Source organism: Aquimarina sp. MMG015 (assembly GCF_018100855.1).
Classification (GTDB): Bacteria; Bacteroidota; Bacteroidia; order Flavobacteriales; family Flavobacteriaceae; genus Aquimarina; species Aquimarina latercula.
Map to the genome: position 1 here is coordinate 230687 of NZ_JAGJEB010000007.1, position 57671 is coordinate 288357.

Sequence of the window (57671 nt, forward strand, 5' to 3'; positions counted from 1 at the left end):
GAAACCTTATCAGGAAGCTATAGAAAAATTAGAGACTTCTCCGTTTAAGGAGATAAAAACTTTCACAATCAAATAAAAATTCTTAATCATGAAAAAACTCATTATTATAGGAATTGGAGTACTACTACTCCATTCCTGCAAAGAAGAAAAAAAAGAAGAAGTTGTTGCTCCTCCTATTGCAATTGAAGAATATTCAATTGAACAATTTATGGACAATGAAAATGCATTTTCCAACGGTTTTTCTAACGATAAATCCAAAGTTCTTATGACCAGTAACCGCTCTGGTATTTATAATATGTATACCACATCGGTTAAAGGTGGAGAATTAATTCCGGTTACAAAATCTGATAGCTCTTCTGTTTTTGGTATTTCTTATTTCCCAGAAGATGATAGAATACTATTTAGAATGGATGGTAATGGAGATGAAATATATAAAATTTTTCTTAAAGACAGTTCTGGTATTACACGACTGACTCCCGAAAAAAATGTGAGAGCTCTATTTAGAGGTTGGTCAAAGGATGGAAAAAGTTTCTTTTATGGAAGTAATGAAAGAGATCCTAAATACATGGATCATTATGAAATGAATATTGCCGATTTCACTTCTAAAATGATCTATCAGAATAACGATGGAATGGATTTTGGCGGTATGTCTGAAGATAGAAAGTACATTGCACTTACTAAGGCAGTAACCACAAACGATGTTGATTTGTATTTAATGAATACAGAAACCAAAGAAAAAACTAAAGTCAATGAGAATATTAGCGGTAATCAACCTCAAGATTTTTCTCCAGACAACACTTCATTCTATTATACCACCGATGATAATGCAGAATTTAGTTATTTAATGAAATATAATCTTGCAGATGGTACAAAAGAAAAAGTAGCAGAAAAAAATTGGGATATTAATTCATTTTATTTCACTAGAAATGGAAAATATCAAGTAATGTTTACTAATGAGGATGCTAAAACTGTAATGGATGTAAAAGAAGTCGCTACTGGTACAGATGTGGCATTTCCTTCATTTGAAAATAAAGAAATTTCAAGTGCAAGTTTTTCTAGAGATGAGTCCATGGCATTTTTAAATGTTTCAGGTTCAAGTACTCCTAGAAACGTGTACTCTTACGATATGGCATCTAAAGAATACTATCAATTAACAGATGTATTAAACAAAGATATTAACGAAGACCATTTAGTAGCATCAGAAGTTGTTCGTTTTAAATCTTTTGATGGTTTAGAAATTCCAGCGATATATTATAAGCCAAAACAAGCTACTGCGGACAATAAAGTTCCAGCATTGGTATGGGTACATGGTGGTCCTGGAGGGCAATCTAGACAAGGTTTTAGTTCACAAATCCAATATTATGTAAATCACGGGTATGCAATTCTTGCCGTAAATAATAGAGGAAGTAGTGGTTATGGTAAAACGTTCTATAAAATGGATGATCAAAATCACGGAGATAAAGATCTAAAAGATTGTGTAGCCGGAAAAGATTGGTTGGCACAACAAGATATTATTGATGCCAATAAAATAGGAATTATTGGAGGTTCTTATGGAGGTTATATGACTATGGCGGCTCTTACCTATACTCCTGAAGATTTTAAAGTAGGAGTTAATATATTCGGAGTTACCAACTGGCTAAGAACATTAAAAAGTATTCCGCCATGGTGGGAATCTTTTAAAGATGCTTTATATACTGAGATGGGAGATCCGAATACAGCTGATTCTGTAAGGTTACGACAAATCTCACCATTATTTCACACAGAAAAAGTGACTAAACCTTTAATTGTGTTACAAGGAGCTAAGGACCCTAGAGTTCTAAAAGTAGAATCGGATGAAATAGTCGCTGGAGTTAAGAAAAATGGTGTTCCTGTAGAATATGTATTGTTTGAAGATGAAGGACATGGTTTTGTGAAAAAAGAGAATCAGATCGAAGCATACGGAAGAATCCTAAAATTCTTAGATAAATATCTAAAAGAACCAGGATCAGAAATCATTAATGACGGAAAATCTGAAACTAAAACTGTAGAATCAGAATCCTAGTATTATATCATTACTAAATATATTTATGAGAAAAACAATTGTATTCCTTACTATACTAATGAGTATTACCTATACTAGCGCTCAAGAAACTGGAGAAGATGACTTAGGCGCTTGGTATATGTATTTTGGAACGAATCGAATAACAGATAAACTAAGCATTCACTCTGAAGCTCAATTTCGTTTCTACGAATTAGCTAATACTTTTAATCAATTATTACTTCGAACTGGTTTAAATTATCATCTTACGGAAAATGCAATCGCAACTATTGGATATGGTTATATCAATACAGATGGTACTTTTGCAGATATTCCTGGTGAAGAAAATAGTAATGAACATCGAATTTTTGAGCAATTTATTCTTAAAAATGAAGTCGGAAAAGTAAAGTTCGAACATCGATATCGATTAGAACAAAGGTTTATTAGTACACAAGCTGATGATTTTACTGAACATCGAGCTAGGTATAGATTACAACTAACCTATCCTTTTAACGAGAAATGGTTCATAAATGTTTATGATGAAGTTTTCATTAATTTACAAGAGCCTATTTTTGGACAAAATCGTTTATATGGTGCAATTGGTTATAATGTAAAATCAAACTTTAGTATTCAGTTTGGGTACTTAAAAAATCATTTTACTGGTATCAACTTTGATCGATTGCAGTTAGGTATCATCTATAATACCGACTTCAGAAAGAAAGAATAAAAGATACAGTTAAAAAGTATTGATATCTAATTGGGCCTCTGATCACTTTTATCTTGTTAAAAGATTAAAATTTCCAAAGGCTCAATTAGAAAATCAAAAGCTTCATTTTTTTTAAGCTCTTAAAAAAGAAAACTATGGCACTTACAAAAAAAGATAATCCAGCATTACTACTTATTGATGTACAAAAAGGAATCAACAATCCAGGATATTATGGCACGGAACGTAATAACCCTAACGCTGAAAAAAACATAGAGGCTTTATTAAAAAAATGGAGATTAGAAAGTTTACCAATCTATCACGTAAAACATTGTTCTTCTAACCCAGATTCTCCATTGGCCAAAGGGAAAATTGGTAATGAATTTCAAGATTTTATAGTACCACAACAAAACGAACCGGTTATTGAAAAGGATGTAAACAGTGCATTTATAGGTACAGATCTCAGAACACAATTAGAAGATGCAAATATTAAAAACGTAGTTATTGTAGGATTAACCACAGAACATTGCGTATCTACCAGTACCCGAATGGCCTCTAACTATGGGTTTAATACTTTTCTAATTGAAGACGCTGTAGCGGCTTTTGATAAAATTAGCTTTAGTGGTAAAAGATATAGTGCTCAAATGGTACACGATATTGAAATTGCTAATCTCAAAGATGAATTTGCTACGGTTGTGCTAACTGAAGAAATAGTTAAACTTTCTTAGTTTAATTAATCCAACATAAAAACCTCTCCTATTTCTTTAGTAAGTTAATCTTCTATTACTAAAACACTAACGGAGGCCGTTTACAATATAAGTTATCTAAAATTGGGCACTAAAAACTAGAGACATATTTTAATCTTTTAAGAAATACTATAATTTGCTAAAAAAAATGTTTATAAGTTGTTTTATCGACATTATTTGCTTTTTATCGATGAAAATATTATATTTACGGTAAAACCACAATTAACAATTGTACGTAATTTTCCCCATTTTTATTAAAAAAATAGTTCTAACGGTATAGCCATAATATGAAAAAGACATATTTATTACTAGCAATAATAACATTATCAAGTTTTATATCTAGTATACACGCACAAAAAAAACATATAGATCATATGGTATGGGATCAACTTCTACTATTAAATGTATCTAATGATGGTAAAGTAGATTATAAAGGGTTTATTAGGGATAAATTTTTATTTGACAAATACTTTACATCTTTATCCACTAACTATCCTTCAGAAAATTCAGAAAACTCTGAGAAATTAGCGTATTGGGTAAATCTATATAATGCTATTGTAATGAAAATGATAATAGATCACTATCCCATTAAATCAATAAATGATCTTAAAAATCCCTGGAAGAAAAAATCAATTGAAATAAATAATATAAAATATAGTCTCGATGATATTGAGCACACAATTTTAAGAAAAATGGATGAACCTAGAATTCACTTCTTACTTAATTGTGCTGCAACTTCTTCTCCAAAACTATGGAATAGAGCTTATACAAATAGAAACATTACTAAAGCCTTAGAAGAAAGGACTATTGAATATATTAATGATCCTTCTAAAAATATCATCACCAATAATGAAGTGAACATTTCAAAAGTATTTGATTGGTACGCTAAAGATTTTGATAATGGAGATATTAAAAGTTATATCAATAGATATTCAAAAGTAAAAATCGATAAGTCATCAAAAATAAATTACTTGGAATATGACTGGAGTTTAAATGAGAGAGAATAACTTTTCTTAACTATAAATAAAAAAAGCCCTTTATTAAAAACAAAGGGCTTTTCTAATTTCTATCTAAAATATTTTAAAACTAAGGAGTACCTACAAAATCAGTAACGACCCAATTAGATCCATTATATATAAGACTTATACTTTCGTTTTGATTCAAGACAGGATTACCCAAAGAAGCGGGTAAAAGAACCTGACTTGGAAATATCGTTATGGTAGTAGTAGGATGAATATTAATCAAATGTACCTTTTGCCCAGTTACTCCTCCAATAAATCCAAAAACAGTAACACTAGAACCATTATTTATAAGTACAATAGATTTATTTGTTAAATCATACCCCGTAAAATTACCAACACTTGTTTCTGTAAATACAGGAGTTTGTACAGCTCCCCCTACAGAGAGAGTTTGCGCAGTCAAATCGGTAAAATTAGCATCTCCATTAATACTCAAAAGATTTGAAGGATCTACGATTCCATTATTTACCGATCCATCACTTTCAATTCTCATTCTGATATTTTGCTCTGTTTCGAAAATAATACTACCATTCGTATCTGCATCATTATCTGCTCCAATAGTAGTACTTCCTATATTAGATGTAGTTGCTGTACCTGTTCCAGTAAGATTAGTAAGGTTTGCTCCACTACCAACAAAAGAAGTAGCTGCAACACTACCGTCTACTTCGATTTTTTCAGTAGGAATCAGATTCCCTACATTAATGTTTCCATTTGCATTTATTTCCAAAGATTTATCTGGTGCTCCCGCCATAACCCTAAAAGGGATTCTATTAGCAGTCGTATCTAAAACAGCGAAATAATTCTCTCCATTATCAGATATATCATTGATTTTTATCACCCAATCATTAGTTGGAAAACTTGCACTAACACTCGTATCTCTAAACCAAATACCAATAGTATCATCTGATAAAATCATATCATTTTCTCCAAAATCCATTCCGGTCATTACATCATCGCCTATGGCTACTCGGTTTTTAACAATAGATTCTTCAATAAAAACATTATTTCTCGTATTAAAAGTAATGTCACCAGTTCCTAAAGATTTTAATGTTCCAGTATTATCATAATAAAACATAAATCCTTTAGCACTTCCTTCATAAAAAAGAGAACCAGGAGTTGCTTGTGCTACTTCATCATTCATATTACTTAAGGTAATCCCATCGTTAACTCCCAAAACAGCATTACCAAAAGCAGTAGCATCGGTAAAACCAATACCAACTTTTGCAGTATCATAATACACATGATCTCCTATTTTTGACCATATAATATCAAATGCTGTTCCCGTAGTAGTTCCAAATCCTGGAAAAGAAGTTTTAGCCGTATTAACAGATACTGTTGTTAAAATCTGATTTAAATCTACAGCGGATGTAATACTTAAAAAATTTACCTTATCGCTTTGTTCTGTGGTTATTGTCGTAGGTGTATTAGTTAAATTATTGTAATCTATACTCAAGGCTCTATCTGTATTCTTACTGGTAAGTCCAAAAGATGTACTTAATAATTGAGACGTACCTACTATGTTATAATTAGTTCCTCCAGCAGGGTCGGTTTCCGTTCTAATAAAGTAAGAGTCACTTCCCCAATCGATTCCATTTAATGATCCGGAAACAACTGTTCCATCCCCTATTAACAAACTCACAACTCCTGTAAAATTAGTCATAGGATTATGAACTTCACTATATACTGTAGTTCCAGTTGCACTGCCTTGCACTATACTAATTTGTACAGATATGCTAGCATTAATAACCAATGCGTCGGAGGCATCTCGTATAATAGCTTGATAACTTAACTTTTCTGGTGCCTGTGCATATATACTTGTCGTAATTATTAGCAAACATAGGCTTATAAATAACTTTTTCATCTTCTTATTAGTTGTTAAGTCCTACACAATACCAATTAGTTCCATCATAGATAAATGTGGCACTACTATTAGCCGTCAATAAAATATTCGCATTTCCTGCCAACTGAAAATTCTGTGAGATAGTTCCTGCATTATGTTCGAATGTTACATCAGAAGTCAAAACGGCAACTATTACAGATTGCCCTGTGATACCGCCCGAAAATGCCTGAATTGAAGAAGCTGCTTGACCATCAAACGTAACAAAACTCTTATCTGTTACATCATAAGTTGTAGGAAAAGTTGTAGCTGATATTTCTGCATTAGGTGTAATCGCAATCCCTTGAACCGAAACATTACCATTAAGTGTCATATTATCTACTTTGGCATCCCCAACTACTTCTAAAGCTACCGAGGGAGTTGTTGTTCCAATACCAATAAATCCAGTATTACTAATTGTCATTCTGGTTGTATTTTGGGTTTGAAAAGCAATTTCTCCAACAGTATCTGCATCATTATCTGCCGCAATAGTAGTATCTCCTGCATTAGTAATACCACCAGTACCTGAAGCTATTCCGGTTATTCCAGAGCCATCTCCTACAAAAGAATCTGCTTTAATTGCTCCTACAATTTCTAATTTATTGGTTGGTAAATTTGTTCCTATTCCAACATTACCATTAGCTGCGACAAACAAAGAATGTTCAGCCGCTCCAGCCATAATTTTAAAAGGCGTTGTTGCTCCTGTAACATCTACAATCGCAAAATGATTCGTACCTCCATTCGAAGATTCATTGATTTCTATTTGCCAATCATTAGCTGGTAATGTCCCAGAGATATCATCACTATCATCAAATAATATTCTTAGATTATTTTCTGTAAGAAGAAGTGTATTAAATCCAAAGTCAACACCAGATGTTGCATCTACACCCACTCCTAAACTATTCTGAATAATTACATCAGTACTAATAGTAGCATCTCCATTCTCAATACTCCATAATCCACCAGTATATGTAACAGCTCCTGTATTGATAGTTACATCTGTATTGGTATTGTCTATATAATGAAAGCTTCCATTACCTGTATTGTCATAATATAAACTTCCAGGAACAGTTCCCGCCGGAGTGCCATCAAACAAAATTGGGCCTCCTACATGTAATTTTGAACCACTAAAACTGCTCGATTCATCCACACCGACACCAACATTCCCTGCATTATAAAAGATATCGTCAGTTACAGATTTTGTCCATATCACATTATCTCCTTCTAAAGCGGTACCAGGAACAGTTCCAAATCCAGGAAATGTAACTTTGGCATTGTTAGCTGTTACGTCTGTTTGTAATTGATCTAAATTTACAGCCGATGTAACAGTGATAAAATCGACCTTTGCAGCTTGCTCTGAAGTTATTATTGTCGGTAGATTTGTTAATGAATTATAATCTGCAGTTGCTGCAACATCTGCACTAGCTGAATGCAAAGCATAGGGAACACTTAACAATTGATTAACTGTCGACAATGTATAACTCGTTCCTCCTGTTGGGTCTATTTCTACGTTTATGAAATAGGGTCCAGCAGACCAATCAATAGAATCAAAACCAGCAGCATTTCCAATCACTAAATTGGCCAGTCCATTAATATTGGTCGTAACATTCTGATTCTCCGAATAAACAGAAGTACCAGAAGCAGATGTCTGCAGAATATTAATTTGTACTCCTACATTTGTATTCCCTACAACAATATTATCTGCATCTCTAATGACAGTTTGATAGTTAATTCTATATGAATTTTGTGCCGTAATACTTATTGTACACGCAAAAATTAAAAAAGTAATTATTTTATTCATCGGTTTATTTTTTTATGATTTTGAAAGTCTTTAAAGAGGAGTTTAGCTTCTTCACTTTTAAAATATACGCTCCAGAAGCATAGGAACTCATTTCTATTACATTAGTATTACTATCAATAGCTTTACTAATAATTAATCGCCCATGAATATCATGGATTTCGAAACTTGTATTTTCTAAATCAATCTCATCGATGGAAAGAAATAATCTGTCCGTGGTAGGATTCGGATATGTACTAACATTAAGTTGTACTGATTCGAACTCTGGATTGCTCAACGTTTCGATTTCAAAAGCCTGTTGAACTCCTTCGGATAACGATCCACTTGCATTCTGGATGGTTGTATAAAAGGTTTGTCCAACAGAAAAACTTGATGTTCCACTTGTTCCTGAAGCATTTCCGCTACCAGAAACAGTATTCTCTTGTGCGATCATCGAGGTGATCCCAAAAGAAAAAAACATCAAAACCATAAGGGGTATGTAATTATGTTTCATATATAAATGTTTTAATATCTTAAAACTACGTAAATTAAATCCCAATTAGACCAAAAAGAATCATTAGTTACCTAGGTATTTATACCTGTTTTTTTATTTAGTCATCTTAAAAAAAGTATTTTTCCCCGATATTATTACCAAAAAAATCTGTTCTTAACTTTATATAATGGCTGCTTCTTTTTATTATATTAGACCCCTATGAATACTATTGATATTAGGACAGTAGATGTGGTACAATATATACAACCACTACGCGAAGGTGGTTCTCTGCCTGCAATCGTAAAAGCAGATGATGAGTTTCTGTATGTATTAAAGTTTAGAGGAGCTGGTCAAGGTAAAAAGGTTTTAATTTCTGAACTCATCGGTGGCGAACTAGCAAGATCTATCGGGTTAAAAGTTCCGGAATTAGTGTTCATGAATCTAGATGATTCCTTCAGTAAAACTGAACCAGATGAAGAAATTCAGGATTTACTTAAGTTTAGTATTGGACTTAATCTAGGTTTGCATTTCTTATCAGAAGCTATCATGTACGATCCATTAGTCTCTATTGCAGATGGAATGACTGCATCAAAAGTAGTATTATTAGATAGCATCATTAGTAATATTGATAGAACTGCAAAAAACACAAATTTACTTAATTGGAAAAAAGAATTATGGCTTATCGATCACGGTGCTAGTTTTTATTTTCATCACAATTGGAAACAGTGGCGAAATCATCTAGAGAGAACGTTTCCTATTATAAAAGATCACGTATTGCTGGAACGTGCTGATAAACTACCACAAGCAGCCAAAGAGATTACATTACATATGACTCACGAAAAGATCGATGAAATTATTACCAAAATACCGGAAGATTGGTTAATCGATGAGTCTGAGGACTTAAGTCCAAATGATATGAGGGCTGCATATATAGAATTTATTCATAGTAGACTTTCTAAAATTGATGAATTGGTAAAAGAAGCTGAAGATGCAAGATAGATGTACATTTGAATACGCAATTATACGATTCGTTCCCAAAGTGGAACGTGAAGAATTCTTTAATGTAGGGGTCATTCTATTCTCTAAAAGAAAAAAATTTCTTAAAGTCAAATATCATATTGACCCAAATAAATTAAAAGCTTTTTCAAGTGAAGTAACCTTGGAACATTTAGAGGAATATCTTAAATCCTGGGAATTAATTAGTATTGGGGCTCCTTCTGGTGGAGCAATCGGAAAATTAGAACTATCAGATAGATTCCGCTGGTTAACCGCTTGTAGAAGTACAATTATACAAAGTTCTAAAACCCATCCGGGAATATGTCACGATCCTCAAAAAGAACTAGATCTTCTTTTCGATAATTATATTCTATAACTTCTATCCTCTACTAACTATCTCTTTTTAGAAATATTAATGATGAAAATACGGTAACAAAACGGTCTTTTTTAATACTTATACACTATAAAGATCATAATCGTATATGAAAAAAGTAATACTATATATTATTCTAATAGGTATTGTAGCCGTAATTGGTTTTTTTGTTTGGTTCTTTGTCTTTTATCTACAAGTTCCTGCATTAAAAATTCCTAAAGATGCTAGTCAAACAGAAAGAGTTACGCAAATAGATAAATGGTTAGAACAACTTCATACCGACAGAAAATTTAATGGAGGTGTTTTAATTACAAAAGAAGGAATTCCGCTATTAGCAAAAACTTATGGATTCACAAATGTGTCGAGAAACATCAAACTAACCAATAAATCTTCATTTAGATTAGCATCAGTATCTAAACAATTTACTGCTAGCGGTATTATGCTACTAAAAGAGAGAAAACAATTAGATTATGATGATCTTGTAAGTACCTATATCCCAGAATTTCCTTATAAAAGAGTAACTATTCGACACCTATTAAATCAAACTTCAGGAGTTCCAGATGCATATATGAGTCTTGCAGAAAAGAATAAAGATAGTATTGATATTCTCACAAATCAAATAGCTATAAATCTGTTAGTTCAAAATCATCCAAAAGTTAATTTCGAACCTAATGAGAAGTACCAATACTCTAATACAAATTATATTTTACTAGCCAGAATTATAGAAATTATTTCTAATCAATCTTTTGAAGATTTTATGAGTGAACGAATTTTTACTCCATTAGGAATGAAAAACACCAGAGTTTGGAATTTACTATCCAAGGATACAACATTTAAACATAAAACTGATGGTTTTGAAGATATGGCAGGAGAGGTTAGAGAGATTAAACCCACATTTATTGATGGCGTTGCAGGAGATGGTGCTGTTTTTAGTAGTATAGAAGATTTTGTTATTTGGGATCAATTCTGGTATCAAAATGATCTTATCAGTGAAGAAAACTTGAAAGAAGCTTTTAAAAAGCCCACTTTAAATAATGGTAAAAAATCGAACTATGGATTTGGTTGGGTGATTCTAAGCGAAGATACTGTAATGCACAATGGAGTTTGGTTAGCGGCTAATTCTTATTTTGTAAGAAACACTAAAAAGAAAACAAGTTTTGTTCTTCTAGATAATTCTTCAAATTTATTTTTTAATAAAATCATTAAGAATTTAAAATAAAGAACCTCCACTAAAAAATAGCTAAATCAAAAACGTTAACACATTTTTAACCCCTATAGAAAGTTAGAAAAGCTCAAAAAAAACGACATTTAATAAAAACAACAATCACATGAGCCTTTCTAAAATTTCTTTTACTAATGCAGAAGGTCAGACACTTTCTGGTCGTTTAGAATTACCTGCAGATCAACATCCTCATAACTTTGCTTTATTTGCGCATTGTTTTACATGTAATAAAAACTTAGGAGCGGTAAGAAATATTAGCAGAGCTCTTACCTCACAAGGATTTGGCGTATTACGTTTTGATTTCACAGGTTTAGGAGAAAGTGAAGGAGATTTTGCAGATACTAATTTCTCTGGCAATGTAGAAGATTTAATAGCTGCAGCGGATTTTTTAGCAAAAGAATACCAAGCGCCTTCCCTATTAATCGGACATTCTCTTGGTGGTGCTGCCGCAATTTTTGCTGCTGCAAAAATTGATTCTATAAAAGCTGTGGCTACAATAGGTGCTCCTTCTGACCCTACTCACGTACAACATCTATTAAGAAGTGGTCTTGAAGAAATTGAAACAAATGGTAAGGCAATCGTAAACCTAAGTGGAAGAGATTTTACCATTAAAAAGCAATTCCTTGATGATCTTGAAACAAAATCATTACCAGCAGTAGCTAAAAACCTGGATAAAGCTCTGTTAGTAATGCATTCTCCACAAGATACTACCGTAGGAATTAGAAATGCTGAAGAAATATATCATGCTGCCAAACATCCAAAAAGTTTTGTAACCTTAGATGGGGCTGATCATTTATTAATGAGAAAAGAAGATTCTTTATATGCTGGAAAAGTAATAGCAGGTTGGTCTACTAGATATGTTGATATCCCTGAAGAACCTAGACTAAAAAGTCAACACCATGTAGTAGCTAGTCTTGGAAACGACGAGGGATACACTACCCAAATGAAAGTAGGAAATCATTATATGGTTGCCGATGAACCCGAAAGTGTTGGTGGTCATGATTTTGGCCCGTCTCCTTACGAGCTAGTTTCCGCTGGACTATCTGCTTGTACGGCTATGACTATAAAAATGTATGTTGCCAGAAAAGGTTGGGACCTCCAAAATGTAGAAGTACATACAAGTTATGATAAAAAACATATAGAAGATTGTGAAAACTGTGAAGATTCTACTGCCAAGATAGACACTTTTAATAGAGAGATTAAACTAGAAGGAGATTTAGATGAAAAACAAATTGCAAGAATATTACAAATTGCTGATAAATGCCCCGTTCACAAAACATTGCATTCTGAAACGCAGGTGATTACTAAGTTGATTTAATAATCGTAATTAAATTTAAAACAAATAAAAAAGGGAAACTATACAGGACTCGCGTTTCCCTTTTTTCCATTATGAAAGTATAAAATTTTTTGACCTTTTTTTTATTCTGACCAATATCTTAATGTTACTTCAATCCATCCTTCTGGAGTTTCATTTTCTGAACTCACCTCAACAATTGCAGAGGATGCTCCATCAAAATAACCATCACGAGCATCAAACCTATATGTTCCAATTGGAAGACTTTCGAAAAGCCCTACTTCATATCTTGAATCAAAATAAATGACTCCTGTTTCTAAATTAGTAGCTCCATATCCAGGTAAAGTTCCTGCGGGAATTTCCTGACCAGACCATTCATCTACTAACTTGATAATTACATCAAATCTTACTTCACTTTTTTCTTCAGTTATTGATGTGATTTCTTCCATATTATTTGTTTCCATTTCACAAGAAGAAAAGAAACATAATACGACTAGAAATGGCATCACCTTGATCAATTTCATAATAATATTGGTTTAAGAGTTAAAGTTTAAATTTCTAAATAAAAATCAAATATTGGTTTACCTAATGATTATCAAAATGTTATCTAACACTTTCTTAAATTCATATTATTCATTACTTCAAAAAAAACACTAATCCATAATTGGATTAGTGTTTTTTGATCAATTTTATTTTTTTATCAATCGTTTTGTTTTGATAGTCTTACCGTTACCATCTTCTATGGACAATAAATATATTCCTGATTTCTGGGTTCCAGATAATGAAATAGTAGTTTTATCAGCACTAGGCTCTACTATTTTATTATACACAACCTTACCTTGCAAACTGTAAATCAAAACTTTATAATTTTCTTTTAACTTTCTAGAAATAGTAACATTCAATTGATCAGTAAAAGGATTGGGATATATATCAAAAGTCAAATCATTCTCTAATTCTTCTAGTGGTGGAGATAGTATTTTAGCAACATCAGTATTAACTCTTACTATTCCGCAAGCCCCCAAGTTAGTCCAATTGGAGGATGTTCTTTCATACAAATAACCTTGATATGTTACTTTATCTCCAACAGCATAGCTAATGCCACTTTGCCAAGGAGAAATACCTAAGCAAATATCTACAGGATCTGTATCCGAATCTGTAGTATAAACAACAACTAAACGCGCTGCTTTATCAGAACCTCCTTCATACGAGTCTGCTACTCTCTTTGCAGAAGTGCTAGTTAAACTTACACCTTTTCCTCTTATAATAAAAGAAGCATTATTACCAGAAACCCAGTTACTTTTATTTACCAGAAGTTGAACCATATTCTTAAGCTCAGGAGTTCGTTGTCCCGAACCGTTCTGACCACTTGACCAAGAATTAGGGCTCCAAATTACTTTATTAGAAAACACCGATTTATTAGAAACACTATAGTTACTTGTGCTAAATGCAGAAGAATTACTACTATCATGTAAAGCTATTTCTAATTCTGCATTGGCACTATTACTTTCATCAGCCGTAAACTGAATATATGCGTTAGTGATTGTTGCATTTTTAGGTAACGCTAGCGACTGAAATCTAAGTCCTATTATTTGATTTCCTGCATTACTATAACTATCATAAACTAATTCTAAATCACTACTATTTGTATACACATCTCCATTTTCTCTTTCTTCTACATCATCATTACCATTGCTAATAGCCACTTCTATTGTGCCACTATCTGGATTAGGATCTACTGTCCCCTTATTAATAGTAACTACACTTCCGTTAGAAGGATTCCATATATCTAAATTCGAAGGAACCTGAAATACATTGCTATTAGATACAGAACCCACTTGCGAAGCATTATCTACTCTTATAGTTCTAGTTTCAATCTTATTTTCATCAATAAAAATCCACTTAAACTGATTAAATCTTGCAGAATTTCTTGTCCAATTTTTATTATCATCATTAGAACGTAGAGGAGCTCCCCAACATCCTTCTCCAGCATATACTGTTCCGTTCTGATCATCTCTTATAAAACCCTCATCACTTCCTGATCCTGTAGATGGTCTCACAGGCCAAGTAGTTTTTACGGTATGCGCATCACACTCTATTACTAGTTTCACTCCTTTATCGTAGAACAATTGGGACCAATTGCTATATTGACTGTTTCCTTCTGATTTATAAGATACGTGTGGACGCATTGGTTTATGATATTGCGCCATTTTCCAAATAACATTGGTATTTGAATTCAAATCATTACGTAACCAAGTCGTTTGATTACCTGAAATAGAAATTTCTGTATTTAACGTATATGTTCTAACAAGATTATCACCAAAAGTTAATGCATAATATACACTTGATGATGGCGTATCAAATAAGTTATAAACGCTGTTATTACTATCTTCATGATTCCCTCTTGTTGCTACAATTGGAAACATTCTGCCATCGGATGCAGTTGTTAATTGCCAATCATTAAACCAAGTTTGCCATTGACTATTAGTATCATCATCTGTCATATCGCCTCCAAACAATACTGCATGAGGCTTTAACTTAGCAACCAAACGATTTGCATTTTGTCTCGGAGTTCTGTTATTTCTAGAATCACCACCCGCAATAAAGGATAACCTACTTTTATCAGCTGGAGCTGTTTTAAACCAAAAACGCTCACTTGTACCTTGACTATCTCTAATCACAAAATAGTAGGCTGTATTAGGCTGTAAGCCTGTAAGTCTAGCGAAATTATTATTCATTCCTTTGTATGAAACTGTTCTATCTGGTGACTTAGAGTTTGGATAATTATTATAATTAGTGCCATAATCTGTAGTCCCAAAATAAACAGTAGGATTGCTACCAGATGATTGATTCCATCCTACAACTATCGAAGTGGAAGGGTTACCTCTTAGGGTCAGTCGATATTTATCATTAGATGCTTGCAATTGAAGCCCTAATAGTATTAAAGTTAGTGTAATGAATTGTTTCATTTAATATGAAGATTAAGTTAGTTTTCTCAAATTTAGGATATCATGTAATTAAAAAAATCTAATTCTAGATTCTTAATTAATCCTTAATTTTAATAGTTTAAGATTACAAAAAGTATAACCTTGAATTTACAATCTATTAACATCTTACTATGTTACTTTGTGCAATGAAAAGCAATCGAATAGAATTACTTCTTAAAATTAGTGTCTTCTTAATTTTCTTAGGTAGATCATTACAACATTTGTTTTGGGATGCTCCCTATCGTACCTTTTTCTGGGATGAATCGATATTACAACCCATAGTCGAAGGTTTTTTTAATACTCCTTGGCAAGACTATGCCACTAGTCACAAAACAGATAGCGCTATACAAAATGGTATAAAAATCAATGGCCTCATATATCTTATCGCTGCAATCTCCGCTCTTGTAATAAAAAAAACGAATCTAAAATGGTTTCGAATTCCCATCATATTTGGTGGAATTAGTTTGCTATTACTAACACTATTAATGACCAAAGAAAAATTTTATCATTTCGCTCAATTTTTTGAGCACAGTATTCAGTTTGGTTTACCATTTGCTTTATTATATAATTATTCTAAAAAACTGAATCCTCTAAGATTAGTTGTTATACTTAAAATTTTGGTAGCTTTTACCTTTTTCTCCCACGGATTATATGCTTTTGGGTTTTATCCCGTTCCTGGAAAATTTGTAGATATGGTTATACAAATATTTGGATTTTCAGAAGGAACGTCTATTACCTTTTTATATATCGCAGGCATTCTTGATTTTATAATTGCAATTTTAATTTTCATACCTATACCTCGACTTCAATTATATACTTTATGGTATGCAGTACTTTGGGGATTACTTACAGCTTTTGCCAGAATAGTTGCTAATTTTTATTGGGATTTTCCAATTCAATCGATTCATCAAAATTTACATCAAGTATTGTATAGAATTCCACATGGACTAACTCCGCTTTTAGTAATCTTAATAATTAAAAAGTATTATTATGAAATAAAGAAGACCGCCTTTTCGGACGGCCTTCTTAAAAAACTTAAGATTTAAATTAAATCTATTTTATTATAAATCGTTTAGTTTCTCCTTGAACTTTTAATAAGTACATACCAGTTTCAAGATTACCAACACTTATAGTTTTACTATTACTTAAAGTACCTTGTCCAACAACTTGTCCAACCATATTCATAATAGAATATGTATTATTAGTACTCTTAGTATCCTTCATTGCAATCTGTAATACTCCACCTCTTTGTAGTGGGTTTGGTGAAATTGTGAAAATAGAAATTCCTTCTTCATCTTCGGTTCCTATAATAGGAGTTGTTGGTCCGAAATCTGCTACTAAAGCAGCCGATCCATCACAAGATCCTTCATAGATCTTAACATTAGAGAAGATTGAATTATTTCCTGATCCTGCGTCATTATCATTAATGAATACCAATCTATCCATACTTCCTGTATAGAAATTACCTACTGGAATTACGTATGTTGTTGTACCACTAGAATAATTATCAAAATTAGTTACCCCATAATTCTGAGTACCGTGAACTTTAAAGTATCTAGTAGAAGTTAATGTATTATCATCTTCAAAACCAACACCATGAATCTCTCCTTGAGAAGTACTGCTAAAATCAAACTCTATAACCGTATTAGCAGTTACCGTATAACTTAGAGGAATATACTTCCAAGTATTATTAGACATTGATAGTCCTGCTCCGCCATTTACAATAGAGAAATTACCTGCAGAATCTTGATTAGAGAAAGGAGTAATAGAGAAATCATTGAAATTAATTGACTCACAAGTTGGTCCTGGATCAACAGTACCATTAGTAATACTTAAATCATCTATGGTAACATCACCTTGCCAGCTAGATCCTGTAACCGTATTAAGACGTAATTGTACACTAGCATTTCCTGCATATGCAGAAAGATCAACACTTGCAGTGTTCCAATCTGTTCCTTGAGCACCAGATCTACTAAATACACTTGTCCAATCTCCTGTATTATCTGTTCTTGCTTCAACGTCAAAAGTTCCTATTGCACTACCAACCATATGGTACTGGAAACTTAATGTTGGAGAAGTCAATCCACTAAAGTCTAAACAAGGTGAATTTAAAATTGCTCTCTTATTTGGATATCCTGTTCCATTTCCTGAAGCTTCTACATAAATATAAGAAGTACCATCAACCGCACCACTAGGTCCTGTTCCATTAGACGGAGTTCCATTAGAATCAACAGTCCAATCTAAATCATCTCCAGTAACTTGTGACCAATCTCCAATATTTCCTTCGAAACTTTCGTTATATGGGAATGATGCTATATCACCAGTACACTCATCACCTCCAGGTCCAGGTCCACCGCCATCACAAGGATTAACAAAAGATACTATCTGATCAGAATTTGTATTAGTACCTCCATTACTATTTTCATTTGCATCCTGACCAACTCCTCGATCAGCAAATGCTTTCCAGATAATACATTCGTATTGCCCTCCATATAAATCTTGATCTGCTTGAAGAATACCATCTCTACCAGAAACGAATCCTGGGTTATTAGCTGTATTTTTTAATCCTTCAGTTACTAATGCCAAAGCGATATTATTACCTCCTGTTCCATTGTAAAAATCTGGATCAAATCCTTCTGCGTCGATAAGTCCCCAAGTCATATCCCATAATACAGTTGCAAAAGCGTATCCTACTCCATGAGGAACTGCCAATCCATTTATATCTGCATAATCCGTATTGTTTACAGATCTATCTATAGAATATGGAGTTGGACGAATACCATCTCCTGTAGTTGGTTGATTTAAAGCATATGTCCCTATTCCTCGAGCATCTGTACCAGAATCACCAGCTTTCATAGTAAGCATTAACCCAAACCAATCAGACCATCCTTCACCCATTTGTTCAGAACCACCTAGACCATTAGAAGCTGGTCCACCTACTAATCTTATAGAAATACCATGACCATATTCGTGGGCAATGATTCCATTATCTAAATCTCCATCTCTATCAGGATTTGGACTTGTCCAAAGGAACATTTGCATTCTAGGATTACCTCCATCTCCTGGAGTAGAAAAATTCGCATTATTACTTCCACTTCCATCTTGTGCATCAGCATTTACAGAATCGCTTCCAGCACCACCATTTCCATAATTATTTTCTTGGAAGTTTCCACTAGCTTCATCAAAACCATACTGATAAAACACATCGTGCATAATATTATTCCAGTAGAAAAGATTTGTTATTGCTGCATCATCATATGCTGTAGGTGCTTGGTTAAGATCGATAGGAAAGTTAAAATCTAAACTAGCTCCTCCATCAGGAGAAAAACCTGTACCATTGTTCCCATTTCTATCTTCCTGAGCCCATACATTATTACCTCTAGTAATTGTAAATTCGGCCCCAGCACTACCATTCGTATCATGCCATCCAAATGGAGAAGCATTAAGATCAGCTGGATCGGTTACTATAGAACGATTACCATGACTAGGACTTTCTACAGGCATTGCATATACATTATAAGAGTCAGGAGCAAACGCTGCTGACGCTTCTGACTTAGTTTTAGCTGTAGGAGCAGGAACAATTGGCGTTTCTTTTTCAAATAAAACAGACGCTCCGTGATTGTGATTTTCATGATCAGGAGTACCAAAATTACAAGTTATTACCCAATCCTCCGTATATAAAATTTCACCAGTAGTAGCATCTACATTAGCATTCCACCAATGTTGACCGTCTTTTTGATATAAACTAACACGCCAAGTTAATATCAATTGATCATCTTGCTTGATATAAACTTGTTTTGCCTCTATAGGTTCTAAAGTAATTCCAGAATTTTCATAAACTAATGATCCATCAGATTTACTTTTTGATCTCACCAACTGAGGAGATTGTAAATTGTGAGCTCTAGCAACATTCATAATTGCCGTCTCTGCTGGAAGAGAGGCTTTTGCAGAAGTAACTTTGGACTTAAGATCCGATATAAATTGATTTATCTTCCAAGTTACTTCATTATTCTTTACAGTAAGTTTATATGTAGCATACTGTATTGGAATTCCCTGATAACGCTGTTGTACATATACGTGCTGTATATCGGGATTTAAAGAAGGAACCACATCGGTTACTTCCCACTCTGACACATCGTCTGATGTTAGTGCTGATTTAGCTGTTGTGCTGTTCAGATGGTTTTTAACTATACCATCCATGATGTTTTGTGCAAACATTGCCTGGCCTATCAACATAGTTAATAGGACAAACGAGTACATTTTTCTCATATGTATAAAATTTGAATTTGTGTTAACTAAAATTAACAAAATCAAAAACATCTTAGACACAAATCTAATATCACTGAATAAAGTTTAACAATTTCACATTTTCACTGAATTTTCCCTAAAACAAAAATTCAGGTAGTTATTTAAACTACCAATTGTTAGTTAACCTACATAAATACTAGACTTTTTATTTTTTTTTAACATATCGCTACACATATACTGATAATCAGAATAATAACTATACCTTTTTTTAATTACGGGATACCTGTAGATTTTTTTTTTACTTTTTTTATTAAAACAGCACTTTATAAGTTATTTTAGATCGATTTGATTAACGAAACAAAAAAAACATTAAACAACTTATTCTAATACATAAATATTTTGACTTAAAACATTTATATGTTTTTGGTTAAAACAAAAACATATTACTATAACTTTTCAGATAAAAAAAACTATTTGGATAACTGTATTATAGAAGAAAACATAAATATATAAATGAAAAGCCCAGTTTTTATTACCTCCTTACAATCATCACATAGCGTACTAATTCCTTTGGAAATTGCCAAATCATTTATTACTAACAATCAGAAAAGAGTAATTGTCGAAATAAGTTTTAAGGATACCCATATTAAATTTCACGCAGCTTTATTAAAAAGAAAGGAACAATTTTATGTTATGTTTAGTCAAAGAAAACAGAAACAACTTGGTGTTCTACCTAATGATTATTTTAATATACAATTACTAGAAGATACTTCTAAATACGGTGTAGAAATGTCCGAAGAACTAGAAGCCGTATTACAAAGTGATCCTGAGGCATCTGACATATTCGAATCACTTACCGCTGGTATGAAAAGAAGTTTAATTTATTATGTACTACAGTTTAAAAACTCTCAGACCAAAATAGACAAGGCTTTGATCATTACTGAGAACCTAAAACTTGGTATAAGAGACAAAAAACAACTTATTAAAAAGCTATAACAGAAAATAATTAGATTAGAAAAAAGGAAACTAAGTTCTTTTAATCGACGCAACCTTTATAAATTCTTTTCATCTTTTAATCAAACAATCAAAAGATGAAAAAAACAAAATTAATTATTTTTGGCTTACTACTCATAAGCCTACAAAGTTGCTGTCCTTTTCTGGTAGATTGCGACAACAACGATGATGATTTTCCAATAGACCCAGCATTTTCGCAATATGAACCTATATTATTAGATAGAAATGATTTCGAAAATTCAGTTTCTTTGAAAGATCCTATTTCAATTAATACTTCGGGTAAAATTTACAGTAAGGATAATTTACTTTTTATCAATGAAGTTCATAGAGGTTTTCATGTCTATGATAACACAGATCCTACATCCCCTACTCCGTTAAAATTTCTTGAAGCTCCAGGATCAACTGATTTAGCGATTCGTGATAATATGATATACATTAATCAAGCTACTGATTTAATTGCAATAGAATATAATAACACTGACGGTATTACACTTACTAAAAGAGTAATCAATGTATTTCCGGAAATGCGGTCCCCAGATGGTTTTTTGCCTTTCGATATACCTGAAAACAATGTTGTAATAGGATGGATATTAATCAACTAACGCCAAATATTATGAAAAAATGTATACTTATGATACTCACTTCCTTTATTATTTTTAGTTGCGATTCCGATTCTTCTAACGACTCTTTATCTCCAATAAATAATGATGGAATTGGTGGATCTTTAGCAACCTTTACGTTAAAAGGAGATTATCTATACACTGTAGATAATACGGATCTTACCGTATTTAATATTACTGATATCAAAGATCCCGTACAAGTTAACACCATACCGATTGGTTTTAATATCGAAACACTTTTTAGTTATAAAGACTATTTATATATAGGATCAAGAAACGGAATGTTTATATATGGATTAACAAATCCAGAATTTCCCGAAAAACTTTCTCAAGTAGAACATTTTACCGCTTGTGACCCTGTTATTGCAAATGATACACATGCATTCGTTACTTTACACTCCGATACATTTTGTGGTAATAATCTTAATGTCTTACAAATCTATGATGTTACCACTATTACGGAACCCATTCTGATCAATTCCAGAAACCTTACTTTCCCAAGAGGATTAGGGCTTTATAACAATTTCTTAATTGTTTGTGATGACGAAATTAAAATCTTCGATGTTTCTGATCCATCAGAATCAAATCTGGTTACTTCGATTAACAACAATGCATTTGATGTCATTATATCTGGGAATTTATTAATCGCAATTGGTGAGACAGGGTTATATCAATATAGACTTACTCCGGATGTAAATTTAGGTATAAGTATTACTGAATTAAGCACAATTAATATTTAACGAAATCTAAAAACCTCTTAAATCCTTTGCTATAAGCTAAAACAGTCCTATATTAGTTTACTCTAAACGTAACAAATCATTAAATTATGAAAACTCTAAATCTAGTGGTAATTGCTTTTCTTACTATTGTTGTTCTTGGCTGCAAAGGAGATAAGAAGGAAGGAAAGGAATATGATAAAAAAGTAAACGAAGAAATCACAGAAGAAACTACTGAGGAAAAAGAAGATAAGAGCGAGATAAAAACATTAGCGATCTCTTTAACACCAAAAAGTGATAGCAATGTATCTGGTAATATTACTTTTACAGAAGAAAGCGGTATGGTTACTATGGTTGCTTATTTAAATGGATTATCAGAAGGAGAACATGCGATTCATATTCACGAAAAAGCAGACTGTTCTTCTGTAGATGGTAAATCTACCGGAGGCCATTGGAATCCAACTATGGAACCTCATGGAAAATGGGGAGCTTCAAAAGGTTACCACAAAGGAGATATTGGTAACTTTAATGCTGCTACAGATGGTAAAGGATCTATCACCTTCGCTACAAATGAATGGTGTATTGGTTGCGAGGACAAGAAAAAAGATATTGTAGGTAAAGCTATAATAGTACATCAAGGAACTGATGATTACACTTCTCAACCTTCAGGTGCTGCCGGAAGTAGAGTTAGTTGTGGTGGAATTATAGAATAAGAAATAAAACTTTATAAAGTAATTAAATATAAGAAGAGTATATCTATAAGATGTGCTCTTTTTCTTTTTTTAAAGAAAAGCAGTACTTTAGTAATATACGAACGGACTTTGCATGCAGCCTAGAGAATTAATAATTCAGTTACAACAAAAAAACGAAAAGGCGTTTCAACGTATTTATGAAATGTATTCCGAAAATGTACTAGGTATTATTTATAGCATTCTAAAAGATGAGACTTTATCTGAAGAAGTATTACAGGATGTTTTTATAAAAGTTTGGGATAAAGCGGATACATATTCCGAAAAAAAAGGACGTTTTTTTACTTGGATACTTAATATTGCTCGAAATGCTGCTATTGATAAAACAAGATCTTTAGGGTTTAAAAATTCTCAACAAAACCAAACTGCTGATTCTTTCGTAGATATATTAGAAGATAAAAATAGTTTCTCAAGTAAAGTTGACGCTATAGGTATAAAAAAGTATATAGAAATACTTGAACCTATTTGTAAAAAAGTTATTGATTTATTGTTTTTTAAAGGGTTCACACAAAAAGAGGCTTCAGAAGAATTAAACATTCCAATTGGAACGATTAAAACTCGGAACAGAATTTGTATTAATAAATTAAGAGAAGTCTTGGCTGAATAATTATGGATATAGAACAATACATATCATCTGGAATATTAGAGCTTTATGTATACGGCGCATTATCCGAAAAAGAGAATGCCGAAGTATACAAAGCTTTAAAAGAACATCCAGAAATTGAACAAGAAGTAAGAGAGATTGAAAAATCTCTTATGCAACTTTCTGTATCAGCAGCTCCTTATAACCCAGAATCTGTTTTTAATCGTATTAAGGAAAAACTAAATCTTACGGATAAAGAAACAGATGTGATCCCTATTACTCCTAAACGAACAAATTGGACTACGTATATTGGTTGGGCTGCTTCTATCGCTTTGTTAATTGGATTATTTATTCAGTTTAACAAAAACAAAACACTACGTCAACAAGTTGTTCAATCACAAATAGAGCAACAGCTACTCGAAGGAAAAATTAATATCGCAGAAGAAGACCTATCTAAAGTCAAATCACTTTTAAGTGTATTACGTGATAAAGATGTATTACAGATTCCTTTACAAGCTCAACAAGTGGATCCTACAGCATACGCAGCTGTCTATTGGGATAAGGAAAAACAAACTACTTACATAGATGTTGCTGGATTACCTACTCCACCACCAGGTAAAGTATATCAAGTGTGGTCTCTAAAATTGGATCCACTTACTCCAACTAGTTTAGGTATTTTAGACAAGTTCGCAGAAGATGGAATCAAAATATTCTCTCTTACAAACACTAATGATTCAGAAGCTTTTGGTATCACTCTAGAACCAGAAGGAGGAAGTGAATCTCCTACTATGGAACAACTATACACTCTGGGTACCGTAGAATCATAACATTTATCATTTTCTCAATTACGGGAAACTTATAATTAGCTACTAAAGGTGCTTTTAGCTTTTTCTTATTGCTTTTTTTTGAAGTATTTTTTACTAAAAAACACGTATAAATACGCTGTTACAGTTATTTTTTTTGGGGTAATTTTAGTCTATTCGATTATAATATTTTGCCTAAGCAAATACTAACTAAATAACTAACAAATGAAAAAATCATCTTTTAGCAATGTAGTACTACTACTTATAATGGTAGCTATAATTATTTCTTGTAATAAAAAAGAAAAAAAAGAATATACTACAGACTCACCAAATGAAAATACCGAGACATTGATCGCAGCAGTAACTCCAGTAAACTCTAAACTTCCCTCTGATGTTTTACAATCTTGTGTAGTAGATGCTTCTAGTTTTGAATCTTGGTTTAAAACTAATAGTGTTTCCAAAAACGGTATTGTAACGCCTGCCAATAGTGTAACCTTTAAACACCTAAACAATTGCGATTTTTATAAATGGTCTGAACGAATGTTTCTTTGGATGACATCTCCAGTAAAACAAGGTGATTATAGCAATGGTACTGTAATAGAAACACCTGCTTTTTATACAGTTTCTCCAGTTGTAGATAAAGAAAGAACATTAATTCCTCATGTACCAGGACAATTGATTAGTGCAGTTGCAAACACTCAAAAAAATGATCCTTTAATTGATACTGAAGAAGGTCAAGCGACTGATGATGTGTTATTAGCACAAAATGGATCTCTTTTATATTATATTACTATGGTTAATGATGTATATGCTCAATTTTTGACAGGTGCCAAAACAGGAAAGCTTTATGACAATGAGTTTCCCACAACCCAAACTACCTTAGATAGTATTACAGCATTTGCTAAAAGTCAAGGAGTAACATTAAAAGATCCTGAAACCCTGGCCATCGAAATCAAAACATCTTGGGTAGAGGCTGATAGTATTTCTAAATCAGATATTGGTACGTATATCACTATGGATGCTATCATCCCAACATATACTAAAACAGATACAAAATGGACACCAAATGGAACTAAAACAGCAAAACTTGCTCTTGTAGGAATACATATTGTAGGTAGTACCTCAGGGCACCCAGAAATGGTTTGGGCAACTTTCGAGCATGTTAGTAATGCTCCAAATTTAACCTATGAATACGTAAACAATGCTACTCCACCAGCCACTATTTCTGTTGCAGCTGATACTGGAAATGATTGGTTACTAAATAGTAATAGTGCGAGTGGCACCTACAATAAATCTCATATGACTTATGATAAAGGAGATATCATTGCAAACACAAAAACAAGTCCAACACAAACCATTACTCCTAGTAATACTAAGATGACAAAACCTTGGGGAGTTGCAAATACTGGCGTTCCAAATCCTGAAAATAAATCAGTCGCAGCCTCTAATAGTCAAATCATATCTACCAATAATAGCGTTCTAGGACAATTAACGAGTGGAGATATGCGTAAAAATTATATCTTTATTGGCGCTACTTGGACAAATGATGGTGCAGCACCAACCGGAAAAAGTTATTCCGAAACCTTAACAACTAATGGAGTTGCTATTGGAACAAGTCAATTAGCTAATAGTACAATGGAAACCTATGCCCAAAACGGAGCTGCATACAGTGAATATGGTAGTTGTTTTTCCTGTCATTCTAATTCTAAAACACCTGGATTAAAACCAACAGACCTGAGTCACGTATATCAAGCTATACAGGCCTTAAATGAAACTAAAACAGTGAATACACCATAAAAATTCAATAACATACTATATCCTATCATTCTCAGTATGAATCATAGGATATAGTATATATTCTATGACTTTATCTCCTATAAGTTAAGTTTTAATCATCAAAATCTCCACCTCCACCCGTAGGAAGCGTGTTTAGAAACTCATCAAAATCTGAAATTTCATCAAAATCTCCAGATGGTATAGAAATATCTATTTTTGATAATGCTCTAATAGAAAACTCTGAAACATCTGTAGTTATATGAATGTTCAGATCTACTCCTTTTTTAAGAATTTGTAGTCCCATATTGAGCCATTTATTTTTAGATAATTTTTCTAAATCTGTTTCTTTTTTAATCGTAGAATCTTTTTTACGTAATATCTTTCTTGCTAACTGATCAATAGCCTTCGTTTGTTTTCCTTTTATTATCGAATCATTACTAATTTCAGAAAAGGTGGTTTTTACATCTGATTTTAAAGGGAAATTAATCTCATCAGGAAGATTTAAAAAAACCATATCTAATAATTCCCGTTTTACCTTTATTTCTTTAGAATCGAATATATCTTGTTTTAGAAAATCCGTATCATCATGATATCGTGTAAAATCACAACTAAACTCCTTAATTATCGTAGAATCTTTTATTTGCTCAATCAATCTGTAAGCCGGTAATAGTTTAAAAGTATGATCCACAGGAGATGGTATACCACTTGGCATCACTTTATTTTCTAGCTGCGATTTATAATCTTTAATACTAAGTGTATGTTTATTTCTTTTGTCACTGAATTTATCAGCATAATACATTACTACACTGTCTTTTTTTAAATCAATAATGATGCCTGCATAATTATCCAATACACTATAAACACCTCCCCATCTTTGCTCTCTTTTTATCTTATACTCTGATATAAAATAAGTAGTATGCACTTTTGTTAAATCGCCGTAAAGTCCTCTAGATTCTGATAGTTTAATTTCACCTTCAAAATAAGGTCTATTATCTTCTTCCGTATTATCTATGTTCTCAGAATTACCTTCCTTATTACTACTTATAAAATTACACGAATTAAGTGCCAAGGATAAAAAGATAAAACTATAGATGATTATTGTAGGTCTCTTCATTAGATAGTTTTGATTGTCTGATTTATGGAGATATTACAACCAAAGATATGCTTAATTGTAAACCCAATTTTCATTTTCAGTTAATTAATTAGATAAGATCTAAACATGATATTCTTATTATCATCTCTTTATTTATTCTTTATCCATTCTGTCTTTTTAATTTTATACCAATTATGAGATACTCCTTCATAATCAAATCTGTCGACAAATGTTAAACCGATTTTCTTTAATATATTATTTGATGCTAGATGATTTATATCTGCAGCAGCACCAATCTCTTTTAAGTCAAGTCTTTCGAATCCATATTTGAGCGATTCTATTGCTGTTTCCGTTGCAATTCCAATTCCCCAGTATTTTTTTCTAAGTCTATAACCTAAATCATAATAATTAAATTCTTTTCGTAAATCTTGTTCATATTTTAATCCAGTCCAACCAATAAAATCTTCAGTTTCCTTATCAATAATTGCCCAACGTCCAATTCCATTTTCTTTATATTGAGTTCTTATAAATTTTATTACTTGTCTTGCTTCTTCAATTGTTTTTATAGGTTTTTTTCCTAAAAACTCATGAACTTCAGGGTCCGAATCAAGTTCAAAAATTCCTTGTACATCATATTCCTCTAGATCTCTTATAATTAATCGTTCTGTTTCTATATGTACTTTCATTATTATATCAATTTTTTAAATAATTCGTAACCATTTTTATATAAGTAATATTAAGAATATTTCACCAATATATCCATACTAAGAAGAAAGAGCCTGTTCCCCCTATAAACAAGCTCTTACTAACAACATCAAAAAACAAAACCAATTAACTCAATTATCTTTTCGATACTTTATTCTATTCATCATTATATTCTAAAACCTATATGTTATTCCTGCTTTTGCAAAAAATGGTGTGCCAGGTGTAAAGTGAATTTCTTCTTCTGATTGAGTTTCGTTTGCTAACCTAGATTCTGTAGCAAATTGTGTTTCGTTCCATTCTGTATCAAATAAATTCTCAACACTTAATGAAAAATCAAATTGCTTCCATCTGTAATTCAATGACATATCAATCACCATATATCCTTTTGCTTGGATATTATTATCTTCTGTTGCCGGGCGATCTCCTAAATACCTGAAACGTATCCCGCCAGAGAAATTATGTAAACTCTCTATTCTTATTCCTCCTGCAGCAGTAAATTTTGGAGCTAAAGGAATATAATCATTACCATTTTGCTCTTCTATACTTCTGGCATATGTGTAGGTCGCATCCGAGTCTAAAAACAACCAATCATTTACTTGATATCTTCCACTAATATCAATTCCGGTTCTTCTAGTTTTCCCACTAGGTTCAACTACTCCTTCATCTCCCACATATACAAACTCTTGTTGCAATCCTAAATACCAAAGTGTCGTATTCAAAAATATTTTTGAGAAAGGTTTCCAATTCATTCCAAAATCTATACCATATGAATTAGGTAAAATTTCTTCTCCATTTCGGGCAGTTACTACTCTAGTGTCATTACCGTGAAATCCAATTCCTGATTTTGCAAAAAAATGTAAGTTATCACTTGGATCGTAAGAAATTCTCAATTTAGGTGATATAATAGATTTTGTCTCAGATAGAACAGTAAAAGGAGCCAATAATGCATCCTCGTAGACATATTTAAAATAATCCAAACGAACAGCAGGTGTTATTTTTAGCTTCCCGAAATCAAAAGTTACATCTGCAAAAGCATATGCATTTGTTTCATTTACATCTCCTAAACTTACACGTTCGAGGGTTTCATTCCTATTAGCTGTTCTGGATAATTCATTATCATCAATCGCATCATTCCGCAATCCGATTCCACCATTTAATTCTAACTCTACCTGATCCCAATATTTTCTAGAACTAAAAACACTATTAAAACCAAACAATTTTCTGCTTTCTTTTTGTCTAATTTGATCTCCATTTACAGGGTCATTAAGAAAAAAAGTGAAATTAGAATATAATTCGAAGTCATACATTGTATAAAACACATTGGTTCTAAACGTCGAGTTTTCTGCAATAAAAGTATCGTATGCCAGATTAAAGTTCGTTCTAGATGTGATTCCACCTTCTGTATCATCAATAGCTCCAAATCTCGAGATAACACCTTGCGCTACTGCCCTATTTGGTATTTGTCCAGAAGCATCCCAACGACTTGTAAAATGTGAAGCTGTGGCTGATATTTTTTTATTATCTGATAACTCCTTAGTATATTTCCCAACTACATTAATTCTATTAAAATTCTGAGGCGAATCAAAAGGACCATCACTCTCTAGATATTCTAATGCTAATGTGGCATTTTCTTTAGGAGAAGTACCTAAAAGATTAAATAAGCCAACTGTACGTATAGTATTGAAATCTCCTGCTTCTACTTTAATTTTATTATTAGTAAAACTTTCTTTTGTTTTAAATGCTACATATCCAGCTGTATTAAAGTTTCCCTGATCAGCCGTGTAAGATCCTTTTCCAAAACGTATTTTATCAATAGTTTCAGGAATAATAAAATGTAAATCTGCATATCCTTGTCCATGTGCATGAGATACCATATTTACTGGCATACCATCTACAGAAATTGAAATATCTGTCCCATGATCAACGTCAAACCCTCTTAAGAAAATCTGTTCTGCCTTACCACCACCTGCATGTTGACCTATAAATAGGCCTGGGACTTTTTGTAACAATTCTTGAGAAGAGCTTTCCGGATTTACTTTCATATCTATTTTATTAATCAGCTGTAATGGATTAATCTCCTGTTTTAAGATCAACTCATCCAACTGAAAAATTTTACTTTCTAACATTATTTCAATTCCGTTATCAAAATCGACTTGTTTAATAATTAAGTTTTTCGTTTCAAAACCTAATAAGCGTATGGTTAATGTATCATCAATTGCTACTTTAGAAAGTAAAAAAGTTCCATTTTCTAAAGTGTGGGTATGGCTCTCAGCTTGATTATTATATACATACGCTTCGGAGAGAGCCGTATCAAATGCATCAACAACTTTTCCTTTTAAAGTTTGATTTTGAGCGTAAGTGTGTAAGCCGAATATCAGCGAGAATATCACAAGTATATTTTTCATGGTATTTTTTAATAATTTAAAAGAAAGTAATTTTTACAGATTCATTAATTCCTTAGAAATAACAGGTCCTAACTCATAACTACTTTCCATCAATTCTTCAATTATTGGACTTACTTTTTCTGATAAATTATTTGCTTTATAAATCTGAGCAATATGAAGATTCGCTACAGGTTCAAATGTCTTATTAACTATATAATTCTCAGCAATCGACAATGCTTCTTTATGATCTCCTTTTAAATTTAATATATATGCCTTTAAATCATAAGATTGTGGTGTTGGACGGTTCTGTATTTCTTCTTCAGCTATAGCTAATGCTTTATCATACTCACCATATTCTTCTGCAAGGAACAATGCCGTATGCGTATTATACATAGCACCGTATCTATTATCTTTAACTGAATTATAATATTTTATTAGGTTAATTTTTTTGACAGTATCATTTTTTTGAAACTCCCCTATCTCAGCTTTTAATAAAAAATAGTCCGGGCTTTGATAATCAGACATAACCGCATCAAGAATTTTTAATGCTTCTTCTGGTTTATGCTCATAAGAATATATAATCCACGCAATACCTTTTTTTGCATATGCATTGGAAGAATCAATTGCTAAAGCTTTTAAATAATGATCATAAGACTCTTCTATTCTACCAGCATGACCATAGTAATCCGCTAAATTGGTATAGGACCATAATTGCAACCCTTTGTTTTTACTACTCTCTGCAATTTTCAATGCCTTTTCCATATTCCTAATAGTAGCATCCAAATTACCTTTATAATCATTCCATTTAGCTAAACGAATTAGAAAATTATAATCACTCTGATTTGTTATTTTTTGTAAATACTTATCCGCATTTTCATATTCTCCTAACTCCATAGATATATCAAACAGGACCATTTCTGTCGCCTTACTATTTGTTTTTAAAAGATAAGCACCTTGTGCTGCTTCTTTTGCTTCAATAAATCTATGTTGGGATATATAATTATGCGCTAATGCTAAAAGATACCCTGATTTTCCAATTGCTGCTACATCTACAGATTTTGTTAATGCTTTCTCAGCTAATTTAAGATAAGCTATATCTCCAGTAGAATGAAATAGTTCTGTATATGCAGCTGCAGCTGGTGCTAAAGCTGTAATCTGAAGACTGTCTACTTTTATTCTAGAATTCCAAAATTGAAGCTCTTCTTTAGCTTCTTTTCTTGTTTGATTGTTATGCTTAGTAAGATATACGGCATAATCTTCTGGATTCGTAATGGTTGTTTCTTCTTTATTACAGGAAACAACAAACATTCCTATTAAGAGAACTATGATACTATTTGATATTTTCATTTGTTTTGTTTTTTGAGTTTACACCATCATTCTGAGCCTACCATATCGACCTTTATTAAGGCATACCAAATCATTCGAGGGCTGATTTAACCGATGATAGACTCAGCTTGACAGTAAAGAATATGGTCTTACTTACGAACCGTGTGGAGACTCTAAGTATGGGAATGTATCTGAAGGTGTCTCCCCAGAATTACTAACTCCATCTGTAACAAGTATTGGTAAATCTGGAGTTCCATCATTATCTAAATCTTGTCCATTAAATCGATCTCCTGTTTGTCCACCAAATAATAAAATTAACGATACATCGATTACATCATCGGTTAATGTTCTTCCTGTTAGCACATTGGTGCCATCAAAATAAGTTGTTGGTACTCCTGGCGCTACTTGTAATACATCTGATGCTAAAACTGTAGTTAAGGTTGTAATATCTAATCCTAAGATATTATTCTCATAAGTTGCTCCAAATGCATTATGCAGCCCGGCTAATTGAGTTTCGAATAATGATTGAAAATTTGCTCCTTGTTCGGAAGGAATCGTTACATTAAAACTATTCTCTATATCAGGTGTCGCACTAAAAACAGTATTAATACCAGGACGTCCCATTTGATCTTCTTGCGCAAAGGTTCCAGAGAAATCTAAAACTATAGGCGGATTAACTACAATTACATCATCATCATTACTACAGCTTGCTAATCCAACTAGTATGATTAAAGCAACCGATATATTTTTTAATTTATTTAGTTTCATAATATCTATTATTTAAAAATTCTTGATTATTGTTTTCTTTTTGCTTCTGCCCAAGTATTAAATACCTCAACACCCGTTCCTGCCGGGTGGCTAAATGTTCCTCCTAAAAGTGAGTTAGGCACTTCTACGACTATCGATAATACATTAGTTCCATCAAAATCATCATTACCAGGGTTATTAAATCCTCCAGAAGCCATTCCGCCAATAATGGCATTGAACTGATTGGAGTCAAAAAAGAAAGGATCTTCTCTTAAACCTGCGAAATAAGAAATTCCATTTGCTTCTGATGTAGTGGCATTAGACCCTGTACTTATTGCAACTTGACCTAAGTATTGTGTATCATCATCAATAGTACTATTCAAACCAGTCTGTGAAGGTTGATAAGGGCCAAAAAAATACATCACACCATCTCTAGGTATAGCTTGTATCACTAGATCTTCTAACAGATCGCCATCATTGTCGATGTTAATTTCTACTAGAACGTTTTCATCAAAAGTTGCCGAGCTTCCTGGAGCTAACAACCCTTGAACATTTGCTACAAACACCGTATTATCTGGATTTGCTCCTTCAAAAGCATACAGATCCGTAATGTCAGCGGTACTTCCTACAACTGCTGGAGCATCTATATGATCTGCTGCCATAAAAACTGCTCCTAGGCTAAAGAGACCTCCTAGAATAAATAAATTTGTTTTTCTAATCTTGTTCATTTTATTTAATTTTAAATGTTTACGCTATTACATACGAGGATAAAAAGAACACGGTTTTCTCAAGTGTGTTAAAAATTTGTTAACTATTAATTTATAGATCTAGATTATCGTTGAATGCCGTTAGATGAAAAATAAATTTACCTTTGTGCTAAACCTACAAACCTATGAACCCATCAACAGCTGGTTGGATAGATAAATTTCTTAGAGATTTTGATATAGATTCTCTTTCTTTATCATCACTAGATGAATTATATCCAGAACTAAGGAAGGTAGGTTTTATATATGGTACTTCTGTAGAAATAGCTTTGTCATATGATTCGGAAATCACATACTCAGAGGAAGAGAAAACTAAGATAAATCTTTTTACTGCTTTGGTAGTTACGTATTATGATACTATTGATAATGGAGATTCTAAAGACTGTATTAAAGCTTTAATAGAGTTTTATGAATACTTAGATACCAAAAAATCTTTTTTTTCCTTTGTCAATGCATTGACAACTAGTAAAAGTGAGAAACTAGAAAAAATAATTAATACGAGGATTCAGACGAATGAATCTATTTTCAAAAAGAATTTTAGTCATTTACTAACAAATGCCTTATTGTTTATTGATGTTCTAGCTTTTGAGCATTTTTTGATTCATGATATAAACCCCATTGAGTACGCTGCTTCTCTAGAAGAAACATTAACAAATATTGTTTTTCTTGCTCTAAATTCGAAAATAGAAAAAGATGATTACTATGAGTTACTAGTTAAGCTTTTTGCTTCTTCTGTACGATATACCAAGGTAAATACTGATGAAGATGCTAGTTTTGATCAAATAGATTTAGATACGTACACTGATGAATTAGAGAAAAGATATATTCTGGATCTAACAAGTTTAGCCGTTTGGAATGATAAAGAAATTGATTTAGGAGAACAAGATTTTATGCGTGCATTAGGAGCAGAACTTATATTACCAAATCAATGGGTTAGAGAATCCCTACATTCTGTGCAATCATTTGTAAAAGAGCATAAAGAAGAAATATCTTTTTTTAATTATTCTAATCCGGCACACCACTTTTATAAGCAAACCTCGAGGACTGTAAGTATCTTAATCCTTAGAAATAAGAAAAGATTAATTAAGGAAATTTCTGAAAGTAAGGATTTAATGATTTTATTAGGTCAATCTGCGGTTAGAGATTTATCTAAAGAGGAAAAACAACAAATGAAGCAGCAATTACTAGATGTATGCAAAACGATTCCTTCTCTTGCAATTTTTATTCTTCCTGGCGGTAGTTTATTATTACCACTATTAATAAAATTTATTCCTCAGTTATTACCTTCTGCATTTAACGAAAACAAATAAAAAATCCTGATTAAATCAGGATTTTTTATTTGTTGTTTATACTTCTAATTTCTGAAGTTCTTTATAATTCTTTTTTAACCTTCTAGTCAGTATACCATAAATCAATCGATATAACAGTGCTAAGAGTCCTATAAAAATAGCCAATACTATCACAGAAGTCACTATAACCAGATAAATTGGAACTTCTTGATCTGCTGACTTGCTAGTATAAGCATCTGTATAAAATGCCATATATGTGATTACAACCAATGTCGTTATCGCAAGAAAGCTTATATTAATCCATACATACTGTTTTACTGTCTTTCTTGTATTTAGAATATTTTTCATCAAAACAGCTGCTGAATCCGTTGTCTGGATATTTTTATAATTTAGATAAAACCTGATCATAAAGTATAGTAATATCCCATATGACAATATCGTTGTAAACATTGAAAAGCCTTCTAAACCAAGAACCTCTAATTCTTCGTATTGACCAGTTAATCTAACTATAATATCTATTGATGACCATACAATAAATTCTAAAACACTTATGATAAAAATCCATTTTACCATCGAAGATGATTTTTTCAATATCATCTTGTAGATTTCATTATATGATAACTTCGGAAGCGCTTCGTCTTGATTCTTCCAGTCTTTTTTTAATAATTCTAATTCATCCATGCTTATGGGTTTAATATTTTTTTCAACTTCGTTTTCACCCTATTCATTTTCACTCTTGCATTTACTTCAGAGATTCCCATAGTCTCTGCAATTTCTTTATATGATTTGTCTTCCAGATATAGAAAAACTAACGCTTTTTCAATATCATTTAATTGTTTTACTGCTGCATACATTAACTTAAGCTGTTGTTCTATTTCATCATCATACTCTTCTGCCTTAATTTTGAAATCCATAGTATCAAAATCAGAAGTCTTAATACTTCTTTTTGATTTACGATATAACGTAATAGCCGTATTCAAAGAAACTCTATACATCCAAGTACTGAATTTCGAATCTCCTCTAAATTTTGGATACGCCTTCCATAACTGGATAGTAATCTCCTGAAACAAATCATTATGTGATTCTGCATCATTCGTATATATCCTACAAACCTTGTGCACAATATTTTGATTTTGCTCAAGATTAGTTACAAAACTATGTTCTAATTCTTTATTCACTTCAGTTAGTTACACCTAATAAGTAGGTAATAAAACAAATACGTTACACATTAAAAACTAAAATTTACACATATTATAAATATCCTTTAATAAAAACAAACAATAAAAAACTAATAATCAGGTAGTTTATCACATAAAAACAACAAAAATAAATATTCTGTAGGGTATATGATATTATCATTTTATCTTTGTAGAACAACACTTTATTTATGAACATTCCTTATACTAATTTACCAAGATTAGTGATTATCGGAGGTGGTTTTGCAGGAGTTGCATTGGCCAGAAAAATGGTCAAAGAAGATGTACAACTCGTACTATTAGATAGACACAATTATCACACATTTCAGCCTTTATTATATCAAGTTTCTACCTCATCTTTAGAACCTGATTCTATTGCGTATCCTTTAAGAAAAATTGTAAAACGTGGAAAAAATACGTTTTTTAGAATGACTGAGGTAAGCTCTATAGATCCTAACGAGAAAAAAGTACATACAAACATAGGTAGTATTACTTATGATTATTTAGTTATTGCAACTGGAGCGCGAACTAATTTCTTTGGCAATGAAACTATCGAAAAAAATGCGATGCGAATGAAAAATCTTCCACAAGCGTTAAATTTACGAAGCTTATTGTTAGAAAATCTAGAACAGGCAGTTATTACTACAGATCCAGAAAAGAGAAAAGAATTATTACGTTTTGTATTAGCCGGTGCAGGACCCACTGGTGTAGAATTAGCAGGAGGAATTGCAGAATTACAGCTCAATGTACTTCCGCGTGATTACCCTGATATGGATTTTAGTGAAATGGAAATTCATTTAATAGAAGGAGCGGATCGCGTTTTGCCTCCTATGAGTACAAACGCATCGGAAAAAGCCTCTAAATTTCTTACAAAAATGGGGGTTCGTATTCATACCAATACACAAGTAACTAATTATGAATCAAACTTGGTATCTACCAATACTGATCTTTCTTTAAAAACTGCAACTTTTATATGGTCAGCTGGAGTTACTGGTGCTCCGGTAGAAGGATTACAAGCAGATACTCTTATACCAAGAGCTAATAGATATAAGGTAAATGAATATAATCAAATCGAAGGTTATAATGATGTATATGCTATTGGGGATATTGCTTTAATGCAAACGGATGAATATCCAAAAGGACATCCTATGGTAGCCCAACCAGCAATACAACAAGGAAATCATCTCGTAAAGAACCTTAAAAGGCAATTAAAAGGAATGCCAATGATTCCTTTTAAGTATTTTGATAAGGGATCTATGGCTACTATTGGTCGTAATAAAGCTGTTGTAGATTTAGGCAAATTCCGTTTTGGAGGATTTTTCGCTTGGTTTGTTTGGATGTTTATACACTTATGGTTTTTAGTAGGTTTTAGAAATCGTTTTGTTACGTTTTTTAATTGGACGTATAACTATATTAATTATGATAAAGCTGCAAGACTTATAGTAAGACCTTTTAAGAATAAAAAAGAAAATGAAGTAGAACGAGTGTAATTCTATTTAAGATCATATTCTAATATTGATTAAACAACTTAGAAGGTAAATCTTTAAGTTCTTCTCTAGTAATTTTTTCTCCTTCGGTTGGTGGTTTAATATCCATAGTATCCGAAGAAAGTAAATGAATTTTGTGAAAACGGACTGTTTTCTTTCCTTCTTTTAATTCTAGAATAAGTCCAGGTAATCCATAATATCCTTTTGGACCGTGATTAGCTATAATCTCTTTGGTATACCAAGCTTCTACCCTTTTATCAGAGTTGTTTAGTACAGCTTTATAACATACATATTGATCAATTTTTTTGGTCTCTTTTGTTAGTGTCCACTGTAAATCCATTAACTTTTCCTCTATCAAAAACTGTCTATTTCTTTGATCAAATTCATAAATCTTTAGCGAACTGATTTTTTGATCTTTCTTATGATTTATATAAATAATTTCTGAATTATTATAATTGACCCGTTCATCCACAAATTCGCGGCCTGTTTTATTTGTTCTGGTATAGGATACAGTATCATTACTAACTTTATCTTGTGGATAGTACAATGAATTTTCATTCTTAACCTTTAGAACAGTAACAAAGTCATATGCTGGAATATCCAAAGATTTCTTCTTAGTTTCTTTAAAAATTTTCATAGAATGAGCAGACATTTTATTCGCTTGCTCCTGTATCATTTGGCGAAATATATCAGTAGAATCTTTATCCTTATCAGCTATACTAGCCGCTTTGATTCTCTTTATTTCATCCATATAAATCTTAAAGTGTTCTGTATCCATCGGTGCATGACGTCTCGAAACCTGAGCGGGTTTTCTTTTCTCTTTATAAAACACAGTAATTTCCTGACTTTTTCCTAAAAAAGAAAAAAATAAAATGATTAAGAGTAGTTTAATTTTCATCCGTTTCTAATTTCTATTATAACTATAGTATATATCTAAGTGTTATATTCATTAAAAATGTTACCCTTTAATTCTTATAAATTCCCTGTAACATCTATTTTATATTTTAACAATTCATCAATGTTCATTAAAAAGTAACATTGGAATATCTTCTAATTCTTCTCTAGTAATTTTTTCTCCTGTATTCGGTGGTTTTACTTTAAAGCCATCTAGTGTATAAAGTATTCTATCTATAACGATAACTGCATCGTCCTCCACCACTTTTACTATTAATCCCGGTAAGCCCCAATATCCAGCTGGACCAAATGAACTATCTATATCTTCTGTATACCATACTTCTACAGGTTTTTGGTTTTTAGTAGTATATACCCCGTAAGAACCGGTAAATTCTTTTTTTAACGATTTAAACAACAATGCTTTTTTACAAGTGTATCCAAACATTTTTTTGGTTTCATTCGTTTTTTTCCAATTTAATTTAGATAACTTTTCTTCAATTAAATATTCCTTCCCGTAAGCATATTCAACACTTGATTTTTTCTTCTTACGCTTGTTGATATACACAACCTTATACTCTTTTTCTGATGTTTCTCTACTTATAAAAACTCGCTTACCTCCTTTTCCGTAAGTAACTGAATTATTTATTGTGTCATTATATTGTCGTTCTATAGGATAATAGATTGACTTACTACCATCTATTCTTAGTACGCTGTTGTATTCATAACGCTTCAATTCGTTACTATGGTCTTTGGCTTTATCTCTTATCAATGACATATCATCCTCTGTCCTTGGAATAATATCTAACATAGAAGATCTTAACTGCCGATAATTCGCTTTTCTGACTTCGTTATAGAAAACGGTAAATTCTTGCGCATAATTCCTTACACACATAAATAGAAAAATTGATAATAGAAGTGTAATTTTCATAAAGATATTTGTGTACAAAAAGCAAAACTAAGAAATTAGTTGAATGATTCAACTAATTTCTTAGTTTATTTTATTATTATCATTTTTCCCGCAAACAACATTCCATCCTATTATTTCGACAGTTGGGTTATATTCAATTTTATCATCTGATTTTTTGATTCAATTTTGGTGTATCAATTAAAAACAACAAAAGAACAGATGAAATCATTACTAACCATAATTTTATTACTCACCATATCATTTTTACATGCGCAAACTACCATTTCGGGAACCGTTACAGAACCATCTGGCGCTCCTATTCCTGGGGCTAATATTTATTTAGAAGGCACCTACGACGGGGCATCAACAACAGATGATGGCACATTCACTTTTACAACCTCCGAAACGGGAGAACAAATGTTGATTGTATCTTTTCTTTCTTTCGAAACATATGTGTTCAATGCCTCTGTAAACAAAATGAAAGATCTAAAAATAGTACTAAAAGAAGATGTAAATTCTTTAGGAAGCGTTATTCTTAACGCAGGTACTTTTTCTGCAGGAGACAATAGTAAAGCATCAGTATTGACTCCCTTGGATATTGTTACTACCGCAGGAGCAGCCGGAGATTATATTGGTGCCTTCCAAACCTTACCAGGAACATCTACTGTGGCAGAAGATGGTCGACTATTTGTAAGAGGTGGTGATGCTAATGAAGCTAATGTTTACATTGATGGTTTAAGAGTCTTTCAACCTTTTTCAGCAACAGCTAATAACATTCCTACTCGTGGTCGTTTCTCTCCTTTTCTATTTAAAGGCACCAACTTTTCTACAGGCGGGTATTCTGCAGAATATGGAGATGCTTTATCTAGTGTATTACTTTTAAATACCATTAATGAACCAGAACAAGAAAAAACAGATTTATCTTTTATAACTGTAGGTCTTGGTGTAGGAAACACACAAAAATGGGAGAAAAATTCCTTAAGTATCAACGCATTTTACCTTAATCTAAAACCATATCAGGAAATCATTTCTCAACGTGTAGATTGGATTAAACCTTTCGAGTCACTGTCCGGTGAAGCTGTTTATAGACATCAATTTAATAATGGTTTATTCAAATTATATGGAGGCTTAAATTATGCTGATTTCCAATTAATTCAGGAAGATATTAACAGACCTGCAGGAATAAACTTTGGACTTACTAATAGAAATCTATATCTAAATGCCTCTTATAAAGGTGATCTAAGAAATGATTGGACATTAGCTACTGGAGCAAGTTTTGCCAATGATCACAATGACATAAAAATTGAAGAAACTAATGTTGATAATGATGATAATAGCGCACATCTAAAAATAAAACTAAGAAAAAGATTTAGTAATCGATTTAAACTAAGTTTTGGAGCAGAACAATTCTTAGGTAATTTTAAAGAAGAAGCAAATGCTCAATCCTTTGGAAATTTTCAGAGTAGTTTTAAAAATAACAGTACTGCTGCTTTTTCTGAAGCTAATGTGTTTTTCAACAAAAAATTAGCAATGCAGGTTGGATTACGGGCTACTCACAATGCTTTACTTGATGTTACGAAGATATCTCCTAGGGCTTCTTTAGCGTATAAAATTGCAGATAAATCTCAAATTTCTTTAGCATATGGAGATTTTTACCAAACACCTCAGCAAGATGTCCTTAAATATAATAGTTCATTAGACCCAGAAAAGTCATCACATTATATTCTTAACTACTTGTACCAAAATGATGGAAGAACCTTACGAGCAGAAGGGTATTATAAAAGCTATAACAGTTTAGTCAAATTCGATACTGACTTACCAGAATTTGACAGTTTTTACAACAACAATGGAGATGGATATGCAGCTGGATTAGACCTTTATTGGAGAGACAATAAATCTATTAAGAATTTCGAATATTGGGCGAGTTACTCCTATTTGGATACAAAGAGAAATTATAGAAATTACCCAGAACGTGCTACTCCAAATTTTGCCGCAAAACATAATCTATCTGTAGTTGGAAAATATTGGGCTAAAGATTGGAAATCTTTAATCAGTGCTACCTATAATTTTGCTTCTGGACGTCCATACACAGATCCAAATACTATTAACTTTTTAGGCGAAAAGACAAGAACATTTAATTCTTTAAATATGAGTTGGGCTTATCTAATTAGTCAACAAAAGATTTTATTTGTATCAGTATCTAATGTACTAGGTTTTGACAATGTATTTAACTATCAATATGCCAATACTCCTAACATTAATGGTGATTTTGCTAGACGTGCTATTAGACCAACTGCTGATCGTTTCTTTATAGTCGGTTTCTTTTGGACAATCAGTGATAATAAAAACGATAATCAATTGGATAATCTGTAATACAATTCATCTCAAAAAAACTACAGTTCGGTATTATTTAATTCCAAAACACACCTTATTAAAGGATCTTTACAATGTAAAACAACCAATACTATGAAAACATTAATTATTATACTTAGCATTTTTACAATTACAACTACCACTGCTCAATCGGCCTACGAAAAAGGAATGGGAAAAGCTTTTGAACTTTGGGGGCAACAAAAAAATGATGAAGCTGCCAATTTATTCGAAAGAATTGGTAAAGCAGAAAAAGACAACTGGCTTCCATTTTACTATGCTGCTCAGATCCATATTGTAAAGACGTTTGGAACTAAAAATGCAGAAGAAGTAGAATCTCGTCTTACAAAAGCCCAAGATTACCTTAATCAAGCCAAAACTTTTTCTAAGAATAACGCAGAAATCCTAATTATGGAAGCAATGTTAAATACTGCATATGTAGTATATGATGGAGCAAAATATGGAATGACACATTCTGCTAAAGTGGAAGAATTATATCAAAAAGCAAAGATTATTGAACCTGAAAACCCAAGAGCAATATTATATCACGCAGAATGGCAAATGGGAGCAGCAAAATTCTGGGGGAAAGACCCAAAAGCCTTTTGTTCTGAGATAGAAAAAGCTATCTTGTACTTTGATACGACGTCTTCTGCCATACCTTTTTATCCAAGTTGGGGAAAAGATCAGATAGCAAGAATACAAGAAAATTGTAAGTCATAAACAAAACAATATTTAGCATATATGAATACCCGAAAAGACATAAAGTTTATTGTAATTGTTTCTCTAGTAATTTCATTAGTAGTTGCTGTATTAAATTTATTAACTAATGGTTTTAAATTCGAAGAGGTTTTTACGGTCTCTTGGTTTGGAATTAACTTTATGTATAGTTTCTTTTTATGCTATATAAACACATTATATTTTCGATTCATCAATTATAAATTCGAATGGAAAAATAAAGGAGTTAAAAGAATAGTAATTGGTGCAGGAGGTTCCATTATTATCACTATGATAGGGTTTGCAATTTGTGAATTTATAGCAGCGGTTATTATTCTAGAAAGACAAACTGTCGAGGAGTTTTTAGCTGACCAATCATTTAAAGATTATATTTTCCCTTTATTATTTACTACAGTAATTTCCTTATTCTTTCATGCAATGTATTTCTACAAAGCACTACAAGAAAAAAAGGTAACTGAACAAAAAATAATCGCAGGAACAGCGTCAGCAAAGTTTGATGCACTAAAAAATCAGCTTGATCCGCATTTTTTATTCAACAGTTTAAATGTGCTAACATCTTTGATAGATGAAAACCCAAGAATGGCTCAGAAGTTTACAACTTCCTTATCTAAGGTGTATCGATATGTTTTAGAACAAAAAGATAAAGAACTAGTAACTGTAGATGAAGAATTAAAATTTGCAAAAACATATATGACCTTACTAAAATTAAGGTTTGAGGATAGTATCATTTTTGAAATGCCAGAATCTGCAGGTAATTCTGAAGCAAAGGTAGTACCACTATCATTACAGATTTTATTAGAAAATACGATCAAACATAATGTAGTTATGCCAGATAGACCTCTACATATAAAAATTTATGAGGACGATGGTTTTCTAATTGTAGAAAACAACTTACAACCTAAAGAAGTTATAAAGCAAAGTAGCGGAGTAGGTTTAGGAAATGTGCAACAACGATACGGATTACTAACTAAAAGAGAGTTTTCGGTATTCAAGACAGAAACGGCTTTCATTGCAAAGCTTCCAATATTAACAAAAAAAATAACATCAATCGATATGACAGCATCACAGAATATAGAAATCGTTAAAGATTTAAAATATAAAAGAGCGAAAGACAGAGTTAAAAAAATGAAAGAATTCTACGGAAGTCTAACAGCATATTGCATCGTAATTCCTTTTTTAATATTTATAAATTATAGAACTACAGGTTTTGGCCTTCCTTGGTTTATTTTTCCGATGGCCGGATGGGGATTAGGATTACTTTTCCATTATGCAGAGGCTTTTGACCATCATCCAATATTTGGTAAAGATTGGGAGAAGAAAAAAATTAGAAAATATATGGACGAATCTAATCGAAGAAATTATGAATGATAATGATAAAAGAAAAGCATATAACAGTGCTAGAAAAAGAGTCAAGGAGGAACGAAGTTTTTTTTCACACGTCGCAGTGTATGTGGTAATGAATATAATAATCATAATTTTTAAAATAAAAATTGGAGATTATGTAAATAGTGAAAATTATGACGATTACCTGCCATGGAATCTATTTAGTGCTCCGATATTATGGGGAATTGGTTTACTGGCACACGGATTATGGACATTCAGAGGAAAAAATGGATTAGGAAAATTATTTAGTAAATCCATCTTTGGTAAAGAATGGGAAGAACAAAAGATTGAAGAATTTATGAACAAGAAGAATGACATCTAAACAAATGGAAAATTCTGAATTACATAAAAGATATTCTAAAGCAAAAAAGAGAGTTCAAGACGAACGATCTTTCTTTACACACCTTGCCTTGTATATAGTAATTAATATGGTGATTACTTATATAATTTTACAACTAAAACACCATATATATGACGGATATTTATTTTTAAACCTAATTAGTTCTCCTGTCATTTGGGGAATATTCTTACTTGGACACGGGCTATGGGTTTTTGGAAATAAAGATGTATTAAGAAAAGCATCAAAACCATCTTTTTTAAGCAAGAAATGGGAAGAAAAAAAGATTGAAGAACTAATGCAAGAAAATAACTAATTCTAAAAAATATAACATGGAAAACTTAGAACGACAAACAAAATATAGAAGAGCAAAAAAGAGAGTCCAAGAAGAAAAAGGTTTTTATAGCCATTTTACAGCGTATGTAATTGTAAATGTTTTTCTACTTCTGATCAACTCAGATTTCATAGATGAAGGATTTAATAATTGGCTAAATTGGAATTTATACATTACTCCATTTTTCTGGGGAATTGGTTTATTCTTTCACTGGGTGAAGGTTTTTAATCCAAATATAATTTTTAGTAAGCAATGGGAAAAACGAAAAATCAAAGAACTAATGAATGAAGATAACACTATAGATTATCTATAGTGATCAAAATCATTAATCAAAAAACAACAACAATCTAAAACTATTCATTATGCAAGACTATGAAGAAAAAGACAGATATGAACTAGCTAAAAAAAGAGTGGATGATGAACGAGGTTTTTATACACACCTAACGTTTTATATTGTTATTAACATAGTTATATTAATCATCAACACTAATTCGGACAATCAAGGATTTAAAAGCTGGTCACAATGGCACTTATACATTACTCCTGCACTTTGGGGAATAGGGTTATTGTTTCACGGATTAAAGGTTTTTAAACATAATTTCATTTTTGGAAAGAACTGGGAAGAACGAAAAATCAAGGAACTAATGGACGAAGAAGATACACCAGATGTATCATAACATCAATCAAAACTAACACTAAAAAACTAATCATCATGAAAGATTTCGAAGAACAAAAAAGATACGAACGCGCAAAAGAACGAGTAGACGAATTAAAGAAATTTTACAATAACCTATTTTCCTATGTTATTGTTATAGGCTTCTTAGCTGGTCTAAATTACTATCAAAATGAATGGCGTTATGCCTGGTTCTTATGGGCTGCATTTGGTTGGGGAATCGGTTTAGCTTTCCATGCTGTTAAAGCATATAGAATTAATCCTATGTTTGATAAAGATTGGGAAGAACGTAGAATCAGAAAATATATGGATGAAGAAGATAAAGAAAAGCAACTTTGGGAGTAAATTATGCTCTTTCTATATTGTTTATATAATCCAATTTTGATAATGAAATTAAAGTAGGTAAAAATGAAAACACTCATCCATCTTATTATTATATTTTTTATAGGTTTACTTAATGCTCAAGAATCTTTTATCATTAGAGATGTAACTATTTTTGATGGTGATAAAGTGATCCCAAAAACATCCATTCTTGTAGAAAATGGAACTATCTCTAAAGTTGCCAAATCAATAAATCACAAGACTACTGTTATTGATGGAAATGGTAAATTTTTAATGCCTGCAATGACTAATTGCCACGTACACGCTTGGGGAGTTCCTATTTTACAACAAGCGGCAGGAGCTGGTGTATTTAATCTATTGGATATGCATGGTGTTGAGCCATACCAAGGAATGATGAAGACCTATAGAGATTCTACAAATTATGCTCGTTTTTTTGTAGCTGGATATGCTGCTACCGCTCCAGAAGGACACGGTACGCAATATGGTTTCCCTGTTCCTACCCTAAATAGACCAGAGGATGCAATTAAATATATAGCTGATAGAGTAAAAGCAGGTGTAGACCACATTAAAATAATCGTTGAACCATGGAAACCTACATTATCGCACGAAACCGTTAAAGCGATTATTGATGAAGGTCATAAAAACAAAAAAAAGGTAGTAGTGCATGTTTCTAAAATGAATGACGGATATCAAGTGCTAACTAATAATGCCGATGGATTGGTACATATCTGGAGAGATACTCCAATGCCAGAAGAGCAGTTACAACAATTAGCAAAAGAAAAAGATTTTTTTGTGATCCCAACACTTCTTGTATCAATAGAAGTCCAAAAGAAACGAAGAAAAAAAACCGCAGAAGAAATTGAACAAATAGAAGCATTTTTAAAAAAAGAAGTAAAACGATTATACGATGCAGGAATCCCTATTTTAGCAGGAACCGATCCTCCAAATGTAGATATTAACTATGGAACCGATCTTTATAAAGAGTTAATCCTGATGTCAGAAGCAGGTATTCCAAATAAAGAAGTCTTAAAAGGAGCTACCTCCTTACCAGCAGATAAATTCGAATTAGGAAAAATAGGATATATAAAAGAAGGGTATATTGCTGATCTTTTATTATTAGATAAAAACCCAATAGAAGATATTACACATATAAATACGATGGTATCTATGTGGAAAGCTGGAAAAAAAGTACAAACAAAAAAGTAATTTTAATTAAACATATGAACGTAATAATAATCGAAGACGAAAAACCTGCTGCTAGAAGACTCGGACGTATGCTAGATGATCTAGGTATTAAGATCAATACAATGCTTCATTCTGTTAGTGAATCTATTGAATGGTTTAGTAATAATGAACATCCTGATTTGATATTTTTAGATATCCAATTAAGTGATGGGTTATCGTTCGAGATTTTTGACGCTATTACAATTAAAAGCTCGATTATTTTTACAACTGCCTATGATGAATATGCATTAAAAGCCTTTAAGTTAAATAGCATCGATTACCTACTAAAGCCAATTGATGATGAAGAATTAGAAGCTGCTGTAAAAAAGTACAAGGATCAGATATCACCAGGTCAATCTATCCAAGTAGATTTTGAAGACATTAAGAAGCTGCTAGTCAACCCAATAGATCGAGTATATAAAAAACGTTTTACTGCTCGCGTCGGTCAGCATCTTAAAATCTTTTCTGTAGAGGATATTGAATGTTTTTATTCAGAAAACAAAGGAACATACCTTCATACGAAAGAAAACAGAAACTATCTTATCGATACCACGTTAGAATCTCTAGAAGATGAATTGAACCCACAACAATTTTATAGAGTGAATCGCAAATTCTATGTAAATATAAATGCGATAAAAGACATTATCTCTTATACCAATTCTAGATTACAAATCAAGTTGAATCATTTTAGTGAGCAAGAAATCATTGTAGCACGTGAACGTGTAAAAGATTTTAAGGATTGGTTGGAGTAAGCAAAAATAACCTTCATTTTTGAAATTAGGATAATATAAATCTGCTCTGTTTAACTCTCAATGATAGATAATATTCTAGAAAACAAAAGTATTGCTTACTTTTAGACATACACATCTATTAGAATGACAACTCACAGTAACCCTTTATTAGGTAAGTACCTTATTTTTTCTTTGTTTTTTATCTGGCTAAATTCTTTCAATATTTCTGCTCAAGAATATGACACCAATGATCTTAAGGAGTTAGAAAAACAAGGAATGATATTCTACAAGACAGAAGAATATGAAAAAAGCATCGCAACCTATAACAAGCTAGAAACTACAGCAAAAAAATTGAACAATGCTTCACTAGTATGCATCTCTAATATAATGAAAGGGCATATATATTGTAGGAATGGAAAAAATAAAGAAGCTTTAGAAAATTACTATAATGCCCTCGATATTATTGAAAAAACAGGGAATGTAAAAAATGAGATCATAGTCAATTCTGGGCTTATTATTGTTCTTTCAAGAATGAATCAAAATACCAAAGCAAAAAAAATTGCACTGCGTTCTCTAAAAGCTATCCCAAGTACCACCTACCATAATAAAGAAAATCATGTTAGATTCTTAACTACTCTTAGTGATATATATCTAGATGCAGAGCAATATGACTCCGTATTACACTATGCCAAACAAGGTGTCGAGATGAGTAAATCTCTTAAACTAGATGAATTGTATGTAGACCTTTTAATCAAGAAAGGGATGGTCTTCTATTACCAAAAGGAGTATAACAAATCTTTAGAATATTTGTTTGAAGCAAAAGAAATACTTAATAATAAACAAATTAACAACAAGTCTTATCCAACTATTAGAGCTAATTATTTTATTGCGAATTGTTATTATCAAAAACAGTCCTATGATAAAGCAATTAGTGTATTACTAAATAGTATAAATTGTTTTGAAGAAAGTGATAAGTTTAAACCTCCTGCAATCAGATCACATTTATTATTAGTAAACTGTTACAACCAAAAGGCCGACTATAAGCAGGCAATGCTTTGGAATACTAAATATACCGCATTAAATGAATACTATCTAAAAGATAAAGACCAAACGGTGGATATCATTCATCAAAAAGAAACTAATAAACTTGAACAAGAAATAATAATCTTAGAAGCAAAACAAACAGAAGAGAGGCAAGCAAAAAATCGAATATTCTGGATTCTTTTAGGTACCGCAATAGCATTAATTTTTAGTGTCTTCTTATATTTTAGAAAGCAACGATCCAACAAAACGATGTTTCACAAGTTAATACAAGAAATCGATACTTTAGAAGCTAGCAAACAAAATCCAATTCATAAGGAAGAATTAAAAAAAGAAATCACTATTGATGATCAGAAGGTCAATGAAATCATCAAAGGATTAGAAAAACTAGAAATGCAGGAGTATTTTCTAAGATCGGACTGCAATCTTCGATCCATGGCAAAAAAGCTGAAAACCAATGCCACTTATTTATCCAAAACAATCAACACACACAAAGAAAAAAACTTTACAGAGTATATCAATGACCTTAGAATTGAGTATGTACTCAACAGATTAAAGGATGATAAAAAGTTTCGATCATATGCCATTCAATCCATCGCTACAGAGATTGGATACAAGAGTAGTTATTCGTTAGTAAAGCATTTTAAAGCAAAAACAGGTATCAATCCGTCTTATTATATCAAAAGTCTTGATAAGCAATTTGAAGCATCGGAAATTGAGGTATAACCTATGGCTATTTTAAACAATTTAGCCATGTGTTATTATTACAAATCCTTGAAATCAAATATATTTCTATGAAATACATTTTTTATTGCAAGTCATTCTCAGAAAACTGAAAAAAGACTTAACTAACAATTAAATAATCATAAAATGGAAAAAGACGGAACACGAAAAATCAAACTAAAAAAGTTAACAATAGCAAGGATTAACATAGATACAATGCGAAAAATAGAAGGAGGATCTAGTGGAACTACGTTACCAACAGACATTATCAATTTAGATGGAGAACCTTGGAATATTTGCGCTTTAGGTATTAAATAGTATTACTTTTTTTTGTACACTAATCACCCTGCTAATATGCAGGGTTTTTTTGTGACTATTTTGTTTAAAATGGTCAACCTTCCTTTTTAATTCCTCTGATCACGGTTTACTTTAGTATCAGCATCAAAATACAGATAACCGTACATTTTGATCAAGGGGCAACCGAAAACCTTAATATAGAGTAGGTAGTTAAAAACAAATCATTATGCTTAATAATCTTTTAAACTTAAAAGGAGTATCTCAATTGAACAAAAAAGAACAACAAACGATTAAAGCCGGAACGTATTACGGAGATCTATGTCTTAGACTTTGTAGTGGAAGTTGTTCTTTCGGACATTGTTTTGAGCAAATTGATTAAATATTATTTCTCCCGAGAGTTCTTCTCGGGATTTTTTTATCGTATTTCTAATTTAAAAATAACGCAAAATGATTCACAAAATCTTAAACTTAAACGGAGTTACTATTCTTAAAAAAGAGCGTCAAAAATCAATTCAAGGAGGTACATATGGTTGTCAGAACATAGTAAGAAGATGTATAGATGATAGTGATTGTTGTTCTGGAAGTTGTGGGGTAGAGAAAATCATCAACGGAAACATTATCACTCTCTCTATATGCTCATTTACCTAAACACTTTATATCTCCTTTAAAATAAGGGAGATGAAAAGTTCATAAATTCTAATCGAGAATAGACAGAAAACTGCAACTGTCTTAAAATGTTTGCTATTAAACTAAAATCACTTAATTTCTAACAAAATGAAAAAATTAATGCGACTAAAAGGAGCTCAGGTTTTAAACAAAAAAGAGCAAAAAACTATTAATGGAGGTAACACAGGCATGCAATGTCGTAGTCATTCAGATTGTAGCGCTCTAAATGGAATTCCTGGTTTTGAATATGAGGAATTCTTCTGTCATTGGGGATATTGTCAAATTATGTAAATATTATAAATATTTATAAGTTGTAATAAAAAAGCCTGGAGTTACATGACTTCCAGGCTTTTTGGGAAAATAATAATAAATAAAACTACAATTATTCTTCTATATCGCTACAATTCCTTGTGTATTTGTATCTGGAAGATTCCCTGACTCCTCTCCTATTGGGCTAAGCGTTTGTCCATTAACTCCAAAGATTCCAATAGTACCATCTAATCCATATAACTGGTATAAGAAAGCTCCATCATCAGAAATCCACATATCAATCCATCCTTCTGTAGTTCCGAATGCAGCTCCTGGATCTGTAGTATTACCTGTAGCTCCCACACCTTGAGCAGCTGTTTGATCTAACAAGGTTACTACACCATTATTAAAGCTAAAGGATGCCAATCCAGCTTCTATAGCATTTGATACAAAAAATGTATTTTCATCTGACGTAAAATCTAACCAACAAGCGGTTCTTCCTGTGTTTCCTTCACCTGATCTAACATCTAAGTTAACATCTACAAGTTGATCTCCATCAATTCTCCACGTAGAAACAGAACCATCTTGTAAAGCTGGAAATGCTGGCGGTGCTCCATTATATTGAAATTCTCTAGCCTCAGTAACAACTGCATATAATTCTCCATCTGTTCCTCTAACAATTTGAGATCCAATTGCCGAAGGAAGGTTCCTTTGCTCTGCATTTCCTCGTAAAGTAGAAGTAGCACCATCTAATCTAGTAAGTGAACCTCCATTAATACCAAATAAAACTACTTCGTCTTGATTACCCACTGCAGTACTTCCTGTTCCTAAATTATCTGTAGCACCTACATCTAAACCAGCAGCTCCTGCATTAATAGAAGCAACGATCGCATACGCTCCACCAGGAGCAATATACACACAAGACGGTCTGTTATCTAGATTAACAGAAGCTCCAGCAGATTGAAAAGTTCCGTCATCTAATAACCAAAAAGAATCTAAAGTACCTCTATGCGTTGGCTCTCCTCCATCCAAAAACTCTGAGCGCGTAATATTGGTTACTAAAACCAAACTATTTACTCCTGTCATACTTTCTGGAGCAGGATAAGAATCTATACTATTAGGGCCTTGGGCGGAAGTTGTCTGAAGGACAGGATTTCCTAGAGAGAAATCATCGTTTACTGGCAATGCCGAAATTGTATTACTACCCGCGTTTACTGCTAAAACAAATGCATTATCTCTTGTTTTGGTAATTGCATATGCTGAGATTAAAGGATCTAATCCTTCTCCTCCATCAAAATCACCGCCATTTCCTCCTGTAGCTACTGGTCCTATTGGGGTAAGTGTCCCATCTACATTTCTGCCATAAGTAACAATGGTATTAGGTCCCTGCTCTACTCCATCTACCTGTCCTTCACCATTTGTCATTGCATATACTGCTCCTACAAAATTATTAGTTTCTTCTCCTCCATCTGGAACGAAATTATCATCATCGTTACACGAAGTGAATATTAATGTTGAGGTCAATAGAATATATAAGCTAAATTTTAGATTTTTCATTTTGTTTCTTTTTTTGAGTTTTGAGTTTATGTTTACGTCAAACTTTTGCACATTGCCTTTTCATAAAACAAGACAATGATTAATTGCTTTTACACACTTTTATTCGGCCGAATACAATGCAAAATCAAGAAATGAAGTATTTTAATTTTTAAGTTTCTTGACTGATATTTGGTACGCTTTATACTTTCTGTACTTACAAGTCTAAAAGAGTCTATCGAACATAAAAAGAAAATAAAAAGGCAACAACAAAACTCGTAAAGCATTAAAAATCAAATCTTTAATTAAAAATAAAACATTTACACAGGAATTGTAAAATCTATAGTTTTTAAAATAACATTAACATTTATATTAGATATCTTTAACAAACAAGTTTTCTTAGGAATGTTAGCTAGCTAACATAAGTCACTATCAATTCATCTTCAAAACATACTAATACTAGAATAAAAAAGATTTTAATACAATCAGGTATAGGCAACCCTCTTTAAATATTAAAGTTCTAAGTAGTTCTATAATTTTGCGCAACCATTTCAATTTTTCACATCTTATAAAAAAGCAAAAGACAATGAACAAGCCATTCAAATTAATCGTTATCCTAATATCTTTATTATTTACAAGTGCACAGATATCTTGTGATGACACTAATAATTGTGAAGATGCTATCTGTACATTAGTACTGATTAGAATTTCGGTATCAATAACTGATCAGGATCAAAAGCCTGTTATTTTAGACTCCTATGAAGTGATTAATCTAGAGAATGGAGAAAATATTACCGTTTCATTGTCCCCAGCCGAACAAGAATTGCAACTTGGACAATACCTATTAGTCGAGGATGATGTGCTTGGAGTAAATCAAGAGCAACAAATTCAGTTTAGAGGATTTATTAATGATCAGCAAGTTATTAGTAGTGACTATACAGTAAGTACTGATTGTTGTCACGTAAGCTTAGTATCAGGAGATTTAGAACTTACACTTTAAATAAAAATGAAAACAGCTATAGTCTCAACCAATTTTGGCACTTTAGTTATTGATTCTGAACATTCAATAAATCGGAAATATTAAAATATTCTAATATTCCCATTGTCTTTTCTTGTTCAATTCTTCTTCTGCATCTAGCTCTTCTTGTGGAATTACTTTGAGAAAAGAGGAGTGTTGTTCAATAGCAAATTCTAATTTGCTAACTATATCATCTACAGTATCATTTTCGTAGTCAAATTTTAATGGTTCTTTAATAACCATTGACTGAAGAATTCCTCTTTTTTTGATTCTAATACCTTTTTTATCAAATGATCTTCTAAAACCATCAATTACTATTGGAATTACTATAGGCTTATATTGTCTAATAATATGTGCAGTTCCTTTACGAATTGGTTTAAATGGTTTAGTAGTTCCCTGCGGAAATGTAATCACCCATCCATCTTCTAAGGCTCTTTTGATATTAGTAATATCACTCATCTTTACCTGGCGATTTACATCCTGGCCTTTTTCCCTCCAAGTTCTTTCTACCGTAATAGCACCTGCATATGCTAATATCCTTGCAAGTAAACCGGCATTCATGGTTTCCTTAGCGGCTACATAATAAAGATTAAGTTTAGGTTTCCATAAATATCCAATATTTTTTATTGAATCTGTACGACCACTTAAACTAGCATTAAAAACATGAAACATGGCAACCACATCAGCGAAATAAGTCTGATGGTTAGAAACAAATAATACATTATTATCAGGAAGCTCTTTAAAAATTTCACTTCCTTCTATTTGTAACTCATTAAAGCCTCTATAACGACGATGCGTCATAGATCCCATAATTCTAATAAGCCATTTTTTTAGGAATAATATATGTCCAAAAGGATTTCTTTTAAATAATCCCATAAATAATTTTAGTTTATTAGCATCTATTATTTTCAAGCAAAAAAAATATCACTTCTGATTATTAGTTAGTTATACTTAAAACTAAATACAATTAATTAAATAATAGATAACAATTCAGTTAAATTCTTCTAAATATTAAGAAGAAAATGGGAGCCAAATATACAAAATCATCCCTCTAACGCAGATTTTATAAACATTTTAAGTTCACTAAGCATCATTGCTGTGGCACCCCAAACGATGTAACCATTTAATTCAAAGGAAGGTACTTCGATATTTTCTGCATAAGAAGTAGACAATTTTTTAGAAATTACATTGCTTTCATCTAACAATTGGGATATAGGTACTTCTATTATCTCAGCTACTTCTTCTTCTTGTTTTACGAAATTAGGTGATTCATTAGAAACTCCCATGAATGGATGCACCCAAAAATTAGATGGAGGTATATACACTTTGGTTAATTGTTTCAATACCTTGATTACATCAGAATTTACCCCTATTTCTTCTCTAGTCTCACGTAACGCAGCTTCTTCATAATTTTTATCATATTCTTCTACCTTACCACCAGGTAATGCTACCTGTCCCGAATGTACTCCTTCATACGTTGGTCGTAAAATTAATGCTAAATGTGTAATATTCCCTTTAGGATAAAAGAGCATCATAACGGCTGCATCTCTAGGATTTTTCTCCTCTATCTTAATTTTATAAAGCTCCTGTTTTCTAATTTCTGGAGCCATAATAAAATGAGAAGATTCTCCAGGCACCGACATTTTCTGTATTTTTGGTATTAATTTTTTAAATGTTTCGAATGTCATTAACCCGATTGATTTTAGTATTTGGTTTCGTTAGTCTTTTTATATTCTATAGTTGTGAAGATACACAATCTAAAAAAACTAAACAGACAGTTGTAAAAAATGAAAAAGACAATTCTGAGCAAAACACTATGAATCAGAAAGATTTACTAAAAACTACAAAAAAAGAAAAAAACAATATTTCCAAAACTATAGATAAAGAGCCATTTAAACTGACCAATACTAACATGAAAGAGTTTTTATTACAATATGGTAAAGAAAACCCAGAAACTCTTGTTCGTATTAGCACCAAATTTGGAGATATTGATATTAAACTTTATAAAGAATCCCCTATGCATCGTGCTAACTTTATTTATCTAGTTAAACAAAAATATTTTGATGAGACTTTCTTTTATCGTGTTGCCAAAGGTTTTGTTATTCAGGGTGGAAATAGTGACCGTACTCAAATGGCTCAAAAGCGTCATGATATTGGAGATTATACATTACCTCAAGAACCAATAAAAGGTCTTAAACATAATAGAGGATCAGTGGCTTTATCCAAGCAATGGGTAAACAATCCTTCTAATCGCTCTACACCTTATGAGTTTTTTATTGTAATCGCTAAAGAAGGAGCTCCTCATCTAAATGGAGAACATACAATCTTTGGGAAAGTTATAAAAGGTATGAGCGTGGCTGATGAAATCTCTAATGTTCCTGTAGATGGCAGTGAATGGCCTAAAGAAAACATATTTATCAAGGCAGAAGTAATTAGATAAATAGCTGTCTAAAAAATATATCATCTTATAGACAGCCATCATTAATAGTTTAGCAAGGATCGGCTATTGTTTCGCACTGACAAGTATTACGAGTACCTACTGCGTGTTTTACACGCTCCTTATATGGCCCCATAGGATGTGCCAACCCTCCTTTTAGCTTTGAAATAGTTTCTTTACGCAATTCTAAGTGTTTAAAACTCTTTGCTTTCATGATATTTGATTTTATGATTTATATCAATATATCAATCATCATAAAAATTTGTTACCCTAAAAAAATAGATTGATACTTCAGTTCTATTTCTGCGTATAATAATTATAATCCTCTAATACTTTAGATAAAAACTGTATTGGTTTTTCTTGCGGTGTAACCTGCATAATGCTACTCACTTTGTTAGATAATTGCAAAATAACATTATGATTTCCATTTCTTTTTGCATCTTGGTAGATGCCTTTAATTTTACGCATCTCACTATCGTCAAACACCGTTACTTGTGGATACACAGGTTTATAATCATCTGGAATATCTACTAAAATAGTTTGATGAAATCTTACCTTTTGTTTTTCACTAATCACTGTTGTTCCTGCTGCCATATCTCCTAGTCTCTGGCCAGTTCCCTTAAATAATATTGCAACTACCGCGATTCCTCCTGACGCTAATGTAATATCAATCAATCTAAGTAACCATCTTATTAAATATCCAGAAAAAGCAGATCGAGATCCGTCTAATCGAACAACACGTATCTTCATAGTTGCTTTTCCGGGAGTTCTCCCATCCCAAAAAGTTTCCCATAATAAAAAGTAAAGAAAGGGAGGTAAACCTATTACCATCCAGAATGCCCACTCATCAGCCATTCCCAAATCCAAAGCTGCTACAATTAAAATTACAACAATAAAATACGCGATGATTATCAACAAGTCTACTAAATATGCTAAGATTCGTTCCCCTATTCCAGCAGTATTTTGCTGTATACTCACATTTTGAGCTGTTTCTATTTGAAAATTATCCATTAATTATGTTTCTTTGAAGCTCCTAATTTTTGATCCATGCGTGAGGCGGCTTTTGTGAAGCAAAATAAAGATAAATGGTTAAAATTTGAAAGTGTTCTGCTTAATAATGCGCAAATTACTCCAGATGAACTCTCTAGTTTATATATTGAGATCACGGATCACTTAAGTTACGCAGGAACCTTTTATCCTAAAAGTCAGACATTTAACTACTTAAACGGATTAGCTTCTAACGCTCATCAAAAAATTTATAAAACTAAAAAAGAAAAAAAGAATCGATTTTATTCTTTTTGGGTTAAAGAGTTCCCTTTGGAGTTTTATAAATACCAACGACAACTGCTTATTGCCTTTTTGATTTCGGCGCTTTTTACTGCTATAGGAGTCTATTCTTCTGCAACTGATGGGGCATTTGTAAGATCAATATTAGGTGATGGTTATGTAAATATGACCCTAGAGAATATTGAAAATGGCGATCCAATGGCTGTGTATAAAAAAATGGAAGAAACCGATATGTTCCTAGGTATCACCATAAATAACATAAGAGTAGCTCTAAACTGTTTTATACTTGGTATTCTTTTCGGAATTGGAACGATCTACATGTTGATGCAAAACTTCATTATGTTAGGCTCTTTTCAATACTTTTTCTATGAAAAAGGACTTCTTTGGGAGAGTGCACGCACCATTTGGATACACGGTACTATTGAGATTTCTGTTATTATTATAGCAGGATGTGCAGGGTTGGTAGTCGGTAATTCTATTTTATTCCCAAAAACCTATACCAGATTAACCTCTTTTGTAAGAGGTATTAAAGCAGGGTTAAAAATTGTAATTAGTACAGTTCCGTTTTTTATTATCGCAGGTTTTTTAGAAGGTTTTGTAACTCGACATACCGAAATGCCAGATTGGTTGGCGATTTTTATTATTGCTTTATCTTTATCATTAATTTTATTCTATTACGTAATATACCCAAGACAATTATATAAAAAATCAATTTCTACAGATGAATAATAATTACATTGAATTTAAAAAGAAAAGAGAATTAGGCGATATTCTTACAGATGTTTTTGTGTTTTTAAGAACTAATTTTAAACCTTTATTTACGGTCTTATTTAAGACAACTGGAATCGTTTTGGTTATCCTTCTTTTATCTATTGCATATTACACCCATGCAACTTCTAATTTTATGGATCCTTTTGCTCTTGGTGGAGGCGCTGGTAATTTAAACATGTTTAATTCTGGCTCTTTTTTGATATCAGCATTTGTGATGATAATAAGTATTTTAATCTTTTACGGATTAGTTTTTGGTACCGTTCTACATTACATAAAAGAATACTCGGATAATCAAGGGGTAGTATTACAACAATCGGTTATCAATGGAGTAAAAAAAGATTTAGGAAGTATCATAGGGCTTTCAATTCTTTCTAGTATTATGCTAGTAGTAGGATTCATGCTATGTGTTATTCCAGGAATATACTTGTATGTGCCTTTAAGTCTTATTTTTCCTATTTTGGTTTTTAGAAAATCTGCAGTCTTCGATACGATCAGTGAGAGTTTCGAATTAGTGAAAAATGAATGGTGGATAACATTCGCAACACTTCTTGTTATTGGATTATTATCTTATGTGATAAGTATGGTATTTTCTATTCCTGCAATTATGTACACATTTTTTAAAACCTTTACTGCTGCATCAGAAGGTAGTTTTTCTGATCCATCCAGTATGTTTGATTGGGTTTTCATTCTACTAAATACGATAGCTTCTGTTCTTCAAT

Annotated in this window: 59 protein-coding genes (2 of these 59 running past the window's edge); 38 read left to right on the plus strand and 21 right to left on the minus strand. The window is 32.1% G+C overall.

The annotated features are described in order from the left end of the window. The 5 genes from J8L88_RS15105 to J8L88_RS15125 form a co-directional block, all read left to right on the plus strand. On the plus strand, nucleotides 1-76 hold the 3' portion of the coding sequence (locus tag J8L88_RS15105) for a hypothetical protein (protein ID WP_211061151.1). It extends 3143 nt beyond the left edge of the window; only the last 76 of its 3219 coding nucleotides appear in the window; its start codon lies beyond the left edge, outside the window; the stop codon is at nucleotides 74-76. A gap of 12 nt (nucleotides 77-88) precedes the next feature. Then, the gene (locus tag J8L88_RS15110; RefSeq protein ID WP_211061152.1) at nucleotides 89-2041 is read left to right on the plus strand and encodes a S9 family peptidase; all 1953 of its coding nucleotides are present in this window, start codon (nucleotides 89-91) and stop codon (nucleotides 2039-2041) included. A 25-nt stretch (nucleotides 2042-2066) separates the two neighbouring features. Then, the gene (locus J8L88_RS15115) at nucleotides 2067-2744 is read left to right on the plus strand and encodes a DUF2490 domain-containing protein (protein ID WP_211061153.1); all 678 of its coding nucleotides are present in this window, start codon (nucleotides 2067-2069) and stop codon (nucleotides 2742-2744) included. A gap of 134 nt (nucleotides 2745-2878) precedes the next feature. After that, a complete protein-coding gene (locus J8L88_RS15120; RefSeq protein WP_027392137.1) occupies nucleotides 2879-3448 on the plus strand; it encodes a cysteine hydrolase family protein in 570 nt (189 codons plus the stop codon). A 305-nt stretch (nucleotides 3449-3753) separates the two neighbouring features. Next, nucleotides 3754-4473, plus strand: coding sequence for a DUF547 domain-containing protein (locus tag J8L88_RS15125; protein WP_027392138.1), 720 nt, complete (start codon nucleotides 3754-3756; stop codon nucleotides 4471-4473). Nucleotides 4474-4552: 79 nt separating this feature from the next. Here the strand turns inward: J8L88_RS15125 and J8L88_RS15130 are convergent, their stop codons facing one another. The 3 genes from J8L88_RS15130 to J8L88_RS15140 are packed head-to-tail and all read right to left on the minus strand — an operon-like array spanning nucleotide 4553 to nucleotide 8652. Further along, entirely contained in the window at nucleotides 4553-6346 is a 1794-nt protein-coding gene (locus tag J8L88_RS15130) for a hypothetical protein (RefSeq protein WP_211061154.1), read from the minus strand. A gap of 7 nt (nucleotides 6347-6353) precedes the next feature. Next, a complete protein-coding gene (locus J8L88_RS15135) occupies nucleotides 6354-8162 on the minus strand; it encodes a hypothetical protein (protein WP_211061155.1) in 1809 nt (602 codons plus the stop codon). A 4-nt stretch (nucleotides 8163-8166) separates the two neighbouring features. Continuing rightward, nucleotides 8167-8652 carry a T9SS type A sorting domain-containing protein gene (locus J8L88_RS15140; protein WP_027392139.1) on the minus strand — a complete coding sequence of 162 codons (486 nt, stop codon included), beginning with the start codon at nucleotides 8650-8652 and terminating at the stop codon, nucleotides 8167-8169. Between the two features lie 198 nt (nucleotides 8653-8850). On the opposite strand from J8L88_RS15140, the gene J8L88_RS15145 reads away from it, so the two are divergent. The 4 genes from J8L88_RS15145 to J8L88_RS15160 all read left to right on the plus strand — a co-directional run bounded on the left by J8L88_RS15145 (nucleotide 8851) and on the right by J8L88_RS15160 (nucleotide 12540). Further along, complete coding sequence (locus J8L88_RS15145; RefSeq protein WP_118385486.1) at nucleotides 8851-9630, plus strand: HipA family kinase; 780 nt, start codon at nucleotides 8851-8853, stop codon at nucleotides 9628-9630. Further along, nucleotides 9620-10003: a DUF3037 domain-containing protein gene (locus J8L88_RS15150; protein WP_118385485.1), complete on the plus strand. Its 384-nt coding sequence runs from the start codon at nucleotides 9620-9622 to the stop codon at nucleotides 10001-10003. The genes J8L88_RS15145 and J8L88_RS15150 overlap by 11 nt, the downstream gene beginning before the upstream one ends. A 106-nt stretch (nucleotides 10004-10109) precedes the next feature. Next, nucleotides 10110-11219 (plus strand): serine hydrolase, encoded by a 1110-nt coding sequence (locus tag J8L88_RS15155; protein ID WP_118385484.1) that lies wholly within the window; start codon nucleotides 10110-10112, stop codon nucleotides 11217-11219. Nucleotides 11220-11328: 109 nt separating this feature from the next. Further along, nucleotides 11329-12540, plus strand: a complete 1212-nt coding sequence (locus tag J8L88_RS15160; protein ID WP_118385483.1) for a bifunctional alpha/beta hydrolase/OsmC family protein — start codon at nucleotides 11329-11331, stop codon at nucleotides 12538-12540. 101 nt (nucleotides 12541-12641) lie between these two features. Here the strand turns inward: J8L88_RS15160 and J8L88_RS15165 are convergent, their stop codons facing one another. Beyond that, nucleotides 12642-13040, minus strand: a complete 399-nt coding sequence (locus J8L88_RS15165; protein WP_035084582.1) for a hypothetical protein — start codon at nucleotides 13038-13040, stop codon at nucleotides 12642-12644. Nucleotides 13041-13205: 165 nt separating this feature from the next. Then, complete coding sequence (locus J8L88_RS15170; protein ID WP_211061156.1) at nucleotides 13206-15482, minus strand: fibronectin type III domain-containing protein; 2277 nt, start codon at nucleotides 15480-15482, stop codon at nucleotides 13206-13208. 164 nt (nucleotides 15483-15646) lie between these two features. Here J8L88_RS15170 and J8L88_RS15175 point away from each other — a divergent pair, with 164 nt between their 5' ends. Beyond that, a complete protein-coding gene (locus tag J8L88_RS15175) occupies nucleotides 15647-16546 on the plus strand; it encodes a hypothetical protein (protein WP_211061157.1) in 900 nt (299 codons plus the stop codon). Nucleotides 16547-16553: 7 nt separating this feature from the next. Here J8L88_RS15175 and J8L88_RS15180 read toward each other — a convergent pair whose 3' ends face one another. Further along, nucleotides 16554-19769 carry a M36 family metallopeptidase gene (locus J8L88_RS15180; RefSeq protein ID WP_211061158.1) on the minus strand — a complete coding sequence of 1072 codons (3216 nt, stop codon included), beginning with the start codon at nucleotides 19767-19769 and terminating at the stop codon, nucleotides 16554-16556. Nucleotides 19770-20261: 492 nt separating this feature from the next. Here J8L88_RS15180 and J8L88_RS15185 point away from each other — a divergent pair, with 492 nt between their 5' ends. From J8L88_RS15185 to J8L88_RS15215, 7 genes are all read left to right on the plus strand, one after another. Next, on the plus strand, nucleotides 20262-20744 hold the full coding sequence (locus tag J8L88_RS15185; RefSeq protein WP_211061159.1) for a YdeI/OmpD-associated family protein: 483 nt from the start codon (nucleotides 20262-20264) through the stop codon (nucleotides 20742-20744). 95 nt (nucleotides 20745-20839) lie between these two features. Beyond that, a complete protein-coding gene (locus tag J8L88_RS15190) occupies nucleotides 20840-21364 on the plus strand; it encodes a hypothetical protein (protein ID WP_211061160.1) in 525 nt (174 codons plus the stop codon). A gap of 11 nt (nucleotides 21365-21375) precedes the next feature. Next, nucleotides 21376-22122, plus strand: a complete 747-nt coding sequence (locus J8L88_RS15195) for an LVIVD repeat-containing protein (protein ID WP_027392147.1) — start codon at nucleotides 21376-21378, stop codon at nucleotides 22120-22122. Between the two features lie 86 nt (nucleotides 22123-22208). Further along, nucleotides 22209-22811: a superoxide dismutase family protein gene (locus tag J8L88_RS15200; RefSeq protein WP_027392148.1), complete on the plus strand. Its 603-nt coding sequence runs from the start codon at nucleotides 22209-22211 to the stop codon at nucleotides 22809-22811. Between the two features lie 112 nt (nucleotides 22812-22923). Next, nucleotides 22924-23454 (plus strand): RNA polymerase sigma factor, encoded by a 531-nt coding sequence (locus J8L88_RS15205; RefSeq protein ID WP_211061161.1) that lies wholly within the window; start codon nucleotides 22924-22926, stop codon nucleotides 23452-23454. A 2-nt stretch (nucleotides 23455-23456) separates the two neighbouring features. Then, on the plus strand, nucleotides 23457-24257 hold the full coding sequence (locus tag J8L88_RS15210) for an anti-sigma factor domain-containing protein (RefSeq protein ID WP_027392150.1): 801 nt from the start codon (nucleotides 23457-23459) through the stop codon (nucleotides 24255-24257). 201 nt (nucleotides 24258-24458) lie between these two features. Further along, nucleotides 24459-26030: a hypothetical protein gene (locus tag J8L88_RS15215; protein ID WP_211061162.1), complete on the plus strand. Its 1572-nt coding sequence runs from the start codon at nucleotides 24459-24461 to the stop codon at nucleotides 26028-26030. A 91-nt stretch (nucleotides 26031-26121) separates the two neighbouring features. On the opposite strand, the gene J8L88_RS15220 is transcribed toward J8L88_RS15215, so the two are convergent. The 6 genes from J8L88_RS15220 to J8L88_RS23680 all read right to left on the minus strand — a co-directional run bounded on the left by J8L88_RS15220 (nucleotide 26122) and on the right by J8L88_RS23680 (nucleotide 32983). Then, nucleotides 26122-27123, minus strand: a complete 1002-nt coding sequence (locus J8L88_RS15220; protein WP_211061163.1) for a hypothetical protein — start codon at nucleotides 27121-27123, stop codon at nucleotides 26122-26124. A 128-nt stretch (nucleotides 27124-27251) separates the two neighbouring features. Beyond that, nucleotides 27252-27788 (minus strand): GNAT family N-acetyltransferase, encoded by a 537-nt coding sequence (locus J8L88_RS15225; protein WP_211061164.1) that lies wholly within the window; start codon nucleotides 27786-27788, stop codon nucleotides 27252-27254. A 192-nt stretch (nucleotides 27789-27980) separates the two neighbouring features. After that, nucleotides 27981-30212 carry a TonB-dependent receptor plug domain-containing protein gene (locus tag J8L88_RS15230; protein WP_211061165.1) on the minus strand — a complete coding sequence of 744 codons (2232 nt, stop codon included), beginning with the start codon at nucleotides 30210-30212 and terminating at the stop codon, nucleotides 27981-27983. 33 nt (nucleotides 30213-30245) lie between these two features. Then, nucleotides 30246-31538, minus strand: coding sequence for a tetratricopeptide repeat protein (locus J8L88_RS15235; protein ID WP_211061166.1), 1293 nt, complete (start codon nucleotides 31536-31538; stop codon nucleotides 30246-30248). Between the two features lie 132 nt (nucleotides 31539-31670). Further along, nucleotides 31671-32285, minus strand: coding sequence for a DUF4331 family protein (locus J8L88_RS23675; protein ID WP_211061167.1), 615 nt, complete (start codon nucleotides 32283-32285; stop codon nucleotides 31671-31673). A 26-nt stretch (nucleotides 32286-32311) separates the two neighbouring features. Continuing rightward, nucleotides 32312-32983: a DUF4331 family protein gene (locus tag J8L88_RS23680; RefSeq protein ID WP_211061220.1), complete on the minus strand. Its 672-nt coding sequence runs from the start codon at nucleotides 32981-32983 to the stop codon at nucleotides 32312-32314. 173 nt (nucleotides 32984-33156) lie between these two features. Here J8L88_RS23680 and J8L88_RS15250 point away from each other — a divergent pair, with 173 nt between their 5' ends. Beyond that, complete coding sequence (locus tag J8L88_RS15250; protein WP_211061168.1) at nucleotides 33157-34338, plus strand: LETM1-related biofilm-associated protein; 1182 nt, start codon at nucleotides 33157-33159, stop codon at nucleotides 34336-34338. 36 nt (nucleotides 34339-34374) lie between these two features. Here J8L88_RS15250 and J8L88_RS15255 read toward each other — a convergent pair whose 3' ends face one another. Continuing rightward, nucleotides 34375-34998, minus strand: a complete 624-nt coding sequence (locus tag J8L88_RS15255; RefSeq protein WP_118385467.1) for a hypothetical protein — start codon at nucleotides 34996-34998, stop codon at nucleotides 34375-34377. A gap of 2 nt (nucleotides 34999-35000) precedes the next feature. After that, nucleotides 35001-35495 (minus strand): RNA polymerase sigma factor, encoded by a 495-nt coding sequence (locus tag J8L88_RS15260; protein WP_027392160.1) that lies wholly within the window; start codon nucleotides 35493-35495, stop codon nucleotides 35001-35003. A gap of 209 nt (nucleotides 35496-35704) precedes the next feature. Between J8L88_RS15260 and J8L88_RS15265 the strand changes: the two genes are divergently transcribed. Continuing rightward, the gene (locus J8L88_RS15265) at nucleotides 35705-37003 is read left to right on the plus strand and encodes an NAD(P)/FAD-dependent oxidoreductase (protein ID WP_118385466.1); all 1299 of its coding nucleotides are present in this window, start codon (nucleotides 35705-35707) and stop codon (nucleotides 37001-37003) included. Nucleotides 37004-37022: 19 nt separating this feature from the next. Here J8L88_RS15265 and J8L88_RS15270 read toward each other — a convergent pair whose 3' ends face one another. Together J8L88_RS15270 and J8L88_RS15275 are read right to left on the minus strand one after the other, a co-directional pair. Next, on the minus strand, nucleotides 37023-37898 hold the full coding sequence (locus tag J8L88_RS15270; RefSeq protein ID WP_211061169.1) for a GLPGLI family protein: 876 nt from the start codon (nucleotides 37896-37898) through the stop codon (nucleotides 37023-37025). Between the two features lie 117 nt (nucleotides 37899-38015). Further along, nucleotides 38016-38822 carry a GLPGLI family protein gene (locus J8L88_RS15275; RefSeq protein ID WP_211061170.1) on the minus strand — a complete coding sequence of 269 codons (807 nt, stop codon included), beginning with the start codon at nucleotides 38820-38822 and terminating at the stop codon, nucleotides 38016-38018. Between the two features lie 198 nt (nucleotides 38823-39020). Here J8L88_RS15275 and J8L88_RS15280 point away from each other — a divergent pair, with 198 nt between their 5' ends. The 15 genes from J8L88_RS15280 (at nucleotide 39021) to J8L88_RS15350 (ending at nucleotide 49948) form a co-directional block, all read left to right on the plus strand. Beyond that, nucleotides 39021-41174, plus strand: a complete 2154-nt coding sequence (locus J8L88_RS15280; protein WP_211061171.1) for a TonB-dependent receptor domain-containing protein — start codon at nucleotides 39021-39023, stop codon at nucleotides 41172-41174. Nucleotides 41175-41267: 93 nt separating this feature from the next. Beyond that, nucleotides 41268-41891 carry a hypothetical protein gene (locus tag J8L88_RS15285; protein WP_027392165.1) on the plus strand — a complete coding sequence of 208 codons (624 nt, stop codon included), beginning with the start codon at nucleotides 41268-41270 and terminating at the stop codon, nucleotides 41889-41891. A 21-nt stretch (nucleotides 41892-41912) separates the two neighbouring features. Beyond that, nucleotides 41913-43274 (plus strand): 2TM domain-containing protein, encoded by a 1362-nt coding sequence (locus J8L88_RS15290; protein WP_118385460.1) that lies wholly within the window; start codon nucleotides 41913-41915, stop codon nucleotides 43272-43274. Beyond that, nucleotides 43267-43611, plus strand: coding sequence for a 2TM domain-containing protein (locus J8L88_RS15295; RefSeq protein ID WP_211061172.1), 345 nt, complete (start codon nucleotides 43267-43269; stop codon nucleotides 43609-43611). The genes J8L88_RS15290 and J8L88_RS15295 overlap by 8 nt, the downstream gene beginning before the upstream one ends. Before the next feature lie 4 nt (nucleotides 43612-43615). Beyond that, a complete protein-coding gene (locus tag J8L88_RS15300) occupies nucleotides 43616-43942 on the plus strand; it encodes a 2TM domain-containing protein (protein WP_211061173.1) in 327 nt (108 codons plus the stop codon). Nucleotides 43943-43958: 16 nt separating this feature from the next. Beyond that, on the plus strand, nucleotides 43959-44273 hold the full coding sequence (locus J8L88_RS15305; protein WP_027392169.1) for a 2TM domain-containing protein: 315 nt from the start codon (nucleotides 43959-43961) through the stop codon (nucleotides 44271-44273). 49 nt (nucleotides 44274-44322) lie between these two features. After that, complete coding sequence (locus J8L88_RS15310) at nucleotides 44323-44637, plus strand: 2TM domain-containing protein (protein WP_118385459.1); 315 nt, start codon at nucleotides 44323-44325, stop codon at nucleotides 44635-44637. Nucleotides 44638-44672: 35 nt separating this feature from the next. Beyond that, on the plus strand, nucleotides 44673-44978 hold the full coding sequence (locus tag J8L88_RS15315; protein WP_035084596.1) for a 2TM domain-containing protein: 306 nt from the start codon (nucleotides 44673-44675) through the stop codon (nucleotides 44976-44978). Between the two features lie 63 nt (nucleotides 44979-45041). After that, nucleotides 45042-46181, plus strand: a complete 1140-nt coding sequence (locus tag J8L88_RS15320; protein WP_211061174.1) for an amidohydrolase family protein — start codon at nucleotides 45042-45044, stop codon at nucleotides 46179-46181. 14 nt (nucleotides 46182-46195) lie between these two features. Further along, a complete protein-coding gene (locus J8L88_RS15325) occupies nucleotides 46196-46951 on the plus strand; it encodes a LytTR family DNA-binding domain-containing protein (protein WP_118389807.1) in 756 nt (251 codons plus the stop codon). A gap of 123 nt (nucleotides 46952-47074) precedes the next feature. Further along, nucleotides 47075-48697, plus strand: a complete 1623-nt coding sequence (locus J8L88_RS15330; protein WP_211061175.1) for an AraC family transcriptional regulator — start codon at nucleotides 47075-47077, stop codon at nucleotides 48695-48697. A 144-nt stretch (nucleotides 48698-48841) separates the two neighbouring features. Next, nucleotides 48842-49012 carry a hypothetical protein gene (locus J8L88_RS15335; RefSeq protein WP_155839630.1) on the plus strand — a complete coding sequence of 57 codons (171 nt, stop codon included), beginning with the start codon at nucleotides 48842-48844 and terminating at the stop codon, nucleotides 49010-49012. A gap of 205 nt (nucleotides 49013-49217) precedes the next feature. Further along, complete coding sequence (locus J8L88_RS15340) at nucleotides 49218-49370, plus strand: hypothetical protein (protein ID WP_155839631.1); 153 nt, start codon at nucleotides 49218-49220, stop codon at nucleotides 49368-49370. Nucleotides 49371-49438: 68 nt separating this feature from the next. Then, nucleotides 49439-49639: a hypothetical protein gene (locus J8L88_RS15345; protein ID WP_211061176.1), complete on the plus strand. Its 201-nt coding sequence runs from the start codon at nucleotides 49439-49441 to the stop codon at nucleotides 49637-49639. A 126-nt stretch (nucleotides 49640-49765) separates the two neighbouring features. Next, entirely contained in the window at nucleotides 49766-49948 is a 183-nt protein-coding gene (locus J8L88_RS15350) for a hypothetical protein (RefSeq protein WP_211061177.1), read from the plus strand. Nucleotides 49949-50047: 99 nt separating this feature from the next. On the opposite strand, the gene J8L88_RS15355 is transcribed toward J8L88_RS15350, so the two are convergent. Beyond that, on the minus strand, nucleotides 50048-51463 hold the full coding sequence (locus tag J8L88_RS15355) for a hypothetical protein (protein ID WP_211061178.1): 1416 nt from the start codon (nucleotides 51461-51463) through the stop codon (nucleotides 50048-50050). A gap of 562 nt (nucleotides 51464-52025) precedes the next feature. Here J8L88_RS15355 and J8L88_RS15360 point away from each other — a divergent pair. After that, the gene (locus J8L88_RS15360) at nucleotides 52026-52439 is read left to right on the plus strand and encodes a hypothetical protein (RefSeq protein ID WP_118385457.1); all 414 of its coding nucleotides are present in this window, start codon (nucleotides 52026-52028) and stop codon (nucleotides 52437-52439) included. 90 nt (nucleotides 52440-52529) lie between these two features. Here the strand turns inward: J8L88_RS15360 and J8L88_RS15365 are convergent, their stop codons facing one another. After that, nucleotides 52530-53333, minus strand: coding sequence for a 1-acyl-sn-glycerol-3-phosphate acyltransferase (locus J8L88_RS15365; protein WP_027392179.1), 804 nt, complete (start codon nucleotides 53331-53333; stop codon nucleotides 52530-52532). A gap of 167 nt (nucleotides 53334-53500) precedes the next feature. Further along, the gene (locus J8L88_RS15370; protein ID WP_211061179.1) at nucleotides 53501-54145 is read right to left on the minus strand and encodes a CoA pyrophosphatase; all 645 of its coding nucleotides are present in this window, start codon (nucleotides 54143-54145) and stop codon (nucleotides 53501-53503) included. On the opposite strand from J8L88_RS15370, the gene J8L88_RS15375 reads away from it, so the two are divergent. Further along, nucleotides 54139-54897, plus strand: coding sequence for a peptidylprolyl isomerase (locus J8L88_RS15375; protein WP_051336010.1), 759 nt, complete (start codon nucleotides 54139-54141; stop codon nucleotides 54895-54897). The genes J8L88_RS15370 and J8L88_RS15375 overlap by 7 nt on opposite strands. A 49-nt stretch (nucleotides 54898-54946) precedes the next feature. Here J8L88_RS15375 and J8L88_RS15380 read toward each other — a convergent pair whose 3' ends face one another. Beyond that, nucleotides 54947-55108, minus strand: a complete 162-nt coding sequence (locus J8L88_RS15380) for a hypothetical protein (RefSeq protein ID WP_155839632.1) — start codon at nucleotides 55106-55108, stop codon at nucleotides 54947-54949. An 83-nt stretch (nucleotides 55109-55191) separates the two neighbouring features. After that, nucleotides 55192-55905 (minus strand): RDD family protein, encoded by a 714-nt coding sequence (locus J8L88_RS15385; protein ID WP_211061180.1) that lies wholly within the window; start codon nucleotides 55903-55905, stop codon nucleotides 55192-55194. Between the two features lie 36 nt (nucleotides 55906-55941). Between J8L88_RS15385 and J8L88_RS15390 the strand changes: the two genes are divergently transcribed. Then, nucleotides 55942-56910, plus strand: a complete 969-nt coding sequence (locus tag J8L88_RS15390) for a stage II sporulation protein M (RefSeq protein WP_118385455.1) — start codon at nucleotides 55942-55944, stop codon at nucleotides 56908-56910. After that, nucleotides 56903-57671, plus strand: partial view of a hypothetical protein gene (locus J8L88_RS15395; protein ID WP_027392184.1) — the 5' portion only. The gene runs 119 nt beyond the window's last position; the window shows 769 of its 888 coding nt (coding positions 1-769); the start codon lies at nucleotides 56903-56905; the stop codon falls past the right edge of the window. Before J8L88_RS15390 ends, J8L88_RS15395 begins: the two co-directional genes overlap by 8 nt.

Excerpts from the sequence above, each read along its gene's own strand:
- J8L88_RS15110 (WP_211061152.1), top strand. The coding sequence starts at position 89 with ATGAAAAAACTCATTATTATAGGAATTGGAGTACTACTACTCCATTCC.
- J8L88_RS15115 (WP_211061153.1), top strand. The coding sequence starts at position 2,067 with ATGAGAAAAACAATTGTATTCCTTACTATACTAATGAGTATTACCTAT.
- J8L88_RS15120 (WP_027392137.1), top strand. The coding sequence starts at position 2,879 with ATGGCACTTACAAAAAAAGATAATCCAGCATTACTACTTATTGATGTA.
- J8L88_RS15125 (WP_027392138.1), top strand. The coding sequence starts at position 3,754 with ATGAAAAAGACATATTTATTACTAGCAATAATAACATTATCAAGTTTT.
- J8L88_RS15130 (WP_211061154.1), bottom strand. The coding sequence starts at position 6,346 with ATGAAAAAGTTATTTATAAGCCTATGTTTGCTAATAATTACGACAAGT.
- J8L88_RS15135 (WP_211061155.1), bottom strand. The coding sequence starts at position 8,162 with ATGAATAAAATAATTACTTTTTTAATTTTTGCGTGTACAATAAGTATT.
- J8L88_RS15140 (WP_027392139.1), bottom strand. The coding sequence starts at position 8,652 with ATGAAACATAATTACATACCCCTTATGGTTTTGATGTTTTTTTCTTTT.
- J8L88_RS15145 (WP_118385486.1), top strand. The coding sequence starts at position 8,851 with ATGAATACTATTGATATTAGGACAGTAGATGTGGTACAATATATACAA.
- J8L88_RS15150 (WP_118385485.1), top strand. The coding sequence starts at position 9,620 with ATGCAAGATAGATGTACATTTGAATACGCAATTATACGATTCGTTCCC.
- J8L88_RS15155 (WP_118385484.1), top strand. The coding sequence starts at position 10,110 with ATGAAAAAAGTAATACTATATATTATTCTAATAGGTATTGTAGCCGTA.
- J8L88_RS15160 (WP_118385483.1), top strand. The coding sequence starts at position 11,329 with ATGAGCCTTTCTAAAATTTCTTTTACTAATGCAGAAGGTCAGACACTT.
- J8L88_RS15165 (WP_035084582.1), bottom strand. The coding sequence starts at position 13,040 with ATGAAATTGATCAAGGTGATGCCATTTCTAGTCGTATTATGTTTCTTT.
- J8L88_RS15170 (WP_211061156.1), bottom strand. The coding sequence starts at position 15,482 with ATGAAACAATTCATTACACTAACTTTAATACTATTAGGGCTTCAATTG.
- J8L88_RS15175 (WP_211061157.1), top strand. The coding sequence starts at position 15,647 with ATGAAAAGCAATCGAATAGAATTACTTCTTAAAATTAGTGTCTTCTTA.
- J8L88_RS15180 (WP_211061158.1), bottom strand. The coding sequence starts at position 19,769 with ATGAGAAAAATGTACTCGTTTGTCCTATTAACTATGTTGATAGGCCAG.
- J8L88_RS15185 (WP_211061159.1), top strand. The coding sequence starts at position 20,262 with ATGAAAAGCCCAGTTTTTATTACCTCCTTACAATCATCACATAGCGTA.
- J8L88_RS15190 (WP_211061160.1), top strand. The coding sequence starts at position 20,840 with ATGAAAAAAACAAAATTAATTATTTTTGGCTTACTACTCATAAGCCTA.
- J8L88_RS15195 (WP_027392147.1), top strand. The coding sequence starts at position 21,376 with ATGAAAAAATGTATACTTATGATACTCACTTCCTTTATTATTTTTAGT.
- J8L88_RS15200 (WP_027392148.1), top strand. The coding sequence starts at position 22,209 with ATGAAAACTCTAAATCTAGTGGTAATTGCTTTTCTTACTATTGTTGTT.
- J8L88_RS15205 (WP_211061161.1), top strand. The coding sequence starts at position 22,924 with ATGCAGCCTAGAGAATTAATAATTCAGTTACAACAAAAAAACGAAAAG.
- J8L88_RS15210 (WP_027392150.1), top strand. The coding sequence starts at position 23,457 with ATGGATATAGAACAATACATATCATCTGGAATATTAGAGCTTTATGTA.
- J8L88_RS15215 (WP_211061162.1), top strand. The coding sequence starts at position 24,459 with ATGAAAAAATCATCTTTTAGCAATGTAGTACTACTACTTATAATGGTA.
- J8L88_RS15220 (WP_211061163.1), bottom strand. The coding sequence starts at position 27,123 with ATGAAGAGACCTACAATAATCATCTATAGTTTTATCTTTTTATCCTTG.
- J8L88_RS15225 (WP_211061164.1), bottom strand. The coding sequence starts at position 27,788 with ATGAAAGTACATATAGAAACAGAACGATTAATTATAAGAGATCTAGAG.
- J8L88_RS15230 (WP_211061165.1), bottom strand. The coding sequence starts at position 30,212 with ATGAAAAATATACTTGTGATATTCTCGCTGATATTCGGCTTACACACT.
- J8L88_RS15235 (WP_211061166.1), bottom strand. The coding sequence starts at position 31,538 with ATGAAAATATCAAATAGTATCATAGTTCTCTTAATAGGAATGTTTGTT.
- J8L88_RS23675 (WP_211061167.1), bottom strand. The coding sequence starts at position 32,285 with ATGAAACTAAATAAATTAAAAAATATATCGGTTGCTTTAATCATACTA.
- J8L88_RS15250 (WP_211061168.1), top strand. The coding sequence starts at position 33,157 with ATGAACCCATCAACAGCTGGTTGGATAGATAAATTTCTTAGAGATTTT.
- J8L88_RS15255 (WP_118385467.1), bottom strand. The coding sequence starts at position 34,998 with ATGGATGAATTAGAATTATTAAAAAAAGACTGGAAGAATCAAGACGAA.
- J8L88_RS15265 (WP_118385466.1), top strand. The coding sequence starts at position 35,705 with ATGAACATTCCTTATACTAATTTACCAAGATTAGTGATTATCGGAGGT.
- J8L88_RS15270 (WP_211061169.1), bottom strand. The coding sequence starts at position 37,898 with ATGAAAATTAAACTACTCTTAATCATTTTATTTTTTTCTTTTTTAGGA.
- J8L88_RS15275 (WP_211061170.1), bottom strand. The coding sequence starts at position 38,822 with ATGAAAATTACACTTCTATTATCAATTTTTCTATTTATGTGTGTAAGG.
- J8L88_RS15280 (WP_211061171.1), top strand. The coding sequence starts at position 39,021 with ATGAAATCATTACTAACCATAATTTTATTACTCACCATATCATTTTTA.
- J8L88_RS15285 (WP_027392165.1), top strand. The coding sequence starts at position 41,268 with ATGAAAACATTAATTATTATACTTAGCATTTTTACAATTACAACTACC.
- J8L88_RS15290 (WP_118385460.1), top strand. The coding sequence starts at position 41,913 with ATGAATACCCGAAAAGACATAAAGTTTATTGTAATTGTTTCTCTAGTA.
- J8L88_RS15295 (WP_211061172.1), top strand. The coding sequence starts at position 43,267 with ATGAATGATAATGATAAAAGAAAAGCATATAACAGTGCTAGAAAAAGA.
- J8L88_RS15300 (WP_211061173.1), top strand. The coding sequence starts at position 43,616 with ATGGAAAATTCTGAATTACATAAAAGATATTCTAAAGCAAAAAAGAGA.
- J8L88_RS15305 (WP_027392169.1), top strand. The coding sequence starts at position 43,959 with ATGGAAAACTTAGAACGACAAACAAAATATAGAAGAGCAAAAAAGAGA.
- J8L88_RS15310 (WP_118385459.1), top strand. The coding sequence starts at position 44,323 with ATGCAAGACTATGAAGAAAAAGACAGATATGAACTAGCTAAAAAAAGA.
- J8L88_RS15315 (WP_035084596.1), top strand. The coding sequence starts at position 44,673 with ATGAAAGATTTCGAAGAACAAAAAAGATACGAACGCGCAAAAGAACGA.
- J8L88_RS15320 (WP_211061174.1), top strand. The coding sequence starts at position 45,042 with ATGAAAACACTCATCCATCTTATTATTATATTTTTTATAGGTTTACTT.
- J8L88_RS15325 (WP_118389807.1), top strand. The coding sequence starts at position 46,196 with ATGAACGTAATAATAATCGAAGACGAAAAACCTGCTGCTAGAAGACTC.
- J8L88_RS15330 (WP_211061175.1), top strand. The coding sequence starts at position 47,075 with ATGACAACTCACAGTAACCCTTTATTAGGTAAGTACCTTATTTTTTCT.
- J8L88_RS15335 (WP_155839630.1), top strand. The coding sequence starts at position 48,842 with ATGGAAAAAGACGGAACACGAAAAATCAAACTAAAAAAGTTAACAATA.
- J8L88_RS15340 (WP_155839631.1), top strand. The coding sequence starts at position 49,218 with ATGCTTAATAATCTTTTAAACTTAAAAGGAGTATCTCAATTGAACAAA.
- J8L88_RS15345 (WP_211061176.1), top strand. The coding sequence starts at position 49,439 with ATGATTCACAAAATCTTAAACTTAAACGGAGTTACTATTCTTAAAAAA.
- J8L88_RS15350 (WP_211061177.1), top strand. The coding sequence starts at position 49,766 with ATGAAAAAATTAATGCGACTAAAAGGAGCTCAGGTTTTAAACAAAAAA.
- J8L88_RS15355 (WP_211061178.1), bottom strand. The coding sequence starts at position 51,463 with ATGAAAAATCTAAAATTTAGCTTATATATTCTATTGACCTCAACATTA.
- J8L88_RS15360 (WP_118385457.1), top strand. The coding sequence starts at position 52,026 with ATGAACAAGCCATTCAAATTAATCGTTATCCTAATATCTTTATTATTT.
- J8L88_RS15365 (WP_027392179.1), bottom strand. The coding sequence starts at position 53,333 with ATGGGATTATTTAAAAGAAATCCTTTTGGACATATATTATTCCTAAAA.
- J8L88_RS15375 (WP_051336010.1), top strand. The coding sequence starts at position 54,139 with ATGTCATTAACCCGATTGATTTTAGTATTTGGTTTCGTTAGTCTTTTT.
- J8L88_RS15370 (WP_211061179.1), bottom strand. The coding sequence starts at position 54,145 with ATGACATTCGAAACATTTAAAAAATTAATACCAAAAATACAGAAAATG.
- J8L88_RS15380 (WP_155839632.1), bottom strand. The coding sequence starts at position 55,108 with ATGAAAGCAAAGAGTTTTAAACACTTAGAATTGCGTAAAGAAACTATT.
- J8L88_RS15385 (WP_211061180.1), bottom strand. The coding sequence starts at position 55,905 with ATGGATAATTTTCAAATAGAAACAGCTCAAAATGTGAGTATACAGCAA.
- J8L88_RS15390 (WP_118385455.1), top strand. The coding sequence starts at position 55,942 with ATGCGTGAGGCGGCTTTTGTGAAGCAAAATAAAGATAAATGGTTAAAA.